Genomic DNA, 56,293 nt, shown 5'->3' with positions numbered 1-56,293 from the left:
ATCCCGCCGTTCTCGCACCGGCCCGGCGGGCACCACCTCGACGGTTACCCGCCAGGCCCGGACGGCCGGCCCTACACGTTCACCATGCTCGCCGGGGTGCTCATGTCCGACCAGCTCGGCGAGGACGGCGGCAACCTCTGGGTCTGGCCGGGCACGCACCTGACGCACGCGGAGTACTTCCGCGAGCACGGTCCCGACGCGTTCCTCGCCGCGGGCGGCTATCCGCCCATCCGGCTGCCCGAACCCGAGCAGATCCGGGGCAGGGCCGGGGATCTGCTGCTGGCACACTACCTGCTCGGGCACAACATCGGCGGCAACATGACGGACCGGACACGGCGCGCGCTGTACTTCCGGCTGAAGCGGACCGGCCACGGTCCGCGGTGGCGTGAGTTCCTCCAGGACCCGTGGCTCGACTACGACCCGCTCCGATCCACGCCGCGCGGGGAGTGAATGTCCTTTGTGGACCACGGGTGTCCCATCGCCCTGTCGGGGTGCCCGAAGGTCATGTTCGAGATGTGTGTTGGCATCTCGTGAAGCCCAGCGGCCCGCGTCCCGCTCCTCCGAGGAATGTGCGCTTGCGTGCCCTGACGGCAGGGTGCAGATGGTGTAGGTGGGGCCATCGTCTCTGGCTGAGTGCCCGGCGTGGCAACGGGCAGCGAAGCGTTCGGGCGAGAGGTCGCGAATGGCGCATTGAGGATGCTCAACCTGGATCCGCTGATGTGCCACGCGGCTCTTGTCCTTTGTGGATTGGTGGGCCGTGAAGGCCTCCTTCCCAGCACTGAGCGCCGGGAAGGAGGCCTTCACGGCATTGTGGACGCCTCCGACCATGCGACTCACGGGGTGAAAGGGGGCCCGCTGTGGTTGCTGGTGCAGGAAAGTGGACTCGCGGTCGCGACCCCCAGCGCCGAGCGGCCGTTTACGTCTCGTTGCGCGCGAAAGCCCTCCGGGCGCACACCCGAATGGCGGATCCAGGCTCAAGGTCGCGAATGTGCCATTCGCGACCTTGGCCACCGCGAGAGAGCCAACCCGCCGCTACCTCACACTGAGAGAACCGGACTGTGGCCAATGGGTAGAGCGGCCTCAGGCGCTCGTTCCCTGCGGTTCAGGTTCTGAGGTGGATGGTGTTGCGTCGGGGTGTGCGGGTCGCGTCCAGCCAGGCAGGCGGCACGAACTCGGGGAGTCCGTCGCTGGCGATCCGGACTTCCCATTCAGAGTGGTGGATTACCTTATGGTGGACAGAACATAAGAGTACGAGATTGTCCACTTTGGTCTCGCCATGGTGTGCCCAATACACCACATGATGCGCCGTGCATCGGTAAGCGGGCGCATCGCACCCCGGGAACGCGCAGCCGCCATCGCGGCGGGTCAATGCCCGGCGGATGGCTGGGGTGGCCAGCCGTTGGGCGCGGCCCACGTCGAGGGGTTCGCTGTGCGAGCCCAGCACCATCGGGATGATCTTCGCGTCGCAAGCCAGTCGCCGTGCTTCGGCGGCGGTGATCTCCCCGAGCAGATCGAGAGTGGCCTGCCCGATTCCGGATCGTAGTTCTTCCAAGCTGACGGTGACGACGATGTGGGTGGCTTCTCCGGCTTGGGTGGGCAGGTCGGGATGTTCGGCCCACATGCGCACCAACTCCGAGAACGCGCAACCGCGCCGTTCCCACTGGGTTCGAGTGTCGCGGCCCTCTTCCTCGGTGGCGGGTCGTGGCTTCGCGAGCGGATCCAGCATCGCTTGCAAGCGTGCGGAAGTCTCATCGTCTACCCGGGCCTTGATCTGATGCCCGCCATCACGGTGCGGGGCGATCGAGAACTCGGGCTGGAATGGTTTCGGTTCCCGGGTTTTCGGCTCTTTCCCGTCGGGGTCGAGCTGGCTCAACAGGCGTCGTCCGGCGGCGCGGATTTCGCGGGGACCAGCCGCGCGGGCGAGTTCGGCGAGGATCTTCTCCGCCTGTTCCCGATCCTGCACCGACACGGTCTGGGGAAGCTTGTCCAGCACCCGCAGGATTTCGTCGATCTGCGCGGCCCCGACCGCACCCTCGGCAGCGGCCTGCGCGGTCGCAGGCGCAGTAGATGGCTGCTCACCGGAAGTCAGGTCGCGGGTGCCGTTGAGCGCCAGTGCCCGTGCCGCGCGAGCTTTCGCCTCGGCGTAGGGAATATTCAACGTCTCCTGCAGCAGCCGCACAAGACTTCCGTAGCCGGTGGTGTCGCGTATCCCGCGCCGTTCCAGCTCGGCCATGACCTCGCCCTGGACAGCGGCTTCACGACGCTGCACACACTCGGACTCCAGAAGCCGCTCCAGCAGGCAGCCGACATCCTCGCGCCACCACTCGGTGCGCGATGCGGAGGTGCTGCTGTCGACTGACATACCTCCACAATACGCCACCTGATCGAACATGTGTGCTATCGATCGGGTGAACCTCTGGAACGCACTTTTCCTTGCTATGTAAGGGTTTTGCCTCCTCCGGGAACGTGAGTGTCCTCCGTGACGCGTTCGGGACAGGGACGTCGTGTCATCGGGATTTCATCGGCTGTGATTAGCGTCCGATCCGCGAGCAACACGACTCGAAGGTGGGGAGCACAACAGTGTCGAAGAGAACTGTCACCTGTGCGGTGGCCGTCATGGCGGCCGCCGCGTTCACCGTTTCGATTCCGTCCGTGGCCCAGGCCGCGGACACGCATGCCGGTACCAAGGCGTTGCTGGACCGCGCACTGCAGAACGCGCCGGGCGCGGCGGTGTTCGCCGGGAACGCCGCCGGTTCGTGGGTCCTGCAGTCCGGGACCGGCGACACCCAGGCGGCGAAGCCGATCCAGCCGGGCGAACACCACCGGATCGCCAGTCAGACCAAGACGTTCACCGCCGTGGTGACGCTCCAGTTGGCCGACGAGGGCAAAGTCGCGCTGGACACGCCGATCGAGACCTCTCTCCCCGGCGTGGTCGACGGCAACGGCTACGACGGCACCAAGATCACCGTGCGGCAGCTTCTGCAGCACCACAGCGGCATCCCGGTGAACAACAACCCGCGTCCCGCGCGGAACCCCGATGGTTCCTACACGTTGCGGGAGGTGGTTCGCGACGGGCTGAGCCTGAAGCCGAACTCGGCGCCGGGCACCAAGTTCGAGTATTCCAACACGAACTTCGAGATCCTCGGCCTGCTGATCGAGAAGGTCACCGGGCGGTCCGCTGGCGAGGCGATCACCGAGCGGATCATCAAGCCCCTTGGTCTTCAGGCGACCGGTTATCCGCGTGGTGGCGACCGGACCCTGCCCGCGCCGTACGTGCACGGATACGCCGGCGGCCGGGTCGGCCCGATCTTCTTCTGGGTGGACAACACCACGAACGTGGAACCGTCGATGTTCGGCACCGCCGGGGCGATCGAGTCCACGATGTCCGACGTCACGGCGTTCTACCGGGCGCTGGCCACCGGAAAGCTCGTCTCGTCCGCGGGGCTGGCCGAGATGCGCAAGACGATCCCGTGGGAAGGCGCGCCCGCGGGCTACGACTACGGGCTCGGTTTGGTGAAGCACACGCTGTCCTGCGGTGGCGACGCGTGGGGGCACCCCGGCAACGTCGTCGGCTACGCGACTTGGACGGCGGCCACGGACGACGGGCGCTACGCGACGGTGGTGACCAACACCTTCAGCGCCGCGGCCGGTACCAACGGCGACGACCTCCGGTTCGAGATCCTCGACGCCGCCATATGCGGTCGGTGAACCCCGGACGTCCCGCCCCGCCGGGCGGGACGTTCCGTTCGCGGGCCTGACATTCCGGGGTGCTGCGCCGTCGTACTGGTGACAAGCCGGAATGGAAGGAGTCGAGTGGCGATGACTGCGCAGCGCGAGAGTGACGAGGCCGCGATCAGGCGGCAAATCGACAAAATCGGCGAGGGGCTCCGGGACAGGGATCTCGACGGCCTGGAGCGGCTGTACACGGCCGACGTCGTGTCCTTCGACGTCGAACCGCCACTGCAGCACGTGGGAACGGCGGCGAAACTGAAGAACTGGGCGAACGTGTTCACGTTCTTCGAGAAGGTGCGTTACGAGATCCGCGAGCTGAAGCTCACGGTGGGCGGCGAAGTGGCGTTCGGGCACGGCTTCGGCCGTCTCGGTGGCACGCTGAAGAACGGGACGGAGACGAGCGGAATGTGGGTCAGGGCCACGTTCTGCTTCCGGAAGATCGACGGCATCTGGCTGATCGCGCACGACCAGGTTTCCGTGCCGTTCGACATCACGAGCGGCAAGGGCGTGGCCGACCTCGAGCCCTGACCCGGCGGAGACCGGACCGGTCAGGACCCGAACAAGGATACCCGGACCCAGTTCTCGGTTGGTTTGAGCGCCGCCAGGACAAGGGTCACCACCGCCGGGGCGACCAACGCCGCGAGCACGACCAGGATGATCGGGCCTGCACCCGCTGTGAGGGTGTTGTCCTTGACCTGGACCAAAATGGCCGCCAGTACCGCGCCTTGGACGACCGCCGCCGCGCTGCCCGCGAGAGTGAGCCAGCGTCCCGGCTTCCTCCTGCGATACAACTGGATCCCGCCGATGAACAGGAACGGAGCCTGCACCGCGAATTCGCCTAGCAACAACGGCGGGAAGCTGCCAAGGATGTGCTGCGAGCCCAGGAGAACCACCAAGAGGACGCAGGCCGGAATGGCCGCCAGTCCGCCGAGCACGGCCAGCACTGCGGCGGTCACGGGCACGCCCGCGCCGGACCTCACCGAGCCCGGATGGCCGACCGGCGGTGTAGGTGGGTATTCCATGTTCGTTGCTCCCCAGTTGCGTCTCGACCTTGGCGCACAACACACATCTTGGAGAGGCCGATCAGCGTTACGGCCGGGACGCGCCGGGATGGCACCGAACCGGTTTGACATTGATTTAGAACATGTGTTCGACTGGCGGGGTGCGATGGGAACGACAGCGGGTGGGGGTGGAGCCGGTGCTGCCAGGCCTGGAGGGCCTGGTGCGAACGGTGCGGCCACCGGAGTTCGACGGCGTCACCTTTCACGAGGTGCGGGCTCGTTCGGTCCTGAACAAGGTGCCCGAGGGATCCGGTGTCCCGTTCGGATGGACGGTCAACCCGTACCGCGGCTGCTCCCACGCCTGCACCTACTGCCTGGAGGGCGGCACCCGGATCCTGCTGGCCGACGGGCGCACGCGGGCGTTGTCCGAACTGCGTGTCGGCGACCGGATCTACGGCACCCGCGGGCACGGGGCGGCACGCAGGCTGGTGCCCACCACGGTGCTCGCGCACTGGTCCACGGTGCGGGAGGCGTACCGGGTGACGCTGGAGGACGGCACCCGGCTCGTCGCGGGGGAGGACCATCGGTTCCTGTCCGGGCGCGGATGGCGGTTCGTGACCGGCAGCAGGCTCGGTGTCGCGCAGCGGCCGCATCTGGCCGAGGGCACCGAACTCGTCGGCGTCGGCCGGTTCGCCGCGACACCGGACGACACCCTCGGCTACCGCGCCGGGTACCTGTGCGGGATGCTGCGCTCCGGCGGGTTCGCCGGTGAGCCGGACGCGACGGCGCGCGCGGTGCGGTATCTGCCGGATTTCGGTGCCTCGGTGGGATTTCTGCGTGTCCCGAAGACACCCGACGCGCACTGGCGGCACGGTTTCCTCGCCGGCGTCTTCGACCTCGCGGGCGGCTACCGGCGTGGCGCCCTGCGGATCACGCACGAGGAACCGGAGATCGCCGACGCGCTGTGTGCCGCGCTGGAGGCGTCCGGCTTCGGCTACGACCGCGACGAGCGGCAGCCGGGGAAGCAGCGGGTGAAACTGCGCGGCGGCACCGCGGAGGTGGTCCGGTTCCTGCACGTCACCGACCCGGCGGTGGGCTGGAAGCGGTCGCTCGACGGGACGGCGATCGGCGCGAGCCGCCGCCGGGTGGTCTCGGTCGAGCCGCTCGGGCTGCGGCTGCCGTTGTTCGACATCACCACCGGCACCGGCGACTTCGTGGCCGACGGGATGGTGTCCCACAACTGTTTCGCCCGCAACACCCACACGTACCTGGATTTCGACGCGGGCCGCGACTTCGACACCCAGGTCGTGGTGAAGGTCAACGCGCCGCAGGTGCTGGCCGCGCAGCTGCGCCGTCCCGGCTGGACCCGCGAGCACGTCGCGATGGGCACGAACACCGATCCGTACCAGCGGGCGGAGGGCCGCTACCGGCTGATGCCGGGCATCATCACCGCGCTCGCCCGCTCGGGAACGCCGTTCTCGATCCTCACCAAGGGCACCGTGCTGACCAGGGACCTTCCGCTGCTGGAGAGCGTCGCGGCCGACGTCGGAGTGCGGCTGGCGGTGTCGATCGCGCTGCTCGACCGCGATCTGCAGCGCCGGCTGGAACCCGGCACGCCGAGCCCGGCCGCCCGGCTGGAGCTGGTAGCGAAGGCACGGGCCGCGGGGTTGCCGTGCTCGGTGATGGTGGCCCCGGTGCTGCCGTGGCTGACCGACTCCGCCGAGGCGCTGGACGCGCTGTTCGGGCGGCTCGCCGAGGTGGGCGCGAGCCGGGTCACCGTGCTGCCGCTGCATCTGCGGCCCGGCACCCGCGAGTGGTTCGCCCGGTGGCTGGCCAGGGAGTACCCGGCGCTGGTGCCGCGGTACAAACAGCTGTACGCGCGCGGCAGCTACGTCACGAAGGCCTACCGCGAACGGCTCGGCGAACGGGTCGGGCCGCTGCTGCGGCGGCACGGTCTCGACCTGCCGGAGAACCTGCCCGAGCAACGCGGCCACCGCGTCGAACCGGCCGTCGAAGCCGCCCCGGCGGACCCGGCGGAGCAGCTCCGGCTGCTGTGAGCACCCGGGCCTGGTGACGCCGTGCCCGGTGCGGTTCGTTAGCCTGTGCGCTTGGCGAAAACCGCCCGGAATCCCCCTGCCGAAGGAGAGCAGTCGCAGTGCTCCGCACTCACCAAGCCGGCACCCTGCGTGCCGAGCATGCTGGTCAGACCGTCACCCTCACCGGATGGGTGGCGAGGCGGCGCGATCACGGCGGCGTGATCTTCATCGATCTCCGGGACGCGAGCGGGGTCGCCCAGGTCGTCTTCCGCGAGGGCGAGATGGCCGAGCGCGCACACCAGCTGCGCTCCGAGTTCTGCGTCCGCGTCGTCGGCGAGGTCGCGACGCGGCCCGAGGGCAACGCCAACGCCGAGATCCCGACCGGCGACATCGAGGTCCTCGCGACCGGGCTGGAGGTGTTCTCCGAGGCCGCGCCGCTGCCGTTCCCGATCGACGACCGCGTCGACGTCGGCGAGGAGGTCCGCCTCAAGCACCGCTATCTCGACCTGCGCCGCGGCGGCCCGGCCGCCGCGATGCGCCTGCGCAGCGAGGTCAGCCGGGTGGCCCGCGAGGTGCTGCACGAGCAGGACTTCGTCGAGGTCGAGACCCCGACCATGACCCGCTCCACCCCCGAGGGCGCGCGTGACTTCCTGGTCCCGGCCCGGTTGCGGCCCGGCTCCTGGTACGCGCTGCCGCAGTCGCCGCAGCTGTTCAAGCAGCTGCTCATGGTCGGCGGCCTGGAGCGGTACTACCAGATCGCCCGCTGCTACCGGGACGAGGACTTCCGCGCCGACCGGCAGCCGGAGTTCACCCAGCTCGACATCGAGATGAGCTTCGTCGAGCAGGACGACGTCATCGCGCTGGGCGAGAGCGTCGTGAAGGCGCTGTGGAAGCTCATCGGCCACGAGATCCCGCTGCCGATCCCGCGCATCACCTACGCCGACGCGATGGCGAAGTACGGTTCGGACAAACCGGACCTGCGCTTCGACCTCGAACTCACCGACATGACGGAGTTCTTCGCCGACACGCCGTTCCGCGTGTTCCAGTCGCCGTATGTCGGCGCGGTCGTCATGGAGGGCGGAGCCGACCAGCCGCGCCGCCAGCTCGACGCCTGGCAGGAGTGGGCCAAGCAGCGCGGCGCGCGCGGGCTGGCGTACATCCTCGTCAACACCGACGGCACGCTCGGCGGGCCGGTCGCGAAGAACCTGTCCGAGACCGAGCGCACAGGCGTCGCCGCGGCGGCGGGCGCGAAGCCGGGCGACTGCATCTTCTTCGGCGCGGGCAAGGCCGCCGACGTCCAGCCGCTGCTGGGCGCCGCGCGGGTCGAGATCGGCAAGCGGCTCGGCCGGATCGACGAGAACGCCTGGTCGTTCGTGTGGGTGGTCGACTTCCCGATGTTCGTGCCGGTCGAGGAGATCGGGGACGACGTCGCGGTCGGCGGTGGCAAGTGGACCGCGCTGCACCACGCGTTCACCTCGCCGACGCCCGACTCGATCCCCAAGCTCGCCGACGACCCGGGCGATGCGCTGGCCTACGCCTACGACATCGTCTGCAACGGCAACGAGATCGGCGGCGGGTCGATCCGTATCCACCAGGCCGCGCTGCAGAAGCAGGTCTTCGAGATCATGGGCCTGAACGACGAGGAGGCGCAGGAGAAGTTCGGCTTCCTGCTCGACGCCTTCCAGTTCGGCCCGCCGCCGCACGGCGGTATCGCCTTCGGCTGGGACCGGATCGTGATGCTGCTGTCGCGTTCGGACTCGCTGCGGGACGTCATCGCGTTCCCGAAGACCGGCGGCGGGTTCGACCCGCTGACCGCCGCACCCGCCCCGATCACCGCGCAGCAGCGCAAGGAGGCGGGTATCGACGCCAAGCCGGTGCCGCCCGCGAACTGATGCTGCACCTGAGGGCGGTGTGCCCGCCGGAACGGACCGAGGAAGCACTCACCGTCCTGCGGGCACACGCCGGGACGGCACATCTGATCGCGCACCGCGGTGTCGCGGTGAGCCCGCCGGGCGACTTGATCGAAGCAGACGTCGCCCGCGAGGCCGCCGACGAAATCGTGGACGCGTTGTGCGCGCTCGATCTCGACCACAGCGGCGGAATCACGCTGGAGGCCGTCGACACGGCGTTGTCCGACGCGGCCGACGCCGCGGAGGAGGCGGCTCCCGGGGAGGGCGCGGATGCCGTGGTGTGGCAGGAACTTCTCGGCCGCACGGGCGAGGAATCCCGCTTCAACGCGACATTCCTGGCGTTTCTCGCCATCGCCTGCCTGCTCGCCGCGGTCGGGGTGCTCACCGATTCGGCGGTCACGATCGTCGGCGCGATGGTGGTGGGCCCGGAGTTCGGGCCCCTCGCCGCGGTCGCGGTCGGGCTGGTGCTGCGGCGGTGGGATCTGGTGCGCCAGGCCGGGACCGCGCTCGCGATCGGGTTCCCGGTGTCGATGCTGGTGACGTTCGGCGTGGTGCTGCTCGGCTCCGTCACGGGACTTTTCGACGTCGACGCGGTGGTGAACAACCATCAGGTCGATTTCGTCTACAAGGTCGGGCCGCTCTCGCTCGTCGTCGCGCTGCTGGCGGGCGCCGCCGGGATGCTCGCGATGACGTCGGCCAAATCCGCCGCGCTGGTGGGGGTTTTCATTTCCGTAACGACTGTGCCCGCCGCGGGTTACGCGATGGTCGCGGTCGTCGCGGGAAACTGGCTACGGTTCCTCGGATCCCTCGGCCAGCTCGTCGTGAACCTCATCGGAATCGTTGCAGCTGCGGCCATTGTGCTGATGTTGCGCCGTCGCGTGCAACGTTCCCCCTCGATGGAACGTCCGCTTTCACGCGGGTGATCCTTCTCATCCGCACCGCAGCCGCTTGTCCGGATGTCAGTGGTCATGGTTGCTCAGTCACGAGTAGGGTCGGTGACAATGACAGTCGACACCTCCTCCGCCGACGACTCCACCGTCGGAGCAGGAGCCGAACACCTCGCCATCGCGGCGGCGGTCGCGGCCGGCGAGTCCGTTCTCGCGCGCCGCTTCGGCAGCGCGATCACGCTCGTCGCCCCGGAGGATCTCGCCGGGAGCGGCCCCGCGACGGTGGTCAGGACCCGTGTCGCTTCCTCCCCGTTCTCCTTGCCGCGCACGCTGGTCATCAAGCACTACCCGGATCCGCCCGAACCGGGCAAACCGGATCCGTACGCGCAGGAAGCCGTCAGCTACCAGTTGTTCACGGCGCTGACGGCGGGGGAGCGGATGTGCCCCGAACTGCTGGCGCACGACGCGCGGGACCGGGTCCTGGTGCTTGACGATCTGGGCCGCGCCCCGACGCTGGAAGACAAGCTGAACGCCCGTGACTCCCGCGCCGCCGAGCGCGCGCTGCTGTCGTGGGCACGCTCGCTGGGCAGGCTGCACGCCGGGACCGCCGACCGCGAGGCCGATTTCAACGCCCTGCTGCGGCGGCTCGGCGGTCCGGTGAAATGCGCGGACCTCACCCTGCCGACGTGTGAGCGGGTCGCGGAGCTGCTCGAGGAGAAGCTCGACGTGCCGACGCCGGACGCGATCCGCGAACGGCTGTCGCAGGCGGCCGAGCAGGCGCGTTCCCCGGCGTACCGGGCGTTCAGCCCGGTGGACCTCAGCCCGGACAACAACCTCGTCACCAGCGCCGGGGTGCGTTTCCTCGATTTCGAACGCGGGCTCGTGCGCACGGCGCTCGTCGACGCCGCGTACCTGCGAATCCCGTTCGCTTCCTCGCCCGGCGCGCTGGCGCTGCCTGCGGGGATGAGCGAGGCGATGATCGCCGCGTGGCGTGCCGAGGTCGTCGCGGTGTGGCCCGCCTTCGCCGACGACGAGCTGCTGGCCGAGCAGCTGACCACGAGCGAGATGCTGCTGGTGTGGCTGCGCACCTTCGAGATGCTCCCGACGCTGGACCTGAGCCGTCCCGCGACACCGGTGAGCCGCGAGGCCGCGCTGGTCACGTGGTGGCGTGAGCTGGCGAAACACGCCGGGTACGCGCGGCTGACGGACATCGCCGAGCACGCCACGCGCGTCGCGGCGGCGCTCGGCGCCCGGCTGGGCCCGCACTCCGACCTGGCCTACTACCCGGCGTTCCGGTAGCGCCCCGCCGGGTAGCGGGCGCACGCAACTTTCGCCGACGCGTCCTCGCCGCGTTACCCAGTCATCACCGCAGGTGAGTTTCGATGCCCGATGGTCGTCAGCGTGACCGTGATCGGCATCGAAGTCACCGAGTTCCCCGAACCCCACCAGCCGCGCCGCCCGCACCTCGTGCCGGTGGCCCGCCGCGCCGGACGGCTCGCCGTCCTCGGCGATTCGACCGCCGTCGGCCTCGGCGATCCGCTGCCACGCCGCGGTGGCTGGCGCGGGGTCGGCCCGCTGGTCGCCGCCGCGCTCGGCGTCGAACCGGACGGCTACCTCAACCCGTCGTTCACCGGCGCGCGGATGAGCTGCGTGCGCCGCGATCAGCTGCCCGCCACGGTCGCGCACCGGCCGGACGTCGCGCTGCTCGTGGTGGGCATGAACGACACGCTGCGCCCGGACTTCGACGCGGACGCCATCGCGGCCGACCTCACCGTGGTCCTGCGTGAGCTGGCCGCCGTCGGCACGACCGTGATCCCCGTGCGCTACCACGACCACGCGAAGGTGTTCCGGCTCCCGGCGTCGATCCGCCGCGCGCTGAGCGCCCGCGTCGCCGAGCTGAACGAGGCCATCGACACCGTCGTCGAACGCGAGGGCGTGCCGTGCCTGGACCTCGCCACGATGCCCGGCGCCTACGACCTCGCCGCGTGGAGCGTCGACCGGCTGCACCCGTCCGAGCTGGGCCACCGCATGCTTGCGCGGGGATTCACCGCGCTGCTGGCCGAATCCGGGTTCGAGATCGTCGAACCGGTGAGCCTGACCTGTTCCGGCGGCGCCGACCCGGGCACCGCGGCGCACGTCGGCTGGCTGGTGTTCAAGGGGATCCCGTGGCTGTGGCGCCGCGGCGGCGAGTTCCTGCCCTACGCCGCGGCCATCATGTGGCGTTCGTTCCGTGAGCGGGCTCGCTGACGCCGGATCCCGTGGCCGGGAGTGTCGGGGGTAGCGGCTAACGTCGACACCGTGGCGCAAGACGAACTCTTCACGGTGAACCCCGACCTCGGCCCGCCCCCGGAGCCGACCGAGGCGAACCCGGAGCTCACCCAGGCGGACCCGGCGAGTTCGCCGCTCGCGGTGCGGATGCGCCCGCGCTCGCTCGGCGAGGTCGTGGGCCAGCAGCACCTGCTGCGCGAGGGCGCGCCGCTGCGCAGGCTCGTCGAGGGCGCGGCACCCGCGTCCGTGCTGCTCTACGGTCCGCCGGGGACGGGGAAGACGACGCTGGCGAACCTCGTCTCCATCGCCACCGGGCGCCGGTTCGTCGCGATGTCGGCGCTTTCCGCGGGGGTGAAGGAAGTCCGCGGCGTCATCGAGGAAGCCCGGCGCAGACGGGCCTACAACGCCGAGAACACCGTGCTGTTCATCGACGAGGTGCACCGGTTCTCCAAGACCCAGCAGGACGCCCTGCTCGGCGCGGTCGAGGATCGCACCGTCCTGCTCGTTGCGGCGACCACCGAGAACCCGTCGTTCTCCGTGGTCTCGCCGCTGCTGTCCCGCTCACTGGTGCTCCAGCTGCGCCCGCTGACCGACGACGACATCGTTGAGGTGCTCGAACGCGCGCTCGCCGACGAACGCGGTCTCGGCGGCGAGCTGACGCTGACCGAGGACGCGCGCGCCCACCTCGTCCGCCTCGCCGGCGGCGACGCGCGCCGCGCGCTCACCGCGCTGGAGGCGGCCGCCGACGCGGCGGGTTCGACCGAGGCCAAGACGATCGACCTCGCCGTCGTCGAGTCCACAGTGGACAAGGCGGCGGTGCGCTACGACCGCGACGGCGATCAGCACTACGACGTCATCAGCGCGTTCATCAAATCCATCCGCGGGTCCGATGTGGACGCCGCGCTGCACTACCTCGCCCGGATGATCGAGGCGGGGGAGGACCCGCGGTTCCTGGCACGGCGCCTGGTGGTGCACGCGAGCGAGGACATCGGGATGGCCGACCCGACGGCACTGCAGGCGGCGGTCGCCGCCGCGCACGCGGTCCAGTTCATCGGGATGCCCGAGGGCAGGCTCGCCCTGGCACAGGCCACCGTGCACCTCGCGACGGCGCCGAAGTCGAACTCCGTCATCACCGGCATCGACGCGGCACTGTCCGACGTCCGCTCCGGCGGGATCGGCACCGTGCCACCGCATCTGCGCGACGGGCACTACGCGGGCGCGAAACAGCTCGGCAACGCGCAGGGCTACCGCTACCCGCACAACGTCCCGGAAGGCGTGCTGTCCCAGCAGTATCCGCCGGACGAACTGGTGGGCAAGGACTACTACCACCCGACACAACGCGGAGCCGAACGGACACTCGCCGAACGCGTGCCGAAGCTGCGCCGGACCATCCGCGGCGAACGGTAAAGACCTCTTGGGGAGCCCTTGGGATGCGCCTGGGGAGCTGGACGCCCGGCGTTCGCGTGGACGTCGGTCTCCCGGCATGCGCGTGGACGACCATCCGGCGCATGGAAATCCCGAGAACCGGCGTCCCCGACGCACTGGCCACCCGGCTGTCGATGGCCGAACAACACGAATACCTCAGCCGCCGCTCGATGCTCAAGGGCGCGGCCGCGGGCGGTGCCCTGCTCGCCGCGGGCCCGCTGCTGCTGTCCGGCACCGCCCACGCCGACGGCGCGAAGGTCGTCCCCGGCGGGCGGCACCTCGCGTTCGGCCGCAATCCGCGGACCTCGGTCCGGGTCGCCTGGCAGACCCCGGTCCGGGTCCGGAACCCGTTCCTGCGTATCGCCGGGGAGCACGGCGGCCGCACCGGATGGAGCCACCGCATCCCCGCCGAGACCCGTGCGCTGCACTCCGAGGTCGACGGCGTCATCGCGCCGTACGACCAGTACTACCTGCACGCCGAGGCGAACGGTCTCGTGCCCGGCCGCACCTACCGCTACGTCGTCGGGCACGACGGCTACGACCCGGCGAACGGGGACGGCGGCGCGGCCGCGATCTCGACGTTCACCACGGCGCCCGCCCGCGGGTTCCCGTGCGAGAAGTTCACCTTCACCGCCTTCGGCGACCAGGGGGTGACCGCCACGGCGCTCGCGCAGGACGGCGCCATCGCCCGGCAGAACCCGAAATTCCACCTCCTGGCGGGCGACATCGCCTACGCCGACCCGACCGGTGCCGGGCATCCGATCGGCGATCACGCCGACAAGGACCACGACATCTACGACCCGAAGGTCTGGGACGCCTACCTCGCCCAGATCGAGGCCGTCGCCGCGTCGGTGCCGTGGATGGTCACCACCGGCAACCACGACATGGAGGCGCTGTACTCGCCCGACGGCTACGGCGGCCAGCTCAAGCGCTGGGACTTCCCCGGCAGCGGTCCCGCCGACTGTCCCAGTGTGTACTCCTTCATCTACGGCAACGTCGGTGTCGTCTCGCTCGACGCCAACGACGTCTCGTACGAGATCCCGGCCAACCTCGGCTACTCGGGCGGCGGGCAGACCGCGTGGCTCAAGCGGCGCCTGCGCTACCTGCGGATGCAGCCCGACGTCGACTTCATCGTCGTGTTCTTCCACCACTGCGCCTACTCGACGACCAACCAGCACGCCTCGGACGGCGGCGTGCGCGACGAATGGGTGCCGCTGCTCGACGAGTACCACGTCGACCTGGTGATCAACGGGCACAACCACATCTACGAGCGCACCGACGCGCTGCGCGGCGGCCGGGTCACCCGCGCGGTGAAGATCGGCGACACCGTCGACCCCGACCGCGACGGCACGGTGTACGCGACCTGCGGCGGAGGCGGCAAGAGCGTCTACAGCTTCCCGGTGCCTGACACGTTCTCCGGCGAGTACCAGTCCTATCACTGGGTCGAGGACGGATCGAAGGTCACCGAGACCGTCGGGTGGTCTCGCGTGCGCTACACCGGGTATTCGTTCCTTGCCATCGACGTCCAGCCTGCCTGGCTCGGCCGCAAGACGACGCTGACCGTGCGCACCCTGCGCAACGACGGCGCCGAGATCGACCGGTTCACCTTGCGCCGCACCGCCGGGTTTCACACCGCCTTCGGCGGCTTCGGCGCCCAGCGTCAGCCCACCGCCACTGGCCTCGGCGCCGACCCCGGCGACGCCTGACGTATAACGACCTATACGGCTGGTCCGTGGGGGCCTCCCCGAGGGAGCCAGAGTCCCTCCGGGAGGCCCCCACGGAACGTGCGGGAGTGACGCTGCGCTACCCGGCCGGTTTTTCCCAGGTCAGGGAGTATCGGCGGAGCACGTGCCGCCGATAGCGGACGTGGGGCAGCAGTCGCCGCGCCGTAGCCCGCACCTGCGCGTAGCTCATCCGCGGGGACATCGCGGGCATTCCGTCCGGACCGTGCGCCCGGCGCAGTGCCTTGGTGATCCGCACGACCGGGGCCGCCGCGATCGTCATCGCCCAGTCTGCGGGATTCGCCTCCCTGGCCAGGCCGACCACCACCAGCGTGCCGCCGGGGCGAAGCAGTTCGCGCATGCGCGTGAGAGCCGCCTCGTAGTCCATGTGATGGATCGTGGCTACCGAGCAGATGAAGTCGTATCCCGCGGCAGGGAGATCGGCGGCGAGGAAGTCGCCTTCGAGGAACGCGAGACGCGGGGAGCCGTCGGCGAGTTCACGGGCGCGCGCGATCATCTCCGGCGAAGCGTCGATACCCGTGACGTGCCGCGCCGACCCGGCCAGCTTGCGCGCGAGCAGACCGTCCCCGCAGCCGACGTCGAGCGCCTCGGCGCATCCCTCGGGAACGGCGCGGAGGATGCCGGGGTGCCGGGCGACGTTGGTGTTCCAGTAGGGCTTCGGGTCGGCCTGCCGCATCGGATCATGGTAGGGACGCCGATCCGTTCTTTCGATGTGGTCCCCATGGAGCACTGAGATCGGTGTCACTCGCGCCACGGCCGCGTCGCGTGGGACGGTGGGACCACCCCGACGAGGTGGGAGGTGCACCGTGACCCAGCCGTGGCGTGACGCTGCCACGAAACTCGCCGACGTCCTGGCCGTTGACGCCGTCGAGCGCGACCAGGCCGGCAACGAGCCCGTGCGCGAGGTCGAGCTGCTGCGGCACTCGGGGCTGCTCACGCTGCTGGACACCGGGGGATGGGCGGCGGCCAACGAGGCCACCCGGATCGTGGCCGCGGCCGACGCGTCGGCCGGGCATCTGCTCGGCTACCACTACCTGCAGCTGTGGCGTGCCGGCTTGTTCGGGCAGCCGGTGGCGAGCGAGCCGGAGTGGTTCTGGGCCGGGGTCAGCAACCCGCTCGACGCCGCGTTGCGCCTGACCCCGTGCGGCGACGGCTTCACGCTCGAAGGGACCAAGACCTTCGCCACCGGGGCGTCGGTCGCCGACCGGCTGGTGGTGAGCGGAACCCGCGCCGACACCGCCGAGAAACTCACCTTCGTCGTGAACGCCCGCGCCCGCGGCGTGACGTTCACCGGTGACTGGGACAACATCGGGCAGCGGCTCACCGCGAGCGGCGGCGTGCGGTTCAGCGGCACCCGCGTCGACGCGGACGACGTGCTCGGCACTCAGCCGGAGAACCCCGCCGATCCCCGCTGTCCGCGGATCTCCTTGGCGGCGCTGGGTTTCCAGCTCATGCTCGCCCAGGTCTACGTCGGCACGGCGCTCGGTGCCCTCGACACCGCCGCCGCGTACACCCGCGACCGGAGCCGCGCATGGGTACTGTCCGATGTGGACTCCGCGGACGCGGATCCGTACGTGCTGGCCGGCTACGGCGAGCTGGTGGCCACGGCGCGGGCGGCCGGATTCGCGGTCGACGCCGCGGTGACGGCGCTCGGCCAGGCCGATGAGCGAGGCTGGGACCTCACGCACGAGGAGCGAGCGGAGGCCGCGATCGCGATTTCGGGCGCCAAGGTCGTGGCCAGCCGGGTCGCGGTCGAAGCGACGTCGAAGATCTTCGAGTTCACCGGCGCCCGTGCCACCGGAACGAAGTACGGGCTCGACCGGTTCTGGCGCAACGCGCGCACGCTGACCCTGCACGACCCCGTCGCCTACAAGGCGCGGGAGGTCGGCGACCACTTCCTGCGCGGCACGCGGCCCACACTGTCCGGGTACAGCTGATGTCGCTTCCCGTACTCGCCGACAGCGTCCGGCTGACCGCCGACGGCGTGCACATCCTCGACCGGCGAAAGTTCCCGCTCGAGCGGGAGTGGGTGCGCTGCGGCACCGCGGAAGACGTCGCCGTGGCCATCGAGGACATGGTCACGCAGTCGTCCGGCCCCTACTTCGCCGCGCTCGGCGCGATGGTGCTCGCCGCGCGCGAGGCGTCGGTGCTTCGACCCGCGGAAGCGCGTGCTTACCTCGGACGTGCCGCGGATCGTCTTGTCAGTACCCGGAAAACCAACAACCACCTCCGCAAGGCCGTCTGCTTCGTACTGTCCTCAGTGGACTCGGCGGGTTCGGTGTCGGGCACGGAGCTGGTCGCGGCGGCCGAGTCGGGGGCCCGGCTCGGCGACGAGCGGTACCGCGCCCGCAGTCGCGCACTCGGGACGTACACCGCGGAGCTCCTGCCCGCCGAGGCCACCGTGCTCACGCACTGCTGGGCCGATCTGTACCTGGTCGAGCTGGTCCTCGCCGCGCGGCGAGCGGGCAAGGAACCGGCGTTCGTCTGCACGGAAACGCGCCCGTACCTGCAGGGCACGCGCTTGACCGCGGAAACGCTGGGGGAGATGGACGTGGCCACGACCGTCGTCACCGACGGCATGGGCGCGGCGACGCTGGCCTCGGGGGAGATCACCGCGCTGGTCACCGCCGCCGACCGGGTCACGATGGACGGGCACGTGGTCAACAAGATCGGCACCCTCGGCCTCGCCGTCGCGGCGCACGCGTTCGGCGTCCCGTTCCACGCCATGGTGCAGGCGCCGGACCAGGCCGCGCGGACCGGCTCGGACGTCCCGCTCGAATACCGTGACGGCGAAGAGGTGCTGAGCGTGCTGGGCCACCGGGTCGCGAGCGAACGCGTCCGCGGCCGCTATCCCGCTTTCGACGTCACCCCACCGCGGTTCGTCACCACGGTGGTGACCGACCGGGGCGCGTTCGCCCCGGGACGGCTCGGCGAGTACTACGCAGAAGGGGAACCCAACCAGTGACCACCCTGACCGCCCGGTGGGCCGTGCTCGACATCGAGGGCACGCTGACGCCCACGAGCCAGGTGCACGTCGTGCTCTACGACTACGCGCGGCCGCGGCTCGGCCCGTGGATCGAGGAGCACCCGGGTGATCCCGAGGTCACCGCCGCCGTGACGCAGGCGCGGCACCTCGGCGGGCTGCCGGAGTCGGCGTCCACCGCCGAGGTCGTCGCGGTGTTGCACGGCTGGATGGACGAGGACCGCAAGGCCGCTCCGCTCAAGACGTTGCAGGGCCTGATCTGGCAGCGTGGGTACGCCGCGGGCGAACTGACCACCGAGTTCTTCGCCGACGTCGCGCCCGCGTTGCGTGCCTGGCACGGCGCGGGGGTACGGCTGGCGGTGTTCTCCTCGGGCTCGGTCGCCGGGCAGATCGCGTCGTTCTCCCGGACCACCGACGGCGACGTCACCGGGCTGTTCGAGGCGCACTTCGACACCGTCAACGCCGGGCCGAAGCGGGAGAAGCCCTCGTACCGGGCAATCACCTCCGCGCTCGGCGCCGACTCCGCCGACGTGGTGTTCTTCTCCGACGTCCCGGCCGAACTGGACGCCGCGGCGGCTGACGGCTGGCAGACCGTCGGTCTCGCGCGGGACGGCGAGCCGTACGGCGACGCGGACTTCGGCGCGCATCGGACGATCCGGTCCTTCGACGAGGTCGAGCTGGTGCCGCTGTGACAGCGCTGGAAGTGGCCGGTCGCGCGCTCGCCGCCGAGTCGGCGCGGTACGCCGGGATGGGCTGGATGCGGGGCACCTCCGGCAACCTGTCGGTGGTGCTGGGCCGCGACCCGCTGCGCCTCGCGGTCACCGTGAGCGGGCGCGACAAGGGTGAGCTGTCGATGGACGACGTCGTCCTGGTCGACGAGCACGGCGAGGCCGTCGCCGAGCAGCCCTTCCCGGAGAAGAGGCCCTCGGCCGAGGCCGGCCTGCACGCCCGCATCGCCGCCGTGTCCGGCGCGGGCGCCGTCGTGCACGTCCACGCACTCGCGCCGGTGGTGGCCGCCGAGCGCTGGCCGGACGGGGTGCCGCTGCGGGACCTGGAGATGCTCAAGGGCTTCGGGCGCTCCGCGCACGACGACCTGGTGACCGTGCCGGTGATCGCGAACGGTCAGGACATGCGCGCTCTGGGTGACGCGTTCGAGGCCGGCTTCGCGGCCGACACCCCGGCGCTGATCGTCGCGCGGCACGGCGTCTACGTCTGGGGCGACGATCTGCGGCAGGCGAGGCATCGGCTGGAATGCCTCGAGTGGTTGCTCCGGTTCACCGTGGAGACGACACTCGATGCTGGTGGAAGGGGAGTGCGATGACCTTGCTGACGGTGTGGCCGGACGACCGGCCCGAACAGGTCCGGCTGCGGACCGAGGACACCGAGACGATCGTCGCCGAGCTCAAGCGCCTCGGCGTGCGGTTCGAACGCTGGGAGGTCGTCGCGGACCTGCCGAGGGAGGCGACGCAGGAGGAGGTGCTCGCCGCCTACCGCGCGCGCATCGACCGCGTCATCGAGTCCGAGGGCTACCAGGTCGTCGACGCGATGCGGATGACCCCTTCGGACGACCCCGCCTGGGCGGGTGAAGCCGCCGCCGCGCGCCGGAAGTTCCTCGCCGAACACACCCACGACGACGATGAAGACCGCTTTTTCGCCCGCGGCTCCGGCGTGTTCTACCTGCACGTGGACGGCCAGGTGTACGCGATCCTGTGCGAGGCGGGCGACCTGCTGAGCGTCCCGGCGAACACCACGCACTGGTTCGACATGGGCACGCGCCCGGACTACATCTCGATCCGCTTCTTCCACGACGACGGCGGCTGGGTCGGCAATTTCACCGGCGCGACGCTGGCGGACGATTTCCCCGACTTCGACACCCTGACCGCTTCGCGTCGCTGAGTTTCGCGGTCGCTTTCTTAACCCGGTCGTGGACTTGTCGCCCGGCGGCTCCCGTAGCAATGTACGTGCCATAACGACGTATGTCCGCACGGGGAACGGGGAATACCGATGCCGGGGTTCCGGAGGTGGGGTGCGGTCTTCCTTGCCGCGATTCTCGTGGTCACGGCGACGGCGCCCGCCTCGGCGGATCCCGCGATCGTGGGCGGGCGTCCGGCCGCCCCCGACCAGTTCCCCTATCAGCTGAGTCTCTGGGGCGACGGTGTGTTCCAATGTGGAGCGTCGCTTGTGGACAGAGACGTCGTGCTCACCGCGGCGCACTGCGTGGTGCGGTACAACGGGGACGCGAACCGGGTGGTGATCCGGCACGGCAGCAACCGGCTCGACGGCGGCACCCCGGTCGCGGTCAGGAAGATCGTGGCGCACAAGCAGTTCAACCCCGACACGTATTTCAACGACATCGCGCTGCTGAAACTCGCGTCCGCGATGACGTACGACGCGCACACCCGGCCGGTCACCCTGGCCCCGGCGAACCAGGTCGTGCGCGTGGGCGAGACGCTCACCCTTTCCGGCTGGGGAAAGACGAGCTACCCCGGGGACAACCCGAACGACCTGCAGACCATCGGCCTGCGGGCACTCGACCTCCAGACCTGCGCGACGCGGCTCTCGTCGAAGGGGCCGGTCAGCACCGCCAGCCTCTGCACGACGAGCCCGGAAGGCCAGGGCGCCTGCAAAGGCGATTCCGGCGGTCCGCTCGTGACCGCGGCCGGAACCCAGGTGGGCATCGTTTCCTGGGGTGTCCACTGTGCACTGGGCTATCCGGACGTGTTCACCAGCGTAGGCTCCTACAGCGATTGGATCCGCGCGAAGCGGCTTGAGCTGGCCACGACCTGCGTGCCCACCGCGCCGATCTTCGCGGTCAACGACGACGTGCTGCTCTACGGGCACCCGGCGGCCACCGACGGCGGCCCGATGGCCCCGGACCGGACCGTCATCGGCAATGGCGGCTGGTCGGCCTTCACCCGGGTCGTCGCCGGGCCCGACGGGGTGCTCTACGGCCTCCGCGCCAACGGCGACGTCTATCGCTACCAGTGGACCGGCACCGGCTGGACCACCGACTCGCGCAAGCTCGTCGCCACCGGCTGGACCGGCTTCGACACCGATGCCACCCGCAATCGCGTCACGGTCGACGCCAACGGCGATTTCTACCTGGTGGCCCCCGACGGCAAGCTGACCCGCCGGAGCTATCAGCCTGCTTCGGGGACGTGGTCCAGCGAGACGATCGGCGCCGGCTGGAACGCCTACGACCTGATCACCGGAGCGGGCAAGGGTGTGCTTTACGCGCGTACCCCTGGCGGCCTGCTCTACCGCTTCGCCTACGACACCGCCACCAAACGCTGGACGCAGACCGAAAAGCTCGTGGGCAACGGCGGCTGGAACACGTTCCGCCGGATCTCCTCGGCCGGCGGCGACGTCCTCTACGCCGTGACCCGCGACGGTGACCTGCGGTGGTATCGGTACCTGCCCTACAGCGATACGTGGGACGATGGCCCCGTCACCATCGGCAACGGTGGGTGGCAACAGTTCACCGACGTCGAGACGCAGCGCAATGCTTGCGCCCTGCCGAGCTGATCGTCGCTGCGTCGGCGTCACAGTTCTCGAAGGAATCTGTTGGTCAGGACCAGATTGTCGAGACAGGAGAGCAGATCCTCACCGACTTCGCCGAACGCGTCGTCGAAACCGCCGAACCAGTGGCCGTTCTCGCCGAGGAGCAACATGAGGTACCCCCTGTTGGCCGCCCCTACGGGCACAAGGGTGGTACCCGCACGGGCCGAGTAGTCGGCAACCCATCCCGAGGCGGCTTGTGCGCAGATCGCGGCCGCGGAAAACCAGACGTCGTCGGGGGAACCGTCGCGTTCCCAGGTCAGGACGAGCCCCGAGTACTCGCGCAGGAAGTCGATCGCCGCGGGAAAGACCAGGTGCCCCTCCTCCCACAGGGCGCGCAGGTCTTCCCCGACCGACACGTCGCGGCCAGGTTTCCAGCCACCCCTTCTGAGCAACTCGGTCGCGGGCCGTTCGTTCATCGTGCGTCTATGGGGAGATGTGTTGCCGGATAGAGCAGGATCTCCGCGAGCGTCCACGGGTCCGTCACGGTGTCGAGCCTGTCGAACTCCGACATCTCGATGTCGATAGTGAAGGCCACCACGCCGCTCTCCTTCGTGCTTGTGCCGACGTAGCAGCGCCAGCAGGTGTGCGGCTCACCCCAGGCGCTCTCTGGGCAGATGGCAACCAGTACGACGTCCTTGATCTCCGCGCTGTGCGCCTCGGTCCACGCCGGGCGCCCAATGGCACTGGAGCCGAGCTTGCGAGCCCGCTTGCCGAGCTTCAGGAGACGAGTGGCCGAGACGGTCTTGACCACGCCCGGAACCGGAACACCGAGCAGCCCAGTCTGGGACTTACTGGTAGTGGAATCTGCCCCCATTACATCCTCGTTCTCTCCGACATGACTTGGTGACGATATTTCCCCAATTCCGGATCGAGTTTGTCGATCACCTTGCCAAAACCATTGACGTCGAGTGGGTGCATTATCTCGACGTTAAAGATGTCCCAGTAGGTGCCACCGATACTGCTGGCCCCAGGCTCTTCCGTCATTACTCGTCTGAGCACGTAAAGGCATCGAATGACGAGGTCTTGCTGCGCCGGCAAGTCTCTCAAACCTGGAAGAAGGTGTTCGCGGTAGAGCATATCGGCCAGCGCCGTATCACTGATAGGAAGAAGAAAACTGTCATGCGAGATTGCTCTTGTGATATCGCTCGCCATCTCTTCGAATATTCCCTGGCGAGCCTCGGGGACAACCATCCACAGCAAGTCTGCAAACCTGCTGATGCTCCATTTCATGATCCCGCGGTCGATCTGTTCTCGTCTGTCCTGCTCCACGTTGTCCAAGTCCACGGCGGATGCGAGGAAGCCGCCCTTTGGTACGCGATAAGAACCCCATGGCGTGGTAATAGTTGCCATATCGTTCTCGTCGCCCAGACCCGATGGACCCGTCGTGTTCATGGTAGAACTCTCCAGCCGCGTTATCTTGTCTCGCCAATACACGTGATCGCTGTGCGGTAAGTATTACGCCATTGGTGGTTTCCCGTCAAGTAGCGGGATGAGTTGGTCGCAGTAGCCAAGTACGTCGAAGGTGCACATTCCTCCCCGTATGCCCGGGTAATGGTTTCCGGTTACGGCGCCGGCGATCGCCGGCGCGACGAAGTCCAGTAGACCTAAACCATTTATGAATCCTCGGACGGTCGGCTTACGAACCTGAACTGGTCTACGTGGTTCCATTGGTGCATACTTCGCGTCTGATACCTCGCCGAAGATCGGGTGCTCATTGTCCGGCGGTATGGACCACTGGGGCGGCATTCGCTACATTCGAGTCACTCAGTCATGCAATCGCATGGTTCCACGGATGGGGAGACCGGGATGAGGACTATTTCGCGCGCGAAAACAACGGTGCTGGCCGTAGCGGCGAGCGCGGCTTTACTGGCGGGCGCACCGAGCGCGGACGCGAGTCCGCGCACCGGTTCGCTGGGACTTCCCGCCTACTCCGACCTGGTCGTCGACCAGGCGAACCACCACGTGTTCGTGAGCGGTGGGAAGACCGGCAACGGTGTCGTCGTCACCGACTTCCACGGCTGGGTGCGCAAGACCATCGACGGCCAGTTCGGCGCGTCCGGGCTGACGCTTTCGGCCGACGGTCGCACTCTGTACGTCGCGCTCGCGTCCGGTGACGCGATCTCCGCCATCGACACCACCACACTCACCGAGACCGCCCGTTATCCCACCGGCTCCCAGAGCTGCCCTGCCCACCTTGCCCGCACCGGGACCGTCGTGTGGTTCGGTTACGGGTGCGAGGAAGCGTGGAACGGTGGCATCGGCAAACTCGACACCGCCACCACCCCGCCCAGCGTCACCCTCGACGTGCAGGGCGCCAACGTCCATTTCCACCACGCACCACTGCTTGCCTCCCAGGCCGGAGACACCGGACCGCTCGTGGCGGGACAAGTGGAACTCAGCCAATCGGCCATCCATGTCTACGCCGTCACCGGAGGGAAGCTCGACGCCCGCGCCTCCGGCGCCGTCGTCGGCAGCGACCTGACCGACCTCGCCCTGTCCCCGGACGGCAAGACCATCTACACCGCCTCGGGATCTCGCGACGCAGTGGAAGCCTTCAACAGCGCCGATCTCACCCGCGCCGGCGCGTACCACACCGGGCAGTATCCGAACTCCGTGGCCGCCTCGCCGGATGGCAAGTACCTCGCGGGCGGCGTCCGCAACCCACGCGACGACGTCTACGTCTACAAGACCGGCGGAGCAGCTCCACTGTCCACACTGGACGCCTCGAGCGACGGCGTCCTCGCGCCCCGTGGCCTGGCGTGGAGCGCGGACGACGAGCGGCTGTTCGCGATCACCCGGCCCGCCAACGGATCGGCGCCCGCCCTGCGGGTGCTGGACTCTCCGGCCGACCGGTAACCGTCAGGAGTCCCCGTCGAGCATGGTCGTGGCAAAGGTGTCCACGACGCGCGGGACCGTGCGGGCGCGGAACGCGGTGGCCGGGGCGCCGTGGATGAGTTCCTGCGCGGTGGTTCCTTCGTGCAGGGCGGTGATCAGCAGGGCGATGTCACGCGCGTCGCCGGGGGAGAGGCCGGGCTGCAGGGTGGCGAGCAGGTCCGCCATCGCGGTGGTGAGCCGGTCCTCGTGCGGGGCGAGTTCGGCGGCGAGGCCGGGGTTGCGGGCGGCGTGGAGGGTGAACTCCATCGACACGAGAAACCATTGCCGGTCGTCGCGGCGGTGGGTGGCGAGGTGGTCCATGATGCGCCGGACGGGGTGGGCGCCGTCTTCGGCGATGTCGCGGGCGGCGCGTTCCAGGTCTTCGAGGATGCGGTCGATTTCCGTGTCGTACAGCGCCAGGAACAGCTGTTCCTTGCTGGGATAGTTGGAATAGAACGCGCCGCGGGTCAGGCCGGCGTGCCCGCAGATGTCGCTGATCGAGGTGGCATGGTAGCCGCGCTCGACGAACAGCGCCCGCGCGCTGCTCATCAAGGCGGCCACGGTCCTCGGGCGGGTCTTCGTCGGTGACTTCGGCATCGGATTCCTTGTCAGGCCGCGGAATTCGGGCTGGGGTAGTCGTCGTAGAACCCGGCACCGCTCTTGACGCCGAGGCGGCCGCGGGCGAGGTAGTCACGCAGCAGCACGCGCGGTCCTTCGGGGTACTCGGGGTGTTCGGCCGCGTAATGTTCCTCGATGTCGAGCACGACGTCCAGCCCCACCTGGTCCATCATCCGGAACGGGCCGCCGCGCGAGCCGGTGTTGACGCCGAACATCCCGTCCACGTCCTGGGGCGTGGCGACACCCTCGGCGACCACTTCGAGGCATTCGCGTTTGATGGCCGCCCACACCCGGTTGAAGATGAACCCGGTGCTCTCCTTGCGTGCCTCGAACGGGAAAACCCCGAACTCGGGGAGGGTCTTCAGCACGAAGTCGAGCACGTCCCGGTCGGTCTGCCCGCACGACATCACGTCGACCGCGTTCTGCGCCGGGGGCATGTAGAAGTGCGTGTTGAGCACGCGTTCCGGGTGTGCGACGTGATCGAGGAACAGGCGGCTCGCGTAGGACGACGAGTTGCTCGCCAGGATCGTGTCCGCGGCGGCGATTTCGTCCAGCTCGCCGAAGAGCCGCTTCTTCAGCTCGAGCCGCTCCGGGATCGCCTCGACGACCAGCCAGGCATCTTCGACGGCTTCGGCGAGGTCGCCACTGGCGATCACCGTGCCGGGCGTGCCGTTTTCGGTCCGGCCCGCGACCTCGGCGACGTTCTGCTCCACATAGGACACCGCGGCGTCGCGTTGCGGCTGGGCGAGGTCGTGGATCCGCACGGTGCCGCCGCGGGTGGCGAACATCAGCGCGATCCGGCGGCCGAGGGTTCCGGCGCCGATCACGGCCACCGGCCGGGACGCGTAGTCGGACGGGACGGCGAAGCTCATGGTGCTCAACTCCTTCGTACAGGACTCTCAAACGAGTACATCTCGTATCCGATACACATCGTACGCGTTTGAATGGGCAGGTCAACGCCCTGAATCGCAGGAGTGACGGAGGAGACTCGAGCGGCTAGGGTGGTCTGTCGATCAACGCGAGAACGGGCGTGGGACGTGGCGATGGGGCTGCCTGGGGTGGTGACCGGCCTGATCGGCAGGCGCCGGGAGACGGCCGAGGTCCGGTCGCGGCTCGGGCCCGGCCGGGTGCTGACCCTCGTCGGTCCTGGCGGCGTCGGCAAGACGCGGCTGGCCGTCGCGGTGGCCGGTGCCGTTCGCGACCGTGCCGGCGAAACCGTGTTCGTGGGGCTGGCCGAGCTGCGGGACGGCGCACTGCTGCCGACGCTCGTGGCGGACCGGCTGGGGCTGCAGGACCGCTCCGGCCAGCCCGCCCGGCGGGTGGTGCTCGACCATCTCCGCGATCGCGAAGCCGTGCTGGTACTCGACAACTGCGAGCACGTGGTCGAAGCGTGCGCGGAGTTCGTGGCGGCGGTGCTCGCCGAATGCCCGCGGGTGGCGTTGCTGGCGACCAGCAGGCAATCGCTCGGCGTCGCCGGGGAAAACCTCGTGCGGGTGGCCCCGTTGCCGGTGCCCGCGGACGACGTCGCCTGGACACCCGCCGCCCTCGCCCAGTACGACGGGATCCGCCTGTTCACCGAGCGCGCGACGGCCGTCCTCCCCACCTTCCGGATCACCGACGCGAACTGCGCCGACGTCGTGCGCGTGTGCCGCAGGCTGGACGGGCTGCCGCTGGCGATCGAACTGGCGGCGACCCGCATCCGGTCGTTGTCGCCGAAGCAGCTCGCCGAGCGGCTGACCCGCCGGCTGCCGTTGCTGACGACGGCACCGCGCACGGCGCCGGAGCGGCAGCAGACACTGCGGGCGGCCGTCGGCTGGAGCCACGAGCTGTGCTCGCCCGCCGAACAGGCGGTGTGGGCGCGGGCGTCGGTGTTCGCCGGATCCTTCGACCTCGACGCGGCGGAGGAGGTCTGTGGCGGCTCCGATGTCCCCGCGGCCGAGGTACTGGACGCGATCGACGGGCTGGTGGACAAGTCGGTGCTGATTCGCGAGGGAGATCAGGCCGACGTCGTCCGCTACCGCATGCTGGAGACCCTGCGCGAATACGGGCAGGAACAGCTGGAGCGCTCCGGCGAGCGGACCCGCGTGGCGCGGCTGCACCGCGACTGGATCGACCGGCTCACCGCCGCGGCCGACGCGGAATGGGTGAGCTCCCGGCAACTCGCCTGGATCGACCGGCTGCGCCGCGAGCACGGGAACCTCCGTGCGGCGCTGGACTGGTCGCTGGCCACCCCGGGCGAGGCGGGGGCGGCGCTGCGCATCGCCGGACGGCTCGACGAGTACTGGTCGCTGCGAGGATCGAGCGTCGAGGCGCGGACCTGGCTGGAACGCGCGCTGGCCGCGGCCGGGGACGACCATCCGGGGCGGGCACACGGGCTGGCGGTCTGCGCGCTGCACGCGCTGTGGCATTCCGACATGGCCGCGGCGGACGCGCTGCTCGCCGAGGCGGAGGCACTGGGCGGGGACGAGGTGACGCGGGCGCACCGCACCTACGTCGCCAGCTTGCTCGCGTTGATGCGGATCGAGCCGGTGACGCCCGAACTGGCCGCCGCCGCGATCGACGTGTTCCGCGCCCACGGCGAGATCCGCCGGGAACTGCATCCGTTGTTCATCCACGGCACTTCGATCGCCTATCTCGGCGATCTCGAGGCGGGGCGGCGCTCGTTGCGGCGGATGATGGAACTGAGCGAGGAACGCGGCGAGTCCTACTACCGGGCCATGGCGTTGTTCGGGATCACGGCCGTCGAGGTGGGGTACGGCGACATCGAGGTCGCCGACTCGGCCGCACGGGACGGGTTGTCCATCGCCGCGCTGATGCACAACCGGCTCGGCGAGGCCTACCGGCTGGAGTCCCTGGCCTGGGTGGCGGACGCGCGGGGCGAGTACGAGCGGGCCGCGACACTGTTCGGCATCGCGGCGACGGCGTGGGAAAGCGTCGGCGCCACCGCGGAGGTCGCCGTCGCGCTGCCGCACCGACGGCACGCGAAGTCCACCCGCAAGGCGCTCGGTGCGGACCGGTTCGCGGCGGCGTTCGCCGAGGGCCGCGCTATGGACGCCGGCCGGGCGATGCGGTTCGCGCTGGGCGACGCCGCCTGTCCATCCGCCGCCGTCGCCGAGGACGAGCTGACCAAGCGGGAGCGGGAGATCGCCGGGTTCGTCGCGAAAGGACTGTCCAATAGGGACATAGCGGCGGAGCTGGTCGTCTCGCCGCGGACCGTGGACGCCCACGTGCAGCACATCCTGACCAAGCTCGGCTTCCGCAATCGCGCGCAGATCGCCGCCTGGGTCGCCGGGCGGCGGTGAGCGGGAGGCGAGGGGCGCTTCCCGCTCACCGCCGCGTCACGCGGCGAGCAGTTTCCGCACGCTGTCGAGGACACCGGGATCGCGGAAGATGTTCGTGTGCGTGACTCCGGGCGTGGTGACCTCGATGTTGTCCGCACCGTCGAGCGGGGTGTTGGTCGGCGGCACGATGATGCGGTCGTTCCGCGTCCACAGGGTGGACCACTTCGTGCCCGCCGGGAGCGCCGGGGCGGCGTTGAGCTTCGTCAGCACCGCGGAGCCGGGCACCATCTCGCGGCAGGTCACGAAGACGGTGCACAGGTTCGCCATGGTGGTGCCCTTGTTCGCGCCGGACAAGGAGATCCAGTGATCGGTCACCCCGGCGCAGCCCGCGAACTTGACGCAGTAACGGCTGTTCAGGCCGCCCATCGAATGCGAGACGATGTCGGCCTTGGCCGCGCCGGTCTTGTTCAGCACGTCCCGCACGGTCTTGCCGAGCGCTTCGGCGGTGGTCACGTTCGACTGGGTGAACGTGTCATAGGTGATCGCGGTGATCTGGTCACCGGTGTAGCCGTCCTGGGCCAGTGCCTGTTTCAGGGCACCCCACATGGAGCCGTCTTCGGTGAATCCGTGGACGAGCACGATCGGGTTCCGGTGGTTGGGGAAGCCGGCCGCGGCCGACGAAGCGGGGGCGTGGGCGATCGAGACGGCGGCCAGGGCGGCGGCGAGGCCGAATGCCGCGACACTGCGGCGGAGGCGGTTCATCGTGTTTTCTCCTCGATGATCACAGGGCCTCCCAGCGTCGCCGCGCCGTGGCCTCCCGGCATCGGGAGAACTACCTAGAACGATGCGTACATCGCGGGCCTGTCAGTGGGGACGCTCGCCGAGTTCGCCGCGCAGCAGGGTGAGCAGCTCCGTGGTGGTCTTGGCGGTGTCCGACGTCCTCGCCGCGATCGTGTGGGTCAGCATGTCGGTGACGACCGACGCGGTGAGCGTTTCGCCGGTGAACTTCGTCGGCGAGTCCGGTGCCGGGAGCACGACCCGCACCCGGGAGGCGAGGCCGGTGGACAGCTTGCTCGTCACCAGCACGACGCCGGCGCCGGTGCGCTCGGCGTGGGAGATGATCATCTCGACGTCGCGGTTGTGCCGCGCCGGGACGTAGACCAGCACCGCGTCCTCGGCGGTCAGCGGGAGCAGCGCGTCGGCGAGCCGGAAGCCGGTGTCGGGGCAGTGGCGGGTCACCAGGCCCCGGCGGGCGAGGCGGAAAGCGGCGTATTCGGCGCACACCGAGGAAACGCCGAGGCCCCAGGTGAAGACCAGGCGGGCGCCGAGGAGCGCGTCCGCGGCGGCCTCGACGTCGGCGGGATCGAGCTGCCGATGGAGTTCCGTCAGCATTTCGACGCCGTCGGAGACGACGCGGTCGATCTGGTTCGACCCGGACGAGCCGATCTTCTCCATCGTCGTGCTGAGCCGGGTGGTGGGCTCGGTGCGCGTCGTCAGTGTCTGGCCGAGATGCCGTTTCAGCTCGGGCAGGCCGGAGTAGCCGAGTGCCTTGGCGGTGCGGACGACGGTCGCGTCGCTGGTCCCCGCGGCGCTGCCGAGATCGCCTGCCGACGAGAACAGCACGTCGTTCGGGTGCGCCAGCATGAACTGCGCGACCTGCCGTTCGGCGGGCTTGAGGTCGTCCAGCCGGGCGCGGACGTAGCCGTCGAAGTTGTCGCCGTCGGAGTGGTCGCTGTACGAAGTAGTAACCATGACACCCTTGACTTCGTCGTAGTGCTTACTACACACTGCTCACGCTTGACCCTGGATGTAGTAGACACTACACGTGAGCTCGACGAGGAGACCTCATGGACACCGATCGGCCCTTGGTGAAGCTCCGGGGCGTCCGGAAATCGTTCGGCGCGGCACGGGTGCTCACCGACATCGACCTCGACGTGCGCCGGGGCGAGGTCGTGGTGGTCATCGGCCCGTCCGGTTCCGGGAAATCGACGCTGTGCCGCTGCATCAACCGCCTCGAAACCGCCGACGAAGGCGTCATCGAGATCGACGGGAAAGCGCTTCCCCAGGAAGGGAAGGAGCTCGCGCGGCTGCGGGCCGACGTCGGCATGGTCTTCCAGTCCTTCAACCTCTTCGCGCACAAGACGGTCCGCGAGAACGTCATGCTCGGCCCGATCCGGGTCCGCGGGCTCAGCCGGGACGACGCGCGCGAGCGGGCCGACAAGCTGCTGGCCAGGGTCGGTGTGGGCGACCACGGCGACAAGTTCCCCGCGCAGCTTTCCGGCGGCCAGCAACAGCGCGTCGCGATCGCCCGCGCGCTGGCGATGGAACCGCAGGTGCTGCTGTTCGACGAACCGACCAGCGCGCTCGACCCGGAGATGATCCACGAGGTCCTCGACGTGATGACCACCCTCGCCGCCGAGGGGATGACCATGATCGTGGTGACCCACGAAATGGGCTTCGCCCGCAAGGCCGCCGACCGCGTCGTGTTCATGGCCGACGGCGGGATCGCCGAAGCGGGCGACCCGGCGACGTTCTTCGCCGATCCGAAGACCGCCCGCGCCCAGGAATTCCTCGCCCGCGTGCTCAGCCACTGAGTCGCGAAGAACAGAGAGAACGCGATGACCGAAGGAAGACTCGCCCGGCGCGACGTCGTCCGCGCCGCGCTGCTGACCGCGGGGGCGGTGCCGCTGCTGGCCGCGTGCGGGGGCCGCGCAGCCGCCCGCACCACCGGCAACAGCGCCTACGCCACGATCGACCAGACCGGCGCCGTCGAGCACGGCCCGGTCGGCACCGGCCTGCCGGAAACGCCCACGCTGCGCCGGATCCGCGACCGCGGTGTGCTGCTGCAGTCCGGTTCGGTGACCATGGCGGGCTTCGGGCTGATGAACCCGCGCACCGGCAGGATCACCGGCTTCGACGCCGGGATCGCCCAGCTGCTGGCGAAATATCTGCTCGGCAGGCCCGAGGTGGACACGATCACCGGCGGCGCGGACACCCGCGAAGCCATTCTGCAGAACCATTCCGTCGACGTCGCGGTGAGCACGTACACGATCAAGAAGAGCCGTGCGCGGCTGGTGAATTTCTCCGGCCCGTACTACATCGCGCGTTCCGGGGTGCTGGTCGCCGCGAACGGGCATGTCGTCAATGCGCTGAACGACCTGGCCGGGCAGGAGGTCGCCGTGCAGCCGGGCGCGGCAGAGGAGGCGTTGCGCGCGGGCTGTCCCGCGGCGAAACCCGTGGTGTTCGAGGAAAGCAGCCAGTGTTCGGCCGCCGTCCGGCAGGGCCGGGTGCACGCGTGGTCGGCGAACACGGCGATCCTGCTCGGCAAGGCCGCCGTCGACGGGCGCCTGCGGATGACGCCGGTGACGTTCGGCAGCAGCCCGTTCGGTATCGGGACGCCGAAGGACGATCCGGAGTTCAAGAAGATCGTCGTCGGGTTCCTGGAAAAGATCATGGCGGACGGGACCTGGCGGATGCTGTGGGAGCAGACCGTCGGCGTCCTCGCCGGCACCGCCGCGCCCGAACCGCCCAAGCTCGGGTCCGTCCCCGGTTCCTGAAAGGAGTTGAGAGATGTCAGTGCTTTTCGACCACGGCGGCGAAATCCTCGACGGCTTCTACGCCACGCTGCTGCTGACGGTGTGCGCGTTCCCGCTGGCGCTCGTCCTCGGCTCCGTCATGGCGATCTGCCGGATCAGCCCGGTGCGGCCGCTGCGGATACTGGGCCGCCTCTACGTCGATGTCGTGCGCAATTCGCCGTTGCTGCTCGTCGTCGTCCTGATCATCTTCGGCCTGCCCGACGCGGGCCTGCTCATCCCGTTGTTCTGGTGCCTGGTGCTGGGGCTCGGAATCTACTTCGGCGCCTACGTCTGCGAAACGGTCCGCTCCGGCATCCGCGCGGTGGATCGCGGGCAGGTCGAAGCCGCGCGGGCGATCGGCCTGCCGTTCGGCAGGGTCGTCACGGATGTGCTGCTGCCGCAGGCGTTCCGGGCGATGGTGCAACCGCTCGGCACGATCCTGATCAACACCGCGCTCGGCTCGGCGCTCGGTGCCGCGGTCGGCGTCGCGGAGCTGACGCTGGAGACCCGATCGTTCAATCTGGACACCGCGCAGCCGGTCCTGGCGTTCGCGGTCGCCGCGTGCGGGTATCTGGCCATCAATCTCGTCGTCAGCCTCGCCGTCCGGCTGATCGAGCGGAAAGCGCGGGTGCTGTCATGAGCGAAGCTTGCGAGCGAATCATGGATGTCATGCGCCAAAAAGGATTGAACACTGTCTCGCGGAGCGAGGCGATCGCATGAACGAAGATGTCCTCTTCGACGCGCTGGGACCCCGGGCGAAAGCGCGGCTGCGCATCGTTTCGGTGCTCTGCGGGCTGGTGCTGACCGCGATCGTGGTGGCGCTGCTGGTCCAGCTGGGCATTTCCGGTCAGCTCGACCCGGACCGCTGGGCGATGCTCGCCGACGGCGCGATCCTGCGTTTCCTCCTTCAGGGCCTGTGGATGACGCTCCTGGTCGGCCTGGTGTCGACGGCGTTTTCGGTGGTGCTCGGCGTTTTCCTCGCCCTCGGCAGGCTCAGCCGGACCCGGTGGCTCGGTATCCCGTCGGCCACCGTGATCGAGTTCTTCCGCGCGATGCCGCTGCTGCTGATCCTGTTCTTCTTCATGTTCGGGCTGCCGCTGCTCGGCGTGCGGATCCCGCTGTTCTGGCAGCTCGTGTGCGCGATCGTCGCGCACGCCGGGGCGATCTTCGCCGAGATCGTGCGTGCCGGGATCCTCGCGATCGGGCGGGGGCAGAGCGAGGCGGGCAAGGCGATCGGCCTGCGCCACTGGGAGGTGATGGCGTTCATCGTGCTCCCGCAGGCCGCGCGGGCGCTGACGCCGGCCCTGGTGAGCCAGATGGTGCGGGTGATCAAGGAATCCAGCCTCGGCTACGTCGTCGGACTCGCCGAACTGCTCAACAACGGCAAGGTGCTCAGCGAGTTCAGCGGCAACTTCATCCAGGCCTACGTCGGTGTCGGCGTGATCTACATCCTCGTCAACATCGCCCTTTCCCGGCTGGCCGAACGGCTCGCCGAGGGCAAGGGCTCCGTCAAACCCCGAGTACAGGAGCGTGCGTGAATTCCGCCGACCACCCGTTCACCGTCGCCACGCCGTCCGAGGCCGGAGTCGACGCCGACGCCGTCCGGCGGTTCGTCCGCCGGCTGGCCGCGGACGACGTCTCCCTCGACAGCCTGCTGATCCATCGCGGCGGCAAGCTGGTGCTCGACCAGTACTGGTGGCCGTACGCGGCCGAGCGGCCGCATATGACGCACTCGGCGACGAAGTCGTTCGTCGGCACCGCGGTCGGGTTCGCGCTGGCCGGAAAGCTCGTCCGGCTCGACGACACGCTGGTGTCGTTCTTCCCGGAGAAGGTGCCCGCGGACGCTTCGGACAACCTGCGCGCGATCACCGTCGAGGACCTGCTCACCATGCGCACCGGCCACCGCGTCGGGCTGTCGGGCAAGACGTGGCGGCTGCTGAAGACGAGCTGGGTCGAGGAGTTCCTGCGTGCCGAAGTGGAATTCCCGCCCGGCAAGACGTTCACCTACTCCAGTGCGACCTCGCACATGCTTTCGGCGATCGTGCAGCGCGTGAGCGGGGAGACCGTTTTCGACTACCTGACGCCGAGGCTGTTCGAGCCGCTGGGTTTTTCCGGGCACAGCTGGGACACCGACCCGGAAGGGATCTGCTCCGGGGGTAACGGGCTGAGCGTGCGCAGTATCGACTTTCTCAAATGGGGCGTCCTGCACCTGAACGACGGTGTGTGGGAAGGAAAGCGGATCCTGCCCGAGGGCTGGGTGCGCGCGGCCGCCGCGTGGCACGTCGAGAACGCCCACGCGGGCATGTGGAACGGGACGGAGTTCGTGCCGCAGGCCGCCGAAGACGCCGAAGAACGTCCGGAAGGCTACGGCTATCAGGTCTGGCTGGACACCGACGGCGCCTTCCGCGCGTCCGGGATGTTCGGCCAGGACGTGTTCGTGCTGCCCGCCCACGACGCCGTCGTGGTCACCACCGGCAGCATCCGGCACGGCCGCCACCGGCTGCTTTCCGCTCTGCTGCACGACGAACTGCTGCCCGCGTTCACCGGGACGCCGTCGTCCGCCGCCGATGAGCGGCTGGCCGCCGAGCTGGCTACTACCCATGACGCGCCCGTCGTCGCCTCGGTGACCCCGGCCGTCGATGTCGACGGCAAGCGATTTCGCTGTGCTACCAACGAAGACGGCCTCGACGCGATCTCGTTCCGTCGCGAGGGCGACGAGCTGGTTGTCACCCTGGAAGACGACCGCGGTGCCCATGACGTCCGATGTGGACTGTCCACTTGGGTCGAATCGCAGACCGGGGTCACCGGGTGGCGGCTGCACCACTCCTACCAGTCGGAGTCGATGCGTGTGCTCGCCGCCGCCCGGTGGACCACCCCGCGCGAGCTGACGCTCGACTGGTACTTCGTCGAATCGCCGTTCCACGACACGGTGACCGCCGAGTTCACCGCCGACGGGGGCCTGCGGTGGCACCGCCGCGCCAACGTCAACAGCGGCCCCACCGAACGCCCCGTCGTCACCGCCCGAGCGAGCTGAAGGGGACTTTCGTCGCATGCGATGCGCTGAAAGTCCCCTTCAGCACGTCTCGTGAGAGGAACGTCCCCTTCAGCTCACCGGGGTGACGCCGGGGCGGCCGTCCTCGACCCGGCCGGTCAGCGTGCGCAGGAAGGCCGGGTCGCCGTCGGCGGTCACGCGGAGGTCGTACCAGCCGTGCGCGCTCGGCCAGTCCACGGTCACCTTCCGCCCGGCCGGGACCCGCACCACCCGCGTCGGGCCGCCCTTCGACGACGTCAGCCGCAAGGTGACGGCCGACGCGCCCGAGTTCGCCAGCGTGAACTCGACACCGGACCGCCACGTCCGCAGCCGGGTCTGAACGTCCACTCCGGACGCGAGCCCGGTCCGGCTGCCCCGCAGCTCCCACCAGCCGCGGTTCGGGCCCTGCACGACGACGCGGTAGGCGTCGCCGGTCCACGACAGCGTTTCCGTCGCGGTCCCGCGCACGTCGCGGTGCGCGGGCTCGGGGAACTCGCCCGCGTACGGGTAGATCGCGAAGTGCGCCGACTCCCGGCCGCTGTTGGCCAGCCGCAGCGCGAGCTTCCCCGACGCGTCGAGGGTGCCGGAAACCGTTGCCTGGTAAGGGAGCGCGCGGGCCGGGCGGGTGCCGGGCTCGACGGCGGGCGGTTCCTGCTTCGCCGGGGCGTTCGGGTGCCAGCGGGCGATCGGCGCGGGCACCGGGCCCGGGTGCGCGAGCCGCGGCGGCCGTCCGGCACGGCCGAAGTCGAACGCGCCGGTCAGGTCGCCGGCGACGGTCCGCCGCCACGCGCTGATGTTCGGCTCGGCGACGCCGGTCCAGCGCTCCAGCAGCCGCAGCACCGATGTGTGGTCGTACACGGTGGAATCGACGAAGCCGCCGATCGTCCACGGGGACACGACCGTCATCGGCACCCGCGGCCCGAAGCCGAGCGGCTGGCCGTTGAAGTGGTCGGCGTCGTTCGCCGCGGTGCCGGGCGGGACCGGCGGCGGCACGTGGTCGAAATAGCCGTCGTTCTCGTCGAAGTTGACCAGCAGCACGGTCTTCGACCAGGTGTCGTGGTCGGCGGCGAGCGCGTCGAGCAGGTCGTAGATGAGGTTCGCGGAACCGGCCGGAGTGGACGCGCCGGGGTGCTCGGAGTCGGCGGCCGAGGGCACCAGCCAGCTCACCCGCGGCAGCCTGCGGGCCTTGATGTCCGCGCGCACCCGGGACACCAGCGTCTTCGGCTCGCTGCGGTACATCGCCTTTTCGAACAGGCTCCGCTCGGCCGGGCTCAGTTTGGCGACCCCGGCGTCGAACTCGGCCCGCAGCTGCTTGCGTTCCGCCTCGGACTTCTTGGGGAGCGTGTCGTAGAACTCCTCGGTGGTGCGGAACTTCTGCGACACGGACGCGAGGATCTTCGCGCCGATCTTCTTGAACGGCTTGAAGTACTCGACCGGATTGTCGGTGAAGTTGTCCCATTCCTGGTAGATCCGCCACGACACGCCCGCGGCCTCCAGCCGCTCCGGATATGTCGTCCAGTCGTAGCCGGCGTGGTCGTAGGAATAGGCGGCGTTCGTCACCGCGCGGCTGGTGCTGCCCGGTTCGAACCCGACCGTGCCCGTCCACAGGAAGTTCCGGTTCGGATTGGTCGAGCCGAAGATCGAACAGTGGTAGGCGTCGCACAGGGTGAACGTGTCGGCCAGTTCGTACTGCAGCGCGATGTCGGCGCGGTCGTAGTAGGTCATCGTCGCCGGGCTCTTGGCGGCGATCCAGCCGTTGTTCCAGCCGCGTGCCCACGCCTTGCCGGTGCCCGCCCAGCTGTGGTCGAGGTCGCCGAGGTACTGGATGTCCGAGGCGCCCCGCCCCTCGCGCTCGGCCTCCTTGCGCAGCGAGAACGGCAGTACCGTGCCACCGGCCGGGTTCGGCTGCTCGAACACCGGGCGGCCGCCGGGCAGCTCCAGCGGATGGGTGTCGCCGAAGCCGCGGATGCCGCGCAGCGTGCCGTAGTAGTGGTCGAACGACCGGTTCTCCTGCATCAGGATCACGACGTGCTCGACGGCGTCGAGGCCGCCACGGCGCATCGGCTCGGCCATGGCCGCGTGGACGGACGGGGGCAGCAGCGAGCCGGCGACGGCCGCTCCGGTGACGCCGAGGACGCGGCGGCGGGACAGTTCAGGCATGCCGGGAACCCTTGCCGAGCAAGGTGAACGGCACAAGAACCGGAAGGGTCGCTTTCCCCGGCGGACGGGGACGCTTCGCCGCGTGGTCCACCGAACTGTGCCCGATCGGCTGCGCGGAGTCATCACGTTCGGCACCATGGAGTACATGACGACGATCGGCTTCCTCGGCACCGGGATCATGGGCCACGCGATGGCCGCCAACCTCGTCCGCGCCGGACACGACGTCCGCGTGTGGAACCGCACCCGCGCCAAGGCCGAGCCGCTGGCGGAGCTCGGCGCGCGGGTCGTCGACGATCCGGCCGAGGCGGCCGAAGGCGCCGGCACCCTCGTCACCATGCTCGCCGACGGTCCCGCGGTGGCCGAAGCGTTCGAAGCGGCCGCGGTCGCGCCCGGCACGTTGTGGCTGCAGACCAGCACGGTCGGCGTCGACTGGACCACCCGGCTCGCCGAGGCGGCCGAGAAGTGCGGGGCGGCGTTCGTCGACGCGCCGGTACTCGGCACCAAGCAGCCCGCCGAGAAGGGCCAGCTCGTCGTGCTGGCCTCCGGGCCGGAGGCGCTCGCCGAACGCGCCGCGCCGGTGTTCGACACCATCGGCTCACGCACGATCTGGGTCGGGCCGGTCGGCTCCGGCACCAAGCTGAAGCTCGTCGCGAACGCGTGGGTGCTCGCGCTGACCAACGCGACCGCGGAAAGCCTCGGCCTCGCCCGCGCGCTGGGCGTCGACCCGACGTTGTTCCTGGAGACGATCAAGGGCGGCGGCCTCGACGTCGGCTACGCGCATGTGAAGGGCGGCGCGATGCTGGCGGGGGAATACCCGGCGTCGTTCCCGGCGAGCCTCGCGGCGAAGGACGCGCGGCTGGTGCTCGAGGCGGGCGGCGACGCCGTCGACCTCGGCGGCGCGCGGGCGACACTGGCACACCTGGAGATCACCCTCGCCGCCGGGCACGGCGCCGAGGACATGGCCGCCCTCTACCGGGCGGTGGTCCGCGACTGATGGGACAGCCCGGCTGCGCTGCGTGACCATGGGGCGGGGCGCGGGCAACGGGGTGTCGTCCAGGCGGTAACCTCACGGGCACCACAGACCGTGCAACCCCCGAGGAGGGCCCGTGACGCTGGGGCAGCTCGCCGCGCTCATCGCCGCAGGGGCTTTCGTAGTGCTGGTAGTGCTGCTCGTGCGCCCGCTGTACAAGCTCGGCCGCACGCTGGACGAAGCCACCATCGCGATCCGCAAGGCTCACGAGAACACCGACCCGCTGCTGCTCGGGGCGAACGAGACGATCACGCACGTCAACACCCAGCTCGAGCGGGTCGACGGCATCACCGCGAACGCGCAGGCCGTCAGCGGCAACGTCTCGGCGCTGTCCTCGGTGTTCACCGCGACGCTCGGCAGCCCGCTGGTGAAGACCGCGGCGCTGTCCTACGGCATCACCAAGGCCATCAAGGCGCGCCGGAAGAAGAAGGAAGAGAAGGCCGCGCGCCCCGCCCGGCGGAGGGGACGCAAATGAGGCGCCTCTTCTGGCTCGGGCTCGGCGTCGTCGCCGGCGTCGCGCTCTCCCGCAAGGCCACCGAAACGGCTCGCCAGGCCACCCCGGCGGGGTTAGCATCGAACCTGGGCGACGCCGTGCGTGAGCTGGCCGGCGCCGTCGGTTCGTTCGGCGCCGAGGTGCGCGCCGGGATGAGCGAACGGGAACAGGAGCTGCACGACATGGTCGAGGAACGGACCGGCTACTCCGCGCCGGTGGCGGGCGGCAGGCACGCCGCCGCACAGCGCCCCGTCCGGCGAGCTCGCCGGGCGGAGGGCTGACGCGGCCGCGCCCGCGACCCGAGGCCCTTCGCCGCCGCCGTCGTTCCCCCCTACCCGGCCGGGTACCCGAGCGCGTACCCCGAGCCTCAGCACAAGGACTGACCCGTGGACACACACGAAATCACCGATCGTTTCCTGCGCCATTTCGAGAACAAGGGCCACACCCGCGTTCCCAGCGCGCCGCTGATCCTCGACGACCCGAACCTGCTGTTCGTCAACGCGGGCATGGTGCAGTTCAAGCCGTACTTCCTCGGCGAGGCCCCGCCGCCGTACCCGCGCGCGACCAGCGTCCAGAAATGCGTCCGCACCCCGGACATCGACGAGGTCGGCAAGACCACCCGGCACAACACCTTCTTCCAGATGGCCGGGAACTTCTCGTTCGGCGACTACTTCAAGGAAGGCGCGATCGAGAACGCCTGGGAGCTGATCACCAGGCCGCAGTCCGAGGGCGGCTACGGCCTCGACCCGGACCGCCTGTGGGCCACCGTCTACGAGGACGACGCCGAGGCGGCGGGACTGTGGAAGAAGATCACCGGCCTGCCCGGTGAGCGCATCCAGGCCCGCGACGGCAAGGACAACTACTGGGACATGGGCGTGCCCGGTCCCGGCGGCCCCTGCTCGGAGATCTACTACGACCGCGGCCCGGACTACGGCCGCGAGGGCGGCCCGGTCGCGGACGAGGACCGCTACATCGAGATCTGGAACCTCGTGTTCATGCAGGACGTCCGCGGCGAGAAGAGCCCGAAGCACGGGCACAAGCCGATCGGCGAACTGCCGAAGAAGAACATCGACACCGGCATGGGCGTCGAGCGGGTCGCGACGATCCTGCAGGGCGTCGAGAACGTCTACGAGACCGACCTCGTGCGCCCGGTGATCGGCCGCACCGAGGAGTTCTCCGGCCGCCGCTACGGTTCCGACCACACCGACGACGTCCGCTTCCGCGTCATCGCCGACCACGCCCGCACCGGTGTCCTGCTCATCGGCGACGGCGTCACCCCCGGCAACGACGGCCGCGGCTACGTGCTGCGCCGCCTGCTGCGCCGCATCATCCGCTCCGCGCGGCTGCTCGGCGTGCACGAGCCGGTGCTGCCCGCCTTCGCCGCGGTCGTCCGCGACACCATGGGCCCGACCTACCCCGAGCTGGTGGCCGACTTCGGCCGCATCGAAGAGGTCGTGCGCGTCGAGGAGGAAGCGTTCCTCTCGACGCTGACCAGCGGGTCGCGGATCTTCGACCTCGCCGCAGAGGAGACCAAGCGCTCCGGCGGCGAGATCCTGGCCGGGGACAAGGCTTTCCAACTGCACGACACCTACGGCTTCCCGATCGACCTGACGCTGGAGATGGCGGCCGAGCAGGGCCTGTCCGTCGACGAAGAGGGCTTCCGCACGCTCATGAACGAGCAGCGGCAGCGCGCGAAGGCGGACGCGGCCTCGCGCAAGAGCGGCCACGGCGATCTGTCGGAGTACCGCAAGGTCCTGGAGCAGCACGGCGAGACCGAGTTCCTCGGCTACACCGACCTGCAGGCCGACGCGAAGGTCGTCGCGCTGCTGGCGGACGGGCAGCCGGTCACCAGCGTCGGCGCGGGCAAGAAGGCCGAGCTGGTCCTCGACCGGACCCCGTTCTACGCCGAGAGCGGTGGCCAGGTCGCCGACACCGGCGTGCTGGTCGGCGACGGCGTCGAACTCAAGGTCCTCGACGTGCAGAAGATCGTGCCCGGCCTGTTCGTGCACCGCGTCGAGGTCACCGAGGGCGAGGTCGGCATCGGCAGCGGGCTGACCGGGTCCGTCGACTCGCACCGCAGGCTCTCCATCGAGCGGTCCCACTCCGCGACGCACCTCGTGCACGCGGCGGTGCGCGGCGCGTACGGCAAGCGCGCGGCGCAGGCCGGTTCGCTGAACTCGCCGGGCCGGATGCGCTTCGACTTCACCACGCCGGGGTCGGTCTCGGCGGACGTGCTGACCGAGGTCGAGGAGGAGGTCAACGACTACCTCCAGACCGACGTCGAAGTGCAGAGCTACGTCACCACCAAGGACAAGGCCCTCGAACTCGGCGCGGTCGCGTTGTTCGGCGAGAAGTACGGCAACGACGTCCGCGTGGTCGACATGGGCGAGTACTCGCGGGAGCTGTGCGGGGGCACGCACGTCGGCCGCATCGGCCAGCTCGGGCTGGTCAAGCTGGTCGCCGACTCGTCGATCGGCTCCGGCGTGCACCGCGTCGAGGCGCTGGTCGGCGCGGACGCGCTCCGCTACGTCCGCAAGGAGCAGCTGCTGGTTTCGCAGCTGGCGAACACCTTCAAGGTGCCCTCGGACCAGCTGCCCTCGCGCATCGAGGACGTGCTGAGCAGGCTGAAGAACGCCGAGAAGGAGATCGAGCAGCTGCGCACGCAGCAGGTGCTCGGCTCGGCGGGCGCGCTCGCCGACAAGGCACAGGACGTGAACGGCTTCGCCGTCGTCGCCGAGACCGTGCCCGAGGGCGTCGACGCCAACGGCCTGCGCGCGCTCGCGTCGGAGGTCCGCGGCAGGCTGGGCACGCGGCCCGGTGTCGTCGCGCTGTTCGCGCCGTCGGGCGAGAAGATCAGCTTCGTGGTCGCGACGACGTCGGCGGCGCGGGACAAGGGGCTCGCGGCGGGCAAGCTCGTGCCCTCGTTCGCCCCGGCCATCGGCGGCCGCGGCGGCGGCAAGCCGGACATGGCGCAGGGCGGCGGCACCAACCCGGCGGGGGCCGGGGAAGCCGTCACGGCCCTGCGCGCGGCGATCGCCGCCCTTGGGTAAGCAGCGCGGCCCCGGGGGGGCGCCGGGGGGGGGAGCCGGGCGGGGGGGGCGGCCGGGGGGGCGCCCGCGCCCCCCCTGTTCCCGGGGCGGGGGGGGCTCCCGGCCGCCCCACCCCCCCCCCCCGCACCGCTCACCGGGCACGGACCGCTCCCTCACCGGTACCGAGGTGTTTGAGCGCTTCCCGGCGGGAGAGCCCGGACAGCTCGGGATATTCGTCCACAAAGGACTGAACCCAACCGGGTGCTGTCTTCGCGTAGTCCCGTAATGCCCAGCCGATTCCCTTGCGGAGGAAGAACTCCTTCTCGCTGGCCGAAAACTCGATGGCGTGGGTGAGGAGTTCGGTGTCGGTGCCCTCCTTCGCGCCGAGCTGGCAGATGATCGCGGTGCGCCTGCGCCACAGGTCCGGATCGATCGCCCAGGCGCGCAGCACCGGGGTGACCGTCGCGGGAGCGCCGCGCAGGATCGGGCCGACGCGGCGAGCGGCCAGTTCGTCGACGTAGTCCCACCATGCCCCGGTCACGATCATGTCCTCGTACAGCCCGAGCAGCTCCGGGTCCTGCCAGTCGCGGTACGCGTGATGACCGGTGAGATCGATGGCGGCGTAGCGCTCCTCGCGGTATTCGGCCTCGCGCCACAAGGCGCGGACCGTGGCCGTGAACGTTTCCCGGTCGGGAAGGACGTGCTCGGCGAAGATCCGTTTCAGCAAACCGGCGCGCGGCGGTTTCGGAACCCCGCGGTAGGGCATCGCCGACTTCATGTACGCCCGCATCGCGGGGGCCTTCGCCGGATCGGCCAACGCGGCCAGCCCGCTCCGGACGGCCGAGATCAGCCGCTGGTCCGCGTCCATGTGTGCTCCTTTCGCACCGGTGCCCGGTGGTCGTCTGCGACGGTAGGCGAAGGGACCGACAATTCCGGAACGCGGCCGGTCGTGCGCCGAGGGTGAGCGAAAAGTGTCGGGGGTGCGCGCTAGCTTCGCGGCATGACGATCATCGACGAACACCGGACCGAGGTCCGGCAGGGCAACACCACGTATCAGATCGCGGTCGCGACGCGTAGCGGCGACCGTGCCGAACCCCGGGTCACGATCACCGTGGGCGCGACAGGGCCGGAAGGAGAACAGGTCGCCGACGGACGGCTCGAGCTCGACGTCGAAGCCGTGCCGGCGGTGGCGGATCTGCTCGCCACCAGCCTGCACGCGTTCGGCGGGGCGGGCGGCCCGCCCCGCCGAAGAGTGCGGGACCGGCCCGCCCGGCAGGGCAGGCCGTGGAGCGACGAACAGGACGCGGAACTGGAAAACCGGTGGCTGGCGGGCGAAAGCGTCGAGGACATCGCCCGGCACTTCGAGCGGACGCCGGGCGGGATTCGCGCGCGGCTGCCCCGGGTCGGGTGCGATCCGGAGCGTCCTGGCGAATATCTCCCGGCGCCGCCCAGCCGGCGCGCCGAGCCGGATGGAGGCGCTATGGACTAGAACACGGCGCTCGCGGATCGGGCCTGTACCAGCCCGATCCGCGGGTGCTCCGCCGATGCTGTCCGCCCGCAGGCTCCAGGCACCGGCGCGGCGATACCCGGTCTCGGCCTCACACCGTCGTTTCCTCGGCCGGGATCGCCGGGATCGCGGCCGCCGCGCGCGTGGCGAGGTCACGCAGATGGGTGATCAGCTCGGGTGGTTCGTGCACGGTGAACGCGCAGCCGAGGCTCAGCAGCCGGAACGCGAGCCATTCCAGGGTGTCGGCGGTGCTGCGCAGTCGGCAGCTCCGCTCGTCCAGGGGTTCGAGGTCGCCGAACTGCGCGCCGAGCCGTGCCCGTGCCTGCTCGATCGGGAGCGCCACCGTGATGGTCGCCTGATAGGACGGCAGGAGGCTGTACATCCGCTCGATCACCCAGGCCGCCATGTCCGCGGCCGGTGGCTGCCGTGGTGTGACGCGACCGCCGGTCGCGACGGCGTCGCGGACCCGGTCGGCGCGGAAGGTCCGCCAGTCCTTCCGGCCGGCGTCGTAGGCGACGAGGTACCAGCGCCGCCCGGTCGCCACGAGGCGATGGGGTTCGACGAGCCTGCGGGATTCCGTGTCGTCGCCCGCGCGGTAGCGGAAGCGGACGGTTTCGTTGTTCGCGATCGCCGCGGCGAACACGGTCAGCTGTGCCGGATCGACGACCGGCCCGCCACCGGGCACGGTGACGGTCGCGTTGCCGAGCGCCCCGACGCGGTATCGCAGCCGCGAGGGCAGCACCTGCTCGAGTTTCGCGAGCGCCCGCACGGACGCCTCGTCGATGCCTTCGACGGTCTGCGCCGCGGCGGTGCGCAGGCCGACGGCGATCGCGACCGCCTCCTCGTCGTCGAGCAGCAGCGGGGGCATCGCCGCGCCCGCGACGAGCCGGTAGCCGCCCGCCGCGCCCCGGGACGCCTCGACGGGATAACCGAGTTCGCGGAGCCGGTCGATGTCCCGCCGGATGGTGCGGGCGCTGACCTCGAGCCGCTCGGCGAGTTCGCTGCCCGGCCATTCCCGGGGTGTCTGGAGCAACGACAACAGGTTGAGCAGGCGGGCAGGCGTGTCGGTCACCGAGCCAGCATCCCATCCCACCCGGTTTGATTGGATTTGCAAGATGGTGCATAATCATTCGTATGACGGTGAAGATCGCGGTGGCCGGAGCGAGCGGCTACGCCGGGGGAGAGCTCCTTCGCCTCCTCCTCACCCACCCCCACATCGAGATCGGCGCGCTCACGGCGGCCAGCAGCGCCGGGACGCCGCTGGGTGCGCACCAGCCGCATCTGGCCCCGCTGGCGGACCGCGTGCTCGCCGAGACGACGCCGGAAACCCTTGCCGGGCACGACGTCGTGTTCCTGGCGCTGCCCCATGGGCACTCCGCGGGGATCGCCGCGCAACTCGGGCCGGACGTCCTCGTCGTCGATCTCGGTGCCGATCACCGGCTCGCCGACGCCGCCGACTGGCAGCGCTGGTACGGCGGTGAGCACGCGGGTCAGTGGCCGTACGGCCTGCCCGAGCTGCCCGGGGCGCGGGAGAAGCTCACCGGCACCAAACGGATCGCCGTTCCCGGCTGCTTCCCGACCGGGGGATCGCTGGCCCTCGCGCCGGCGCTGGCCGCCGGGCTGATCGTCCCCGACGTCACGATCGTGTCGGTGACCGGGACGTCCGGCGCGGGCAAGAGCCTCAAGCCGAACCTGCTCGGCTCCGAGGTGATGGGCTCGGCCAGCCCGTACGGGGTCGGCGGGGCACACCGGCACACACCGGAGTTCGTCCAGAACCTTTCCGCGGTGGCGGGGACCCGGGTGTCGGTGTCGTTCACCCCTGTCCTGGCGCCGATGTCCCGCGGCATCCTCACCACCGCCAGCGCACCGCTGGCGGGTGAGCAGGACGAAGCCGCCGCGCGCGCCGCGTACGAGAAGGCCTACGACGCCGAGCCGTTCGTCCAGCTGCTTCCGGCGGGCAGGTGGCCGGCGACCGCCTCGACGCTCGGGTCGAACAATGTCCAGCTCCAGGTCACCGTCGACGCCGACGCGAAGCGCCTGGTCGTCGTGGCCGCGATCGACAACCTGACCAAGGGCACCGCGGGCGGTGCCGTCCAGTCGATGAACCTCGCGCTCGGATTCCCCGAGCACACCGGACTTTCCGCCGTAGGAGTAGCACCGTGACGATCACCGGTCCGCAGGGTTTCCGTGCCGCGGGCGTCGCCGCAGGCATCAAGGCCTCCGGCGCGCTCGACCTCACCCTGGTCGTCAACGACGGCCCGCTCGACGTCGCCGCGGGCGTGTTCACCCGCAACGTGATCAAGGCCGCCCCGGTGCTGTGGTCGCAGGAGGTCCTGAAGCAGCGGCGGCTCAAGGCGGTCGTGCTGAACTCCGGCGGCGCGAACGCGGCGACCGGCCCCGGCGGGTTCCAGGACACGCACGCCACCGCGGAGAAGGTCGCGGAGGTGCTCGGCACCGGCGCGATCGAGGTCGCCGTCTGCTCGACCGGTCTCATCGGCGAGCGGCTGCCGATGGCGGCCGTACTGTCCGGAGTGGACACCGCGGCCAAGGCGCTGGAAGCGAGTCCGCAGGCGAGCCTGAACGCGGCCACCGGCGTGATGACCACCGACACCAAGCCGAAGCAGGCGTACGCGAAGCACGAGAGCGGCTGGAGCGTCGGCGGCTTCGCGAAGGGCGCCGGGATGCTCGCGCCGAACCTGGCCACGATGCTCTCGGTGCTCACTACCGACGCCGTCGTGAGCCAGGACGTCCTCGATCGCGCGCTGCGCGCGGCCACCGAGGTCACCTACGACCGGCTCGACGTCGACGGCGGCACGTCCACCAACGACACCGTGCTCGTCCTCGCCTCGGGCGCGAGCGGGGCCGAGCCGTCCGAGGCCGAGCTGACCGAGGTATTGACCACGGTCGCGCTCGACCTCGTCCTCCAGCTGCGCGCGGACTCCGAGGGCGCGACGAAGGACGTCGACGTCGTCGTGCGGGGCGCCGTGACGAAGGAGGACGCCGTCGCCGTGGCCCGCGTCGTCGCCGAGGACAACCTGGTCAAGACCGCGTTGTTCGGCTCGGACCCGAACTGGGGCCGCATCGCGATGGCACTGGGCCGCGCCCCGGCCACGATCGACCCGGAGAAGGTGGCGATCGCGATCAACGGCGTCACGTTGTTCGCGCACGGCACCACCGCCGAGGACCGTTCGGCGGCCGACCTGTCCGGGCGCGCCATCGAGATCGTCATCGACCTCGGTGTCGGTGACCACACCGCCACCGTCTACACCACCGACCTTTCGCATGGTTACGTCGAAGAGAACAGTGCTTATTCCTCATGAACAGGGAGGCTCTGATTTCCGCGGACGAGAGGCTGGAGACGGCGGCCGAGAAGGCCGGGGTGCTCATCGAGGCGCTGCCCTGGCTGCAGCGGTTCCACGGGGCGACGGTGGTGGTGAAGTACGGCGGCAACGCGATGGTCGACGACCGGCTCAAGCAGGCGTTCGCCGAGGACATGGTGTTCCTGCGGCTGGCCGGGCTGCGCCCGGTGGTCGTGCACGGCGGCGGCCCGCAGATCAGCGCGATGCTGAGCAGGCTCGGCATGACCGGGGAGTTCAAGGGCGGTCTCCGGGTGACCACGCCGGAGACGATGGACGTCGTCCGGATGGTGCTGGTCGGCCAGGTCAGCCGCGAGCTGGTCGGGCTGATCAACGCGCACGGGCCGTACGCGGTCGGCATCTCCGGCGAGGACGCCCGGCTGTTCACCGCCGAGCGCAAACAGGCCACTGTGGACGGTGAATCGGTCGACATCGGGCTGGTCGGCGAGGTCGCCGAGGTCAACCCGGACGCGGTGCTCGACATCGTCAACGCCGGGCGCATCCCGGTGGTCTCGACAGTGGCCCCGGACATCGACGGCGTGGTGCACAACGTCAACGCCGACACCGCTGCTGGCGCGCTCGCCGCGGCGCTCGGCGCGGAGAAGCTGGTCGTGCTCACCGACGTCGAGGGGCTGTACGCCAACTGGCCGGACCGCTCCTCGCTGATCGACCGCCTCGACGTCCGCCGTCTCGAACAAATGCTGCCCGGCCTGGCCAGCGGCATGATCCCCAAGATGGAGGCGTGCGTCCGCGCGGTGCGCGGCGGGGTGCGGCGCGCGCACGTGATCGACGGACGTATCGCCCATTCGGTGCTGCTGGAGGTCTTCACCTCGCGCGGCATCGGCACCATGGTCTTCCCCGAAACGGAGCAACCGTGACTCTGCAGTCCAATGTAGACGGCCAGGAGCACTGGAAGTCCGCGCTGATGGACAACTACGGCACCCCGGCGCTGACCCTGGTCCGCGGCGAGGGCGCCACGGTGTGGGACGCCGACGGCCGCGAGTACGTCGACCTCGTCGGCGGCATCGCCGTCAACGCGCTCGGCCACGCCCATCCGGAGGTGGTGCGCGCGGTCAGCGAGCAGATCGCGAAGATCGCCCACACCTCGAACCTCTACATCAACCCGGTCGCGGTCGAACTGGCCGAGGCGCTGCTCGACGTCGCCGGCCTTTCCGGCAACGGCAAGGTGCTGTTCGTCAACTCCGGCGCCGAGGCCAACGAGGCCGCGCTCAAGATCAGCAGGCTCACCGGCCGGACGAAGATCGTCGCCGCGGAGGGCGCGTTCCACGGCCGCACCATGGGGTCGCTGACCCTCACCGGCCAGCCGTCGAAGCGCGAGCCGTTCGCCCCGCTCGTCCCCGGTGTCACGCACGTCCCGTTCGGCGACGTCGAGGCGCTGCGCGCGGCCGTCGACGGCGAGACCGCGGCCGTGTTCCTCGAGCCGGTCCTCGGCGAGGGCGGTGTCGTCCCGGCGCCCGCCGGTTACCTGCACGCCGCGCGCGAGATCACCAAGGCCACCGGTGCCTTGCTCGTCCTGGACGAGGTGCAGACCGGCATCGGCAGGCTCGGCACCTGGTTCGCCTTCCAGCAGGCCGGGATCGTGCCGGACGTCATCACGCTGGCCAAGGGCCTCGGCGGCGGGCTGCCGCTCGGCGCGGTCATCGGCGTCGGCGCGGCGGGCGAACTGCTCAAGCCGGGCCAGCACGGCACCACGTTCGGCGGAAATCCGGTGTGCTGCGCGGCCGGGCTCGCGGTGCTGCGCACCCTGATCGAGGACGATCTGCTCGACCACGTCGCCGCGCTGGGCAAGGACATCGCGGCCGGGGTCGAGGCGCTGCACCACCCGCTGGTCGCCGGTGTCCGCGGCAGCGGCCTGCTGCTCGGTATCGCGCTGCACAAGCCGGTTTCCGCCGCGCTGCAACAAGCCGCGCAGGAGTCCGGTTATCTCGTCAACGCCGTCGCGCCGGACACCGTCCGGCTGGCGCCGCCGCTCGTGCTCACCGACGAGCAGGCCGAAGGTTTCGTCGCCGCGCTTCCCGCGGCACTCGATTCGATCACCCCGAAGGACGACTGATGCCCCGCCACTTCCTCCGCGACGACGATCTCAGCCCGGCCGAGCAGGCCGAGCTGCTGGACCTCGCCGACGCGCTCAAGGCCGACCCGCTCGGCAGCAAGGCGCTGGCAGGCAAGTCCGTCGCCGCGATCTTCGAGAAGAACTCCACCCGGACCCGCCTGTCCTTCGACGTCGGGATCTCGCAGCTCGGCGGGCATTCGGTGATAGTGGACGGACGCTCGATGCAGCTCGGCCGCGAGGAGACCATCGAGGACACGTCACGGGTACTGTCCCGCTACGTCGACGCCGTGGTGTGGCGGACGTTCGCGCAGAAGCGCATCGACGCGATGGCGTCGGTGTCGCGGATCCCGGTGATCAACGCGCTGACCGACGAGTTCCACCCGTGCCAGGTGCTCACCGATCTGATGACGATCCGGGAGCGCAAGGGCAAGCTCACCGGGCTGACCATGGTGTACCTGGGCGACGGCGCGAACAACATGGCCCACTCGCTGCTGCTCGGCGGCACCACCGCCGGGATGCACGTGCGGGTCGTGTCCCCGGAGGGCTTCCAGCCCGACCAGCAGGTCATGCTCGACGCCAAGCACCGGGGGACGGAGACCGGCGGCAGCGCCACGGTGTTCGCCGACCCGCACGCCGCGGTCGACGGCGCCGACGTCCTGGTCACCGACACCTGGACGTCGATGGGGCAGGAGAACGACGGTCTCGACCGGGTCGGCCCGTTCCGCGCGTTGCAGGTCAACACCGAGCTGCTGAAGCGCGCCGCCGACGAGGCGATCGTGCTGCATTGCCTGCCCGCGCACCGCGGCTGGGAGATCACCGACGAGGTGCTCGACGGCCCGGCCAGCGCGGTGTGGGACGAGGCCGAAAACCGGCTGCACGCCCAGAAAGCCCTGCTCGTCTGGCTCTTGGACGAGGAGCGGCGTAAGTGACCAGCAGCAGGGCCGGGCGCCAGGCGCGGATCACCGAACTGGTGTCCACGATGGCCATCCGCAGCCAGACCGAACTCGCGAAGCTGCTCGCGGCCGAAGGCATCGAGGTCACCCAGGCCACGTTGTCCCGGGATCTCGACGAGCTGGGCGCGGTCAAGCTGCGGGGCGCCGACTCGGGGGCGCCGGTGTACGTCATCCCCGAGGACGGCAGTCCGGTGCGCGGGGTGCAGGGCGGTACCTCGCGGCTGTCCCGGCTGCTGGCCGAGCTGCTGGTCTCGGTGGACTCCTCGGGGAATCTCACGGTGCTGCGCACGCCTCCTGGCGCGGCGCAGTTCCTGGCCAGCGCGATCGACCGGTCGGCGCTGGAGGAGGTCGTCGGTTCGATCGCGGGTGACGACACGGTGGCGGTGATCGCGCGGGAACCGCTGTCGGGCAAGGATCTCGCCGAACGGTTCGCCGCGCTCGCGCGGCGATCGTCTACTTTGGACGCGGAGGACGAAGGAGGAGGATCGTGACCGAGCGGATCGTGCTCGCCTATTCGGGCGGGCTGGACACGTCGGTGGGCATCGGCTGGATAGCCGAGGAAACCGGCGCCGAGGTGGTGGCTGTGGCCGTCGACCTCGGCCAGGGTGGCGAAGACCTGGAAACGATCCGGCAGCGCGCGCTCGACTGCGGTGCCGTCGAGGCCGTCGTGGCCGACGCCCGCGCGGAGTTCGCGGACGAGTACTGCCTGCCCGCGCTGCAGGCGAACGCCCTCTACATGGACCGCTACCCGCTGGTCTCGGCGCTGTCGCGGCCGGTGATCGTCAAGCACCTCGCGGAGGCGGCGAAGTACCACGGCGCGACCACCGTCGCGCACGGCTGCACCGGCAAGGGCAACGACCAGGTCCGCTTCGAGGTCGGCATCGGCGCGCTCGCGCCGGACCTCAAGGTGATCGCCCCGGTCCGCGACTTCGCGTGGACCCGCGAGAAGGCCATCGCCTACGCCGAGGAACGCGACCTCCCGATCGACGTCACCAAGTCCTCGCCCTTCTCGATCGACCAGAACGTGTGGGGCCGCGCGGTGGAGACCGGGTTCCTCGAGGACCTGTGGAACGCCCCGACCCAGGACGTCTACTCCTACACCGAGGACCCGGCGGCCAACTTCGAAGCACCCGACGAACTGGTGATCACCTTCGACAAGGGTGTCCCGGTCGCGATCGACGGCGAGACCGTGACGGTGCTGGAGGCCATCCAGCAGCTCAACCGGCGGGCCGGCGCGCACGGCGTCGGACGGCTGGACATGGTCGAGGACCGGCTCGTCGGCATCAAGAGCCGTGAGATCTACGAGGCGCCGGGCGCGCTCACGCTGATCACCGCGCACCAGGAGCTGGAGAACGTCACCGTCGAGCGGGACCTCGCCCGGTTCAAGCGGCAGGTCGAGCAGCGCTGGGGCGAGCTGGTGTACGACGGCCTGTGGTTCTCGCCGCTGAAGGACGCGCTGGACACCTTCATCCAGAAATCGCAGGAGCACGTGTCCGGCGAGATCCGGATGGTGCTGCACGGTGGCGCCGCGGTCGTCAACGGCAGGCGCAGTGAGGAGTCGCTGTACGACTTCAATCTCGCCACCTACGACGAGGGCGATACCTTCGACCAGTCGCTGGCCAAGGGTTTCGTGCAGTTGTGGGGCCTGCCCAGCAAGATCGCCGCCAAGCGGAACCTCCAGAAGTAAGAATTCCCAGGAAAGGCAGAACGTGAGCAGTAACGAGCAACCGGTGCAGCTGTGGGGCGGCCGGTTCGCCAGCGGTCCGGCGGAAGCGATGGCGGCGCTGAGCGCGTCGACCCATTTCGACTGGCGCCTCGCGCCGTACGACATCGCCGGTTCGCGCGCGCACGCCCGTGTGCTGCGCAAGGCCGGGCTGCTCACCGAGGACGAGCTCACCGGGATGCTTTCCGCGCTCGACACGCTCGCCGAGGACGTCGCGTCCGGCGCGTTCGTCCCGACGATCGCCGACGAGGACGTGCACACCGCCCTCGAACGCGGTCTGCTGGAACGCGCGGGCACCGAGCTGGGCGGCAAACTGCGGGCGGGCCGCTCGCGCAACGACCAGGTCGCGACGCTGTTCCGCATGTGGCTGCGGGATGCCGGGCGCCGGGTCGTCGCCGGCACGCTCGACGTCGTCGACGCGCTGGTTTCGCAGGCACAGCGGCATCCGGACGCGATCCTGCCGGGCCGTACGCACCTGCAGCACGCCCAGCCGGTACTGCTGGCGCATCACCTGCTCGCGCACGGCCAGTCGCTGCTGCGGGATGTCTCGCGGTTGCGGGACTGGGACGCCCGCACCGCCGAATCGCCGTACGGTTCGGGCGCGCTCGCCGGTTCGTCGCTCGGTCTCGATCCCGAAGCGGTCGCGGCCGAACTCGGCTTCGACGCCAGTGTCGAGAATTCCATCGACGGCACGGCTTCGCGCGACTTCGTCGCCGAGTTCGCCTTCGCCGTCGCGATGCTCGCGGTGAACCTGTCGCGGATCGCCGAAGAGGTGATCATCTGGAACACGGCCGAATTCGGCTACGTCACCCTCGACGACGCCTGGGCCACCGGCAGCTCGATCATGCCGCAGAAGAAGAATCCCGACGTCGCCGAGCTGACCCGCGGCAAGGCCGGACGGCTGATCGGCAATCTCACCGGGCTGCTGGCGACGCTCAAGGCGCAGCCGCTGGCGTACAACCGGGATCTGCAGGAGGACAAGGAACCGGTCTTCGACTCCGTCGAACAGCTGGAGCTGCTGTTCCCCGCGATCGCGGGCATGCTCGGCACCCTGACCTTCCACACCGAGCGGCTCGCCGAACTCGCGCCCGCCGGCTTCACCCTCGCGACCGACATCGCGGAATGGCTTGTGCGCCAAGGCGTTCCGTTCCGCGTCGCGCACGAAGCGGCGGGGGAGAGCGTTCGTGTCGCGGAAGCCAGGGGCGTCGGTCTCGACGAGCTGACCGACGAGGAATTCGCGAAGATCGATCCCGCGCTGACCCCGGCCGTCCGCGAGGTCCTGACCGTCGAAGGCTCCGTGCGGTCCCGGAACGCGCGGGGCGGCACCGCGCCGGAACGGGTCGCCGAGCAGCGGGAGCGTTTGGTCCAGCGGGTCGCCGAGCACCGGGCCTGGCTAGGATAACTCACCGGACGAGCTGAAGGGGACTTTCCTCGCATCGCATGCGCCGAAAGTCCCCTTCAGCGCATCTAGCGAGAGGAAAGTCCCCTTCAGCTACCGGCGGCTGTTCTTGCGCAGCCGTGCCTTGACAGCGCGGCTGGCCACCGGGCCGAGGCCCTCCACGACATCGACGAGCGTGGCCAGCTGAGCCAGCGCCGCGAGCGCCTGTTCGCCACCGTCGGGATCGACCGATTCGAACAGCGTCAGGCCCAGAAAACTCGCGGACACCGCATGGGCGAGGCCCGCGGGATCGGCGAACTCGGTCAGCGGCGAATCGGCCAGCACCCTGGTCAGCGTCGTCCGCACCTCGGTGATCCACTTGTCGAGGGCTTCGCGCGTCGCCTCGGCGAGCCTGCCGCCGCCCTGCGCCCCGGCGAGGGTCTGGGCCAGCACGGTCATATTGCCCTCGGCCCGTTCCTCGGCGTGGATCCGCTGCCCGAGCTCCAGCAATTCGCCGACGGTACGGACCTCGGCGAAGCGGGGACGGTACAGCGCGACCCGTGCCTCGGTGGCCGCGATGCACGCCTGCGCGACGAGTTCGTCGACGCTGCCGAAGTGGTAGAACACCAGTGCCTGGTTCACATTCGCGGCGGTCGCGACCGCCCGCGCGGAAACCGCCGTGATGCCGTGGTTCCGGATCGTCGTCAGCACGCCGTCGATCAGCCGCTGCTTGGTGCTCGGCGGCTCGGCGGTGGCCTTCCGGTGGGCTGTCATCGGCTCCCCTGGGATTGAGCGTCTGCTCAAGCGAGACTGTAGCTCACCGCGTTCGTGATCGCGGGTGCCTCTACGATGGCGACGGGGGAGAGGGCGCGAGAAGGGGAGCAGGACATCACCGCGGAAACGACGACGCACGGCCGGATCTTCACGCGCGCCGAGCTGGCACTCGATCCGGTCGACCTCGCCGAGCTGCTGCTGGGCGCGGTGATCGAGTCCACCGGCCCGGACGGCACGGTCGCGGTCCGGCTGGTCGAGGTCGAGGCCTACCGGGGGCTCGACGATCCGGCATCGCACTGCTACCGCGGCCGCACCCCGCGCAACGCCGTGATGTGGGGCCCGGCCGGTCACCTGTACGTGTACTTCGTGTATGGCATGCACTTCTGCGCCAACGTCGTCGGCACCGAAGACGGTCAGCCGGGCGCGGTCCTGTTGCGCGCGGGGGAGATCGTCGCCGGCGCCGAGATCGCCCGTGCCCGCAAACCGGCGGCCCGCGGGAGCGGCGAACTCGCGAAGGGGCCCGCGATCCTGACCTCGGTGCTCGGGATCGACCGGGAACAGAACGGCGTCGACCTGACCGATCCGGATTCGCCCGTGCGGCTGCTGACCGGGGCGCGGGTGCCGTCGGAGCTGATCCGTACCGGTCCCCGGGTCGGCGTCGCGATGGCCATGGAAACCCCGTGGCGGTTCTGGATCGACGGTTCACCCGCCGTCTCGACCTACCGCAGGGGTGGTCGCAAACGCCCGCGCTGACGCCACGGGCGACCCCGTACCAAACCGCTTGACCTGGTACGGGAGGATCTACAGGTGTGAGTGAGCACATCCTTGACGAGTTGACCTGGCGCGGCCTGATCGCGCAATCCACCGACGCCGACGCGTTGCGGCGAGAACTCGACCAAGGACCAGTCACGCTGTATTGCGGGTTCGACCCGACCGCGCCGAGCCTGCACGCCGGCAACCTCGTCCCGCTGCTCATGCTGTCGCGGTTCCAGCGGGCCGGGCACCGGCCGATCGTGCTGGCGGGCGGTGCGACCGGGATGATCGGCGACCCCCGTGACACGGGGGAGCGCACGCTGAACTCGCTCGACGTCGTCGCCGAGTGGGCGGGCCGGATCCGCGGGCAGTTGGAACGGTTCGTCGACTTCAGTGTCTCTCCTGACTCGCCGACCGGCGCGATCGTGGAGAACAACCTGAACTGGACCGGCCAGCAGAACGTGCTGGAGTTCCTGCGCGACGTCGGCAAGCACTTCCCGGTCAACACCATGCTCAACCGGGAGACGGTGAAGCGCCGCCTCGAGACCGACGGCATGTCCTACACCGAGTTCAGCTACCTGCTGCTCCAGTCGCAGGACTACCTGCACCTGTACCGCAGGCACGGCTGCAAACTGCAGGTCGGCGGCTCGGACCAGTGGGGCAACCTCGTCGGCGGGGTCGATCTGATCCGGCGCACCGAATCGGCGAGCGTGCACGCGCTGACCGCGCCGCTGGTCACCGATTCGGAAGGGCGGAAGTTCGGGAAGTCCACCGGCGGCGGGAACCTCTGGCTCGACCCCGAGATGACGTCGCCCTACGCGTGGTACCAGTACTTCGTCAATGTGGGTGACGCGGACGTGGTCGGCTACCTGCGGATGTTCAGCTTCCTGAGCCAGGAGGAGATCGCCGCGCTCGCCGAGGACACCGAGCAGCGCCCGCATCTGCGGGCGGCGCAGCGGAGGCTGGCCGAGGAGTTCACGACCCTCGTCCACGGCGAAGAGCAGACGCGTCAGGTGATCGCCGCGAGCCAGGCCCTGTTCGGGCGCGGTGAGCTGCGAGAACTCGACGCCCGGACGCTCGACGCCGCGATGGCGGAGGTGCCGACCGGCAAGGTCGAGCCCACCGGGGACGCCACGATCGTGGACCTGCTGATCGCCGGCGGCCTGGTGGACAGCAAGGGCGCCGCCCGCCGCACCGTGAAGGAGGGCGGCGCGTACGTCAACAACGTGAAGGTCTCCGACGAGGAGTGGAAGCCGTCCGCCGAGGACGCCTTGCACGGCCGCTGGCTCGTCGTCCGGAAGGGCAAGCGGAACGTCGCGGGCGTCAGCTTCGGCGGCTGATCGGCCGCTCGGTCCGGAATAGGGGCTTGACCTGCGGAAACGCAGTTAAGGTACCCCCCTGTTCCGGGCCGTTCAGCGGGGTGTAAAGTTCTTTTCGTCGCCAGGGAGACCGGGCGGCCGACCGGGACACGAACCAAGCTCTCGCTTGAGGCGATTGAGTGGGTGTTCCACCAAAAACTGCTAGGAATGACCGCCTCGATGACGGCCGCGTGTTGTGTGGCTGGGGTTGTGGTGTGTTGCTTGAGAACTCAACAGTGTGCTAGTGAACTAAGCCAGTAGAGCTTATTGTTTGAACCCCTCCTCGTGGGGGTTCCTTTGAGAGCATTACATGCCTCGATCGAATTTGAAGACATTGTTGGAGAGTTTGATCCTGGCTCAGGACGAACGCTGGCGGCGTGCTTAACACATGCAAGTCGAACGATGAAGCCGCTTCGGTGGTGGATTAGTGGCGAACGGGTGAGTAACACGTGGGTAATCTGCCCTGTACTTTGGGATAAGCCTTGGAAACGGGGTCTAATACCGGATAGGACAGCTGATCGCATGGTTGGTTGTTGAAAGCTCCGGCGGTGCAGGATGAGCCCGCGGCCTATCAGCTTGTTGGTGGGGTAGTGGCCTACCAAGGCGACGACGGGTAGCCGGCCTGAGAGGGTGACCGGCCACACTGGGACTGAGACACGGCCCAGACTCCTACGGGAGGCAGCAGTGGGGAATATTGCACAATGGGCGGAAGCCTGATGCAGCGACGCCGCGTGAGGGATGACGGCCTTCGGGTTGTAAACCTCTTTCGCCAGGGACGAAG

The 56,293-nt window shown here is 69.8% G+C and carries 52 protein-coding genes and 1 rRNA gene (1 of these 53 cut by a window edge); 39 read left to right on the top strand and 14 right to left on the bottom strand.

All coding sequences use genetic code 11. The features are described from left to right. Positions 1 to 450, top strand: partial view of a phytanoyl-CoA dioxygenase family protein gene (locus tag ACFWX1_RS24680; protein ID WP_378391029.1) — the 3' portion only. Its footprint begins 288 nt before the window's first position; 450 of the gene's 738 nt are visible here — the last part of the coding sequence; its start codon lies beyond the left edge, outside the window; the stop codon is at positions 448 to 450. Between the two features lie 652 nt (positions 451 to 1,102). Here the strand turns inward: ACFWX1_RS24680 and ACFWX1_RS24675 are convergent. Further along, positions 1,103 to 2,392, bottom strand: coding sequence for a DUF222 domain-containing protein (locus tag ACFWX1_RS24675; RefSeq protein WP_378391027.1), 1,290 nt, complete (start codon positions 2,390 to 2,392; stop codon positions 1,103 to 1,105). A 188-nt stretch (positions 2,393 to 2,580) separates the two neighbouring features. Here ACFWX1_RS24675 and ACFWX1_RS24670 point away from each other — a divergent pair, with 188 nt between their 5' ends. Together ACFWX1_RS24670 and ACFWX1_RS24665 are read left to right on the top strand one after the other, a co-directional pair. After that, positions 2,581 to 3,708 carry a serine hydrolase domain-containing protein gene (locus ACFWX1_RS24670; protein WP_378391025.1) on the top strand — a complete coding sequence of 376 codons (1,128 nt, stop codon included), beginning with the start codon at positions 2,581 to 2,583 and terminating at the stop codon, positions 3,706 to 3,708. Between the two features lie 111 nt (positions 3,709 to 3,819). Further along, on the top strand, positions 3,820 to 4,260 hold the full coding sequence (locus ACFWX1_RS24665) for a YybH family protein (protein WP_378391023.1): 441 nt from the start codon (positions 3,820 to 3,822) through the stop codon (positions 4,258 to 4,260). Positions 4,261 to 4,280: 20 nt separating this feature from the next. Here the strand turns inward: ACFWX1_RS24665 and ACFWX1_RS24660 are convergent, their stop codons facing one another. Next, positions 4,281 to 4,754, bottom strand: a complete 474-nt coding sequence (locus ACFWX1_RS24660) for a hypothetical protein (protein WP_378391021.1) — start codon at positions 4,752 to 4,754, stop codon at positions 4,281 to 4,283. A gap of 122 nt (positions 4,755 to 4,876) precedes the next feature. Here ACFWX1_RS24660 and ACFWX1_RS24655 point away from each other — a divergent pair, with 122 nt between their 5' ends. The 7 genes from ACFWX1_RS24655 (at position 4,877) to ACFWX1_RS24625 (ending at position 14,965) form a co-directional block, all read left to right on the top strand. Next, the gene (locus ACFWX1_RS24655) at positions 4,877 to 6,790 is read left to right on the top strand and encodes an intein-containing Rv2578c family radical SAM protein (RefSeq protein WP_378391020.1); all 1,914 of its coding nucleotides are present in this window, start codon (positions 4,877 to 4,879) and stop codon (positions 6,788 to 6,790) included. A gap of 98 nt (positions 6,791 to 6,888) precedes the next feature. Further along, on the top strand, positions 6,889 to 8,661 hold the full coding sequence (gene aspS / locus ACFWX1_RS24650) for an aspartate--tRNA ligase (RefSeq protein WP_378391018.1): 1,773 nt from the start codon (positions 6,889 to 6,891) through the stop codon (positions 8,659 to 8,661). After that, a complete protein-coding gene (locus ACFWX1_RS24645) occupies positions 8,661 to 9,602 on the top strand; it encodes a DUF389 domain-containing protein (protein ID WP_378391016.1) in 942 nt (313 codons plus the stop codon). The genes aspS and ACFWX1_RS24645 overlap by 1 nt, the downstream gene beginning before the upstream one ends. A 78-nt stretch (positions 9,603 to 9,680) precedes the next feature. Beyond that, positions 9,681 to 10,865, top strand: a complete 1,185-nt coding sequence (locus ACFWX1_RS24640) for a phosphotransferase (protein WP_378391014.1) — start codon at positions 9,681 to 9,683, stop codon at positions 10,863 to 10,865. A gap of 90 nt (positions 10,866 to 10,955) precedes the next feature. Further along, a complete protein-coding gene (locus tag ACFWX1_RS24635; RefSeq protein WP_378391012.1) occupies positions 10,956 to 11,813 on the top strand; it encodes an SGNH/GDSL hydrolase family protein in 858 nt (285 codons plus the stop codon). 51 nt (positions 11,814 to 11,864) lie between these two features. After that, the gene (locus ACFWX1_RS24630; protein WP_378391010.1) at positions 11,865 to 13,241 is read left to right on the top strand and encodes a replication-associated recombination protein A; all 1,377 of its coding nucleotides are present in this window, start codon (positions 11,865 to 11,867) and stop codon (positions 13,239 to 13,241) included. Between the two features lie 101 nt (positions 13,242 to 13,342). Further along, positions 13,343 to 14,965 (top strand): fibronectin type III domain-containing protein, encoded by a 1,623-nt coding sequence (locus ACFWX1_RS24625; protein ID WP_378391008.1) that lies wholly within the window; start codon positions 13,343 to 13,345, stop codon positions 14,963 to 14,965. Positions 14,966 to 15,062: 97 nt separating this feature from the next. Here the strand turns inward: ACFWX1_RS24625 and ACFWX1_RS24620 are convergent, their stop codons facing one another. After that, positions 15,063 to 15,677 carry a class I SAM-dependent methyltransferase gene (locus ACFWX1_RS24620; protein WP_378391006.1) on the bottom strand — a complete coding sequence of 205 codons (615 nt, stop codon included), beginning with the start codon at positions 15,675 to 15,677 and terminating at the stop codon, positions 15,063 to 15,065. A gap of 130 nt (positions 15,678 to 15,807) precedes the next feature. Between ACFWX1_RS24620 and ACFWX1_RS24615 the strand changes: the two genes are divergently transcribed. From ACFWX1_RS24615 to ACFWX1_RS24590, 6 genes are all read left to right on the top strand, one after another. Then, a complete protein-coding gene (locus ACFWX1_RS24615; protein WP_378391004.1) occupies positions 15,808 to 16,938 on the top strand; it encodes an acyl-CoA dehydrogenase family protein in 1,131 nt (376 codons plus the stop codon). Then, on the top strand, positions 16,938 to 17,966 hold the full coding sequence (locus tag ACFWX1_RS24610) for a methylthioribose-1-phosphate isomerase (protein WP_378391002.1): 1,029 nt from the start codon (positions 16,938 to 16,940) through the stop codon (positions 17,964 to 17,966). Before ACFWX1_RS24615 ends, ACFWX1_RS24610 begins: the two co-directional genes overlap by 1 nt. Continuing rightward, positions 17,963 to 18,676 (top strand): acireductone synthase, encoded by a 714-nt coding sequence (gene mtnC / locus ACFWX1_RS24605; RefSeq protein ID WP_378391001.1) that lies wholly within the window; start codon positions 17,963 to 17,965, stop codon positions 18,674 to 18,676. Before ACFWX1_RS24610 ends, mtnC begins: the two co-directional genes overlap by 4 nt. After that, entirely contained in the window at positions 18,673 to 19,305 is a 633-nt protein-coding gene (mtnB, locus tag ACFWX1_RS24600; protein WP_378390999.1) for a methylthioribulose 1-phosphate dehydratase, read from the top strand. The genes mtnC and mtnB overlap by 4 nt, the downstream gene beginning before the upstream one ends. After that, positions 19,302 to 19,880: an acireductone dioxygenase gene (locus ACFWX1_RS24595; protein WP_378390997.1), complete on the top strand. Its 579-nt coding sequence runs from the start codon at positions 19,302 to 19,304 to the stop codon at positions 19,878 to 19,880. Before mtnB ends, ACFWX1_RS24595 begins: the two co-directional genes overlap by 4 nt. Positions 19,881 to 19,988: 108 nt before the next feature. After that, positions 19,989 to 21,509: a trypsin-like serine protease gene (locus tag ACFWX1_RS24590; RefSeq protein ID WP_378390995.1), complete on the top strand. Its 1,521-nt coding sequence runs from the start codon at positions 19,989 to 19,991 to the stop codon at positions 21,507 to 21,509. Positions 21,510 to 21,526: 17 nt separating this feature from the next. Here the strand turns inward: ACFWX1_RS24590 and ACFWX1_RS24585 are convergent, their stop codons facing one another. From ACFWX1_RS24585 to ACFWX1_RS24575, 3 genes are all read right to left on the bottom strand, one after another. Then, a complete protein-coding gene (locus tag ACFWX1_RS24585) occupies positions 21,527 to 21,961 on the bottom strand; it encodes an SUKH-3 domain-containing protein (protein WP_378390993.1) in 435 nt (144 codons plus the stop codon). Beyond that, positions 21,958 to 22,296 carry a hypothetical protein gene (locus ACFWX1_RS24580; RefSeq protein WP_378390991.1) on the bottom strand — a complete coding sequence of 113 codons (339 nt, stop codon included), beginning with the start codon at positions 22,294 to 22,296 and terminating at the stop codon, positions 21,958 to 21,960. The genes ACFWX1_RS24585 and ACFWX1_RS24580 overlap by 4 nt, the downstream gene beginning before the upstream one ends. A 62-nt stretch (positions 22,297 to 22,358) precedes the next feature. Further along, a complete protein-coding gene (locus ACFWX1_RS24575) occupies positions 22,359 to 22,937 on the bottom strand; it encodes a hypothetical protein (protein WP_378390989.1) in 579 nt (192 codons plus the stop codon). Positions 22,938 to 23,351: 414 nt separating this feature from the next. Between ACFWX1_RS24575 and ACFWX1_RS24570 the strand changes: the two genes are divergently transcribed. Beyond that, complete coding sequence (locus tag ACFWX1_RS24570; RefSeq protein ID WP_378390987.1) at positions 23,352 to 24,401, top strand: YncE family protein; 1,050 nt, start codon at positions 23,352 to 23,354, stop codon at positions 24,399 to 24,401. 3 nt (positions 24,402 to 24,404) lie between these two features. Here the strand turns inward: ACFWX1_RS24570 and ACFWX1_RS24565 are convergent, their stop codons facing one another. Together ACFWX1_RS24565 and ACFWX1_RS24560 are read right to left on the bottom strand one after the other, a co-directional pair. Then, complete coding sequence (locus ACFWX1_RS24565; protein WP_378390985.1) at positions 24,405 to 25,016, bottom strand: TetR/AcrR family transcriptional regulator; 612 nt, start codon at positions 25,014 to 25,016, stop codon at positions 24,405 to 24,407. A gap of 11 nt (positions 25,017 to 25,027) precedes the next feature. Next, complete coding sequence (locus ACFWX1_RS24560; RefSeq protein ID WP_378390983.1) at positions 25,028 to 25,909, bottom strand: 3-hydroxyacyl-CoA dehydrogenase family protein; 882 nt, start codon at positions 25,907 to 25,909, stop codon at positions 25,028 to 25,030. 171 nt (positions 25,910 to 26,080) lie between these two features. Between ACFWX1_RS24560 and ACFWX1_RS24555 the strand changes: the two genes are divergently transcribed. Next, entirely contained in the window at positions 26,081 to 28,339 is a 2,259-nt protein-coding gene (locus ACFWX1_RS24555; RefSeq protein WP_378390981.1) for a LuxR C-terminal-related transcriptional regulator, read from the top strand. 36 nt (positions 28,340 to 28,375) lie between these two features. Here the strand turns inward: ACFWX1_RS24555 and ACFWX1_RS24550 are convergent, their stop codons facing one another. Further along, the gene (locus tag ACFWX1_RS24550) at positions 28,376 to 29,080 is read right to left on the bottom strand and encodes an esterase/lipase family protein (RefSeq protein ID WP_378390979.1); all 705 of its coding nucleotides are present in this window, start codon (positions 29,078 to 29,080) and stop codon (positions 28,376 to 28,378) included. Between the two features lie 102 nt (positions 29,081 to 29,182). Continuing rightward, entirely contained in the window at positions 29,183 to 30,070 is an 888-nt protein-coding gene (locus ACFWX1_RS24545) for a MurR/RpiR family transcriptional regulator (protein ID WP_378390977.1), read from the bottom strand. A 95-nt stretch (positions 30,071 to 30,165) separates the two neighbouring features. Here ACFWX1_RS24545 and ACFWX1_RS24540 point away from each other — a divergent pair, with 95 nt between their 5' ends. The 5 genes from ACFWX1_RS24540 (at position 30,166) to ACFWX1_RS24520 (ending at position 34,927) form a co-directional block, all read left to right on the top strand. Then, complete coding sequence (locus ACFWX1_RS24540) at positions 30,166 to 30,912, top strand: amino acid ABC transporter ATP-binding protein (protein ID WP_378390975.1); 747 nt, start codon at positions 30,166 to 30,168, stop codon at positions 30,910 to 30,912. A 24-nt stretch (positions 30,913 to 30,936) separates the two neighbouring features. Then, a complete protein-coding gene (locus ACFWX1_RS24535; RefSeq protein WP_378390973.1) occupies positions 30,937 to 31,875 on the top strand; it encodes a transporter substrate-binding domain-containing protein in 939 nt (312 codons plus the stop codon). A gap of 13 nt (positions 31,876 to 31,888) precedes the next feature. Next, positions 31,889 to 32,533: an amino acid ABC transporter permease gene (locus ACFWX1_RS24530; RefSeq protein WP_378390971.1), complete on the top strand. Its 645-nt coding sequence runs from the start codon at positions 31,889 to 31,891 to the stop codon at positions 32,531 to 32,533. Positions 32,534 to 32,609: 76 nt separating this feature from the next. Beyond that, positions 32,610 to 33,431, top strand: coding sequence for an amino acid ABC transporter permease (locus tag ACFWX1_RS24525; protein ID WP_378390969.1), 822 nt, complete (start codon positions 32,610 to 32,612; stop codon positions 33,429 to 33,431). Further along, a complete protein-coding gene (locus tag ACFWX1_RS24520) occupies positions 33,428 to 34,927 on the top strand; it encodes a serine hydrolase domain-containing protein (protein WP_378390967.1) in 1,500 nt (499 codons plus the stop codon). Before ACFWX1_RS24525 ends, ACFWX1_RS24520 begins: the two co-directional genes overlap by 4 nt. Before the next feature lie 69 nt (positions 34,928 to 34,996). Here the strand turns inward: ACFWX1_RS24520 and ACFWX1_RS24515 are convergent, their stop codons facing one another. Then, positions 34,997 to 37,084 (bottom strand): phosphocholine-specific phospholipase C, encoded by a 2,088-nt coding sequence (locus tag ACFWX1_RS24515; protein ID WP_378390965.1) that lies wholly within the window; start codon positions 37,082 to 37,084, stop codon positions 34,997 to 34,999. Between the two features lie 145 nt (positions 37,085 to 37,229). On the opposite strand from ACFWX1_RS24515, the gene ACFWX1_RS24510 reads away from it, so the two are divergent. The 4 genes from ACFWX1_RS24510 (at position 37,230) to alaS (ending at position 41,657) form a co-directional block, all read left to right on the top strand. Beyond that, entirely contained in the window at positions 37,230 to 38,078 is an 849-nt protein-coding gene (locus ACFWX1_RS24510) for an NAD(P)-dependent oxidoreductase (protein WP_378391067.1), read from the top strand. 112 nt (positions 38,079 to 38,190) lie between these two features. Continuing rightward, a complete protein-coding gene (locus tag ACFWX1_RS24505; RefSeq protein ID WP_378390964.1) occupies positions 38,191 to 38,589 on the top strand; it encodes a DUF948 domain-containing protein in 399 nt (132 codons plus the stop codon). Continuing rightward, positions 38,586 to 38,888: a hypothetical protein gene (locus ACFWX1_RS24500; protein WP_378390962.1), complete on the top strand. Its 303-nt coding sequence runs from the start codon at positions 38,586 to 38,588 to the stop codon at positions 38,886 to 38,888. The genes ACFWX1_RS24505 and ACFWX1_RS24500 overlap by 4 nt, the downstream gene beginning before the upstream one ends. Before the next feature lie 105 nt (positions 38,889 to 38,993). After that, positions 38,994 to 41,657, top strand: a complete 2,664-nt coding sequence (gene alaS / locus ACFWX1_RS24495) for an alanine--tRNA ligase (protein ID WP_378390960.1) — start codon at positions 38,994 to 38,996, stop codon at positions 41,655 to 41,657. 130 nt (positions 41,658 to 41,787) lie between these two features. Here alaS and ACFWX1_RS24490 read toward each other — a convergent pair whose 3' ends face one another. Beyond that, entirely contained in the window at positions 41,788 to 42,504 is a 717-nt protein-coding gene (locus ACFWX1_RS24490; protein WP_378390958.1) for a DNA alkylation repair protein, read from the bottom strand. Between the two features lie 132 nt (positions 42,505 to 42,636). On the opposite strand from ACFWX1_RS24490, the gene ACFWX1_RS24485 reads away from it, so the two are divergent. Then, positions 42,637 to 43,125, top strand: a complete 489-nt coding sequence (locus ACFWX1_RS24485) for a helix-turn-helix domain containing protein (RefSeq protein ID WP_378390956.1) — start codon at positions 42,637 to 42,639, stop codon at positions 43,123 to 43,125. Between the two features lie 109 nt (positions 43,126 to 43,234). Here ACFWX1_RS24485 and ACFWX1_RS24480 read toward each other — a convergent pair whose 3' ends face one another. After that, a complete protein-coding gene (locus tag ACFWX1_RS24480; RefSeq protein WP_378390954.1) occupies positions 43,235 to 44,215 on the bottom strand; it encodes a helix-turn-helix transcriptional regulator in 981 nt (326 codons plus the stop codon). A 62-nt stretch (positions 44,216 to 44,277) separates the two neighbouring features. On the opposite strand from ACFWX1_RS24480, the gene argC reads away from it, so the two are divergent. The 8 genes from argC to argH are packed head-to-tail and all read left to right on the top strand — an operon-like array spanning position 44,278 to position 52,651. Further along, positions 44,278 to 45,306: an N-acetyl-gamma-glutamyl-phosphate reductase gene (gene argC, locus ACFWX1_RS24475; protein WP_378390952.1), complete on the top strand. Its 1,029-nt coding sequence runs from the start codon at positions 44,278 to 44,280 to the stop codon at positions 45,304 to 45,306. Then, positions 45,303 to 46,463, top strand: coding sequence for a bifunctional glutamate N-acetyltransferase/amino-acid acetyltransferase ArgJ (gene argJ, locus ACFWX1_RS24470; RefSeq protein ID WP_378390950.1), 1,161 nt, complete (start codon positions 45,303 to 45,305; stop codon positions 46,461 to 46,463). The genes argC and argJ overlap by 4 nt, the downstream gene beginning before the upstream one ends. Then, on the top strand, positions 46,460 to 47,377 hold the full coding sequence (gene argB, locus ACFWX1_RS24465) for an acetylglutamate kinase (RefSeq protein WP_378390948.1): 918 nt from the start codon (positions 46,460 to 46,462) through the stop codon (positions 47,375 to 47,377). Before argJ ends, argB begins: the two co-directional genes overlap by 4 nt. Next, positions 47,374 to 48,573, top strand: coding sequence for an acetylornithine transaminase (locus ACFWX1_RS24460; protein WP_378390946.1), 1,200 nt, complete (start codon positions 47,374 to 47,376; stop codon positions 48,571 to 48,573). Before argB ends, ACFWX1_RS24460 begins: the two co-directional genes overlap by 4 nt. Then, positions 48,573 to 49,502, top strand: coding sequence for an ornithine carbamoyltransferase (gene argF, locus ACFWX1_RS24455; RefSeq protein WP_378390944.1), 930 nt, complete (start codon positions 48,573 to 48,575; stop codon positions 49,500 to 49,502). The genes ACFWX1_RS24460 and argF overlap by 1 nt, the downstream gene beginning before the upstream one ends. Beyond that, positions 49,499 to 50,017, top strand: a complete 519-nt coding sequence (locus ACFWX1_RS24450; protein WP_378327011.1) for an arginine repressor — start codon at positions 49,499 to 49,501, stop codon at positions 50,015 to 50,017. The genes argF and ACFWX1_RS24450 overlap by 4 nt, the downstream gene beginning before the upstream one ends. Then, a complete protein-coding gene (locus ACFWX1_RS24445; protein ID WP_378390942.1) occupies positions 50,014 to 51,213 on the top strand; it encodes an argininosuccinate synthase in 1,200 nt (399 codons plus the stop codon). The genes ACFWX1_RS24450 and ACFWX1_RS24445 overlap by 4 nt, the downstream gene beginning before the upstream one ends. A gap of 22 nt (positions 51,214 to 51,235) precedes the next feature. Further along, positions 51,236 to 52,651, top strand: coding sequence for an argininosuccinate lyase (gene argH, locus ACFWX1_RS24440; protein WP_378390941.1), 1,416 nt, complete (start codon positions 51,236 to 51,238; stop codon positions 52,649 to 52,651). Positions 52,652 to 52,741: 90 nt separating this feature from the next. Here argH and ACFWX1_RS24435 read toward each other — a convergent pair whose 3' ends face one another. Beyond that, positions 52,742 to 53,401: a TetR/AcrR family transcriptional regulator gene (locus ACFWX1_RS24435; protein ID WP_378390939.1), complete on the bottom strand. Its 660-nt coding sequence runs from the start codon at positions 53,399 to 53,401 to the stop codon at positions 52,742 to 52,744. A gap of 75 nt (positions 53,402 to 53,476) precedes the next feature. On the opposite strand from ACFWX1_RS24435, the gene ACFWX1_RS24430 reads away from it, so the two are divergent. The 3 genes from ACFWX1_RS24430 to ACFWX1_RS24420 all read left to right on the top strand — a co-directional run. Further along, on the top strand, positions 53,477 to 54,154 hold the full coding sequence (locus ACFWX1_RS24430) for a DNA-3-methyladenine glycosylase (protein WP_378390937.1): 678 nt from the start codon (positions 53,477 to 53,479) through the stop codon (positions 54,152 to 54,154). A 56-nt stretch (positions 54,155 to 54,210) separates the two neighbouring features. Then, positions 54,211 to 55,494 carry a tyrosine--tRNA ligase gene (tyrS, locus tag ACFWX1_RS24425; protein ID WP_378390935.1) on the top strand — a complete coding sequence of 428 codons (1,284 nt, stop codon included), beginning with the start codon at positions 54,211 to 54,213 and terminating at the stop codon, positions 55,492 to 55,494. Between the two features lie 352 nt (positions 55,495 to 55,846). After that, positions 55,847 to 56,293 (top strand): 16S ribosomal RNA (locus ACFWX1_RS24420); the annotation flags it as partial.

It is taken from the genome of Amycolatopsis sp. NPDC059021 (assembly GCF_042739895.1).
GTDB lineage: Bacteria > Actinomycetota > Actinomycetes > Mycobacteriales > Pseudonocardiaceae > Amycolatopsis.
The sequence above is the reverse complement of the archived record's forward strand: the minus strand, read 5'-3'. Positions and strand labels throughout refer to the sequence as shown.

Bases quoted from the DNA above. Each gene is read 5' to 3' on its own strand.
- ACFWX1_RS24675 (WP_378391027.1), bottom strand. From the start codon at position 2,392: ATGTTCGATCAGGTGGCGTATTGTGGAGGTATGTCAGTCGACAGCAGC.
- ACFWX1_RS24665 (WP_378391023.1), top strand. From the start codon at position 3,820: ATGACTGCGCAGCGCGAGAGTGACGAGGCCGCGATCAGGCGGCAAATC.
- ACFWX1_RS24660 (WP_378391021.1), bottom strand. From the start codon at position 4,754: ATGGAATACCCACCTACACCGCCGGTCGGCCATCCGGGCTCGGTGAGG.
- ACFWX1_RS24655 (WP_378391020.1), top strand. From the start codon at position 4,877: ATGTGTTCGACTGGCGGGGTGCGATGGGAACGACAGCGGGTGGGGGTG.
- ACFWX1_RS24645 (WP_378391016.1), top strand. From the start codon at position 8,661: ATGCTGCACCTGAGGGCGGTGTGCCCGCCGGAACGGACCGAGGAAGCA.
- ACFWX1_RS24640 (WP_378391014.1), top strand. From the start codon at position 9,681: ATGACAGTCGACACCTCCTCCGCCGACGACTCCACCGTCGGAGCAGGA.
- ACFWX1_RS24635 (WP_378391012.1), top strand. From the start codon at position 10,956: ATGGTCGTCAGCGTGACCGTGATCGGCATCGAAGTCACCGAGTTCCCC.
- ACFWX1_RS24625 (WP_378391008.1), top strand. From the start codon at position 13,343: ATGGAAATCCCGAGAACCGGCGTCCCCGACGCACTGGCCACCCGGCTG.
- ACFWX1_RS24620 (WP_378391006.1), bottom strand. From the start codon at position 15,677: ATGCGGCAGGCCGACCCGAAGCCCTACTGGAACACCAACGTCGCCCGG.
- ACFWX1_RS24610 (WP_378391002.1), top strand. From the start codon at position 16,938: ATGTCGCTTCCCGTACTCGCCGACAGCGTCCGGCTGACCGCCGACGGC.
- ACFWX1_RS24595 (WP_378390997.1), top strand. From the start codon at position 19,302: ATGACCTTGCTGACGGTGTGGCCGGACGACCGGCCCGAACAGGTCCGG.
- ACFWX1_RS24590 (WP_378390995.1), top strand. From the start codon at position 19,989: ATGCCGGGGTTCCGGAGGTGGGGTGCGGTCTTCCTTGCCGCGATTCTC.
- ACFWX1_RS24585 (WP_378390993.1), bottom strand. From the start codon at position 21,961: ATGAACGAACGGCCCGCGACCGAGTTGCTCAGAAGGGGTGGCTGGAAA.
- ACFWX1_RS24575 (WP_378390989.1), bottom strand. From the start codon at position 22,937: ATGAACACGACGGGTCCATCGGGTCTGGGCGACGAGAACGATATGGCA.
- ACFWX1_RS24570 (WP_378390987.1), top strand. From the start codon at position 23,352: ATGAGGACTATTTCGCGCGCGAAAACAACGGTGCTGGCCGTAGCGGCG.
- ACFWX1_RS24565 (WP_378390985.1), bottom strand. From the start codon at position 25,016: ATGCCGAAGTCACCGACGAAGACCCGCCCGAGGACCGTGGCCGCCTTG.
- ACFWX1_RS24560 (WP_378390983.1), bottom strand. From the start codon at position 25,909: ATGAGCTTCGCCGTCCCGTCCGACTACGCGTCCCGGCCGGTGGCCGTG.
- ACFWX1_RS24555 (WP_378390981.1), top strand. From the start codon at position 26,081: ATGGGGCTGCCTGGGGTGGTGACCGGCCTGATCGGCAGGCGCCGGGAG.
- ACFWX1_RS24550 (WP_378390979.1), bottom strand. From the start codon at position 29,080: ATGAACCGCCTCCGCCGCAGTGTCGCGGCATTCGGCCTCGCCGCCGCC.
- ACFWX1_RS24545 (WP_378390977.1), bottom strand. From the start codon at position 30,070: ATGGTTACTACTTCGTACAGCGACCACTCCGACGGCGACAACTTCGAC.
- ACFWX1_RS24540 (WP_378390975.1), top strand. From the start codon at position 30,166: ATGGACACCGATCGGCCCTTGGTGAAGCTCCGGGGCGTCCGGAAATCG.
- ACFWX1_RS24535 (WP_378390973.1), top strand. From the start codon at position 30,937: ATGACCGAAGGAAGACTCGCCCGGCGCGACGTCGTCCGCGCCGCGCTG.
- ACFWX1_RS24530 (WP_378390971.1), top strand. From the start codon at position 31,889: ATGTCAGTGCTTTTCGACCACGGCGGCGAAATCCTCGACGGCTTCTAC.
- ACFWX1_RS24525 (WP_378390969.1), top strand. From the start codon at position 32,610: ATGAACGAAGATGTCCTCTTCGACGCGCTGGGACCCCGGGCGAAAGCG.
- ACFWX1_RS24515 (WP_378390965.1), bottom strand. From the start codon at position 37,084: ATGCCTGAACTGTCCCGCCGCCGCGTCCTCGGCGTCACCGGAGCGGCC.
- ACFWX1_RS24510 (WP_378391067.1), top strand. From the start codon at position 37,230: ATGACGACGATCGGCTTCCTCGGCACCGGGATCATGGGCCACGCGATG.
- ACFWX1_RS24500 (WP_378390962.1), top strand. From the start codon at position 38,586: ATGAGGCGCCTCTTCTGGCTCGGGCTCGGCGTCGTCGCCGGCGTCGCG.
- ACFWX1_RS24490 (WP_378390958.1), bottom strand. From the start codon at position 42,504: ATGGACGCGGACCAGCGGCTGATCTCGGCCGTCCGGAGCGGGCTGGCC.
- ACFWX1_RS24485 (WP_378390956.1), top strand. From the start codon at position 42,637: ATGACGATCATCGACGAACACCGGACCGAGGTCCGGCAGGGCAACACC.
- argC (WP_378390952.1), top strand. From the start codon at position 44,278: ATGACGGTGAAGATCGCGGTGGCCGGAGCGAGCGGCTACGCCGGGGGA.
- argB (WP_378390948.1), top strand. From the start codon at position 46,460: ATGAACAGGGAGGCTCTGATTTCCGCGGACGAGAGGCTGGAGACGGCG.
- argF (WP_378390944.1), top strand. From the start codon at position 48,573: ATGCCCCGCCACTTCCTCCGCGACGACGATCTCAGCCCGGCCGAGCAG.
- ACFWX1_RS24435 (WP_378390939.1), bottom strand. From the start codon at position 53,401: ATGACAGCCCACCGGAAGGCCACCGCCGAGCCGCCGAGCACCAAGCAG.
- ACFWX1_RS24430 (WP_378390937.1), top strand. From the start codon at position 53,477: ATGGCGACGGGGGAGAGGGCGCGAGAAGGGGAGCAGGACATCACCGCG.